Here is a 41,998-nt window from a genome sequence, read left to right on the forward strand (position 1 = left end):
GCCGCGCGGACTCGAACCGCCCGACGCCCGCGCCGGCTTCCTCGCCGCGCTGCGGAGGCATCATGCGGCAGTGAAGGCCATTGCGGGCGAAGCAGGATAGCAAGGCAAGCGCCTAATGCATGTCGCCCAAAAGTGCGCGCGGCGGTTTTGGGAGAAAGACATGCATCAAAACAAGGATTAAGCGCGTCGCCTGTTCCGTTCGGCGCGGCGCGCTTTAATCCGCGCCGCGCCGCTCCAGGAAATCGTCGAGCATGGCGCGCTGGCCCTTGAGTATCTTGAGGCCGGCCTCGGGCAATGAAAACCAGCCGGCTCGATCCACTTCCGGGAATTCCTTCATGCGTCCCGATTTCGGCGGCCACTCCATGCTGAACATGTTGCTCCTGACGGCATCCGCATCGATGTCCGCTTCGACACTCCACGCGATGACGATCTTTCCGCCTGGCTGCTTGTAGCTGCCGAGCGGCCGAAAATCGCCGTCGACTGCGACGCCGAGCTCCTCTTCGGCTTCGCGTTTGGCGGCTTCGAGCTCATCCTCATTGTCGCCGATCAGCCCCTTCGGGATCGACCACGCGCCTTCATCCTTTCTTGCCCAGAACGGCCCGCCTGGATGGACGAGCAGGAATTCGAACACACCGGCAATGCGCCTGTGGATCAGCAGGCCTGCGCTTTTCTGCGGCAACGGTCACCTCGCGGCATTTCTTCGCTCGCGCGAGAATAGCACGAGTATTTCGCGGCAGAGGTTACGCCATCTCGCCTGCAATGCCGGCAGCCTCGGCATGGGATAAGCCGGCAAGTTGCTGGCAATCGGCGCCGAAACATGCTCGATCTTGTTAGTCGGCCCGATCTAGTTAGTCGGCAAGACGCTGATCTGCACCAGCCGTCTCATTGCCGCATTTGTTGGCCACGTCTGGTCTGGTTTTGAGGGAAACCACCATGTTTTTCAGCCTGATCGCCATTGCCGCCGTCATAGCTCTTTTCGTCATCGTCTCACGACAGCAGAACCGCATCGCGCTGGTCGAGCGCGAGATCGGCGTCCTGCGCGGCCTGGTGCAGTCGGGCGCTTCGCTGTCCGCGCCGAAGGCAGCCGGTGCGGCGCAGGGAGCTCTTCCCGAGGAGGCCAAGGCAGCCGTGGCGCCTGCCGCGCCGTTGGCTGACGGCGCGGGCGAAGAGATCGCCGCGAAGCACGAGGCGGCCGAAGCGGAGGCAGCGGCAGGACCCTGGACGAAGGCCCAGGCGGCCGCGGCGCAATCCGCCGGGCCGTCCGAACCGGCGCAACCCGTTTCCACCACAGAGACGCCCGCAGCAGAGCCGCCCGCGCCCGCCAAGGCGGCGCGCCAGAGCGATGTCGAGACGGCGCTGGGCACGCGCTGGGCGGTATGGGTCGGCGGCATCGCGCTGGCGTTGGGCGGCCTATTCCTGATCCGCTACACCATCGAGGCCGGTATCTTCGGCCCCGGCGTGCGCCTCGCCATGGCCGGCATCCTCGGCCTGGTGCTGATTGTCGGCGCCGAATTCATCCGCCGCACCGGCTTCAAGGTACCGGTGCAAGGTGCTGCCGGCGCCTACATCCCCGCGATTCTGACCGGGGCGGGCGCGTTCATCCTGTTCGGCACGGTCTACGCGGCGCACGGCATCTATGGCTTCATCGGCCCGGCGACGGCCTTCGCGTTGCTCGGCGTCATCGGCGTTGCGACCATTGGCGCTTCGCTCCTGCATGGCCTGGCGCTGGCCGGCATCGGCCTCGTCGCCGCCATGGTCACTCCGGCGCTGGTCGCCTCGGAGGCACCCAATCCCTGGGCCTTGTTCGTGTATCTGGCGATCGTGCTCGCCGCCACGGCGGCAATCGCCCGCATCCGTGACTGGAAGGCGTTGGTCGCCGCGGCTTTCGCCGGCACCGGTATCTGGACCATTCTCTACATGGTCGACGCGCCGGAGGTGAACCTCGCCGCCGTCCTGTTCATCAGCCTGGCGACGCTTGCCGTGCTTGCCTTGGTCTGGCTCGGCCTTTTCTTGGTTACTGGCCGCGACACCGCCGAACGCGGCTTCGACTGGCCCTCGATCGTGCCCGGCTTCTTCATCGCCTTGAGCGCGCTCGGCCTGTCCGTCGATCCGGCCTTTGCCAGCGCCGGCGATGCCTTGCACGGCGCAGTCCTCCTGGCCGCGCTGGTCGGGGCGACGCTCTACCGGCCGCGCGCGCTTCCTCTGGTCTTCGCGGCGGGCATTGCGACAGTGCTGATCTATCTCGGCATCATCCCACCCGCCACGATCGGCGCCAATGCGCTCGATGTCGGGTTGGACGCTCAACCCCTGGCGTCGTCCGACACGCTGACTTTCCGCATCGGCATCGCGCTTGGCCTGATCTTCCTCGCGGCCGGCTTCTGGGCGGCACGCCGCTTTGCGGCAACTGTTCCGGTGCGCGCGGCCTGCTGGGCGGCCTGGGGCGTCATTGCCCCGCTGGTGGTGCTCGCCGCGCTGTGGCTCACCTTCGGCGATATCGACCGCGATTTCGGCTACGCGCTGCCGGCGCTGTTGCTGACACTGGTCTTCGCCGCCGGCGGCGAGTGGATCGCGCGCGCCGAGGAGCCGCCGCTGAGTGGCGGCCCGGCCGTGTCCTTCGCCCTTGCCGGCGCCGGTGTCGCCGGCCTGCTGATGCTGCACATGGCCTTCGGTTCGGGCTGGACGACTGTGCTGCTCGGCGCCGCCGCGATTATTCCGGCGCTGGCCACGCGCTGGCGTTCCTACCCCGTGCTGGGCTGGATCGCGGTGGGCGCCGCGGTCGCAGTGCTCGGCCGTGTCGCCTTCGATCCGACCATCGTCGGCGCGGCGTTTCTGTCGAGGACGCCGCTCTTCAACTGGCTGCTGCCTGGCTATGGCGTGCCGGCGCTCGCCTTCGGCTTCGCCGGCTGGCAACTCGCCCGCACCACCAACGGCCGGCCGCGCCTTGCCATGGAGGCAGCCTCGGCGCTGTTCGCGCTGCTCACCATCGCCATGCTGGTGCGTCACGCCATGCATGGCGGCGTCATCGATACCGGCACGGTGACCCTTGCCGAACAGGCGATCTACACGCTGATCGCGCTCGGCGCCGGCGCGATCCTTGTCGCCATCGACATGCGCTCGCCGAGCTTGGTCCTGCGCTATGGCTCGATGGCCGCCGGCGTGGTCTCGGCAGGCTTGATCGCGGTTCAGCATTTCGTGGTGCTGAACCCGCTGCTGACGGACGAGTCGACCGGCAAGATCCCGGTCTTCAATCTCCTGTTCCTCGCCTATCTGCTGCCTGCCATCGCTGCCGGCGCGCTGGCGCTCTATGTCCGCGACAAGCGTCCGCGATGGTATGCGGCGATGCTGGCGCTGATCGCCGCGCTGCTTGCCTTCGCCTATGCCACGCTCTCGGTACGCCGCCTGTTCAAGGGCGAGTTCATCGCCTTGTGGAGCGGGCTCGGCCAGGTCGAGACCTACACCTACTCGGCGCTCTGGCTGGTCATCGGCGTGGCGCTGCTCACCGCCGGCGTCTGGCTGAAATCGCAGGTGCTGCGCATCGCCTCCGCCGTGCTGATCGCGGTCGCGGTGGTGAAGGTCTTCCTCTTCGACATGTCGGAACTGGAAGGCGTGCTGCGCGCGCTCTCCTTCATCGGTCTGGGCGCCGTGCTGATCGGCATCGGCCTGTTCTACCAGCGACTGCTGACGAGAGCGGCGAAAGCGGGGTGAGAGGCTTGGGCTTCCTGGACCTCTGTTGCTATTTCCGCGCAACGCCGCGCAGGCGGCGCTGTTCAGCTGCCTCTTTGATGAGGCCAGCAATCTTGCGAACGAATGCCGGACTGAAAGAACCGATCGGCTTTGTCGTAACGAGGTCGTAAGCTTCGTCAGTCCGCACACGGTTGTACTCGTCGAGGATCAGCCATGACGGAAAATCGAGGCCGCCCCTGCGGCACTCGATCTCACTGATGGCAATAGACGTGCGGGTCGGGCTGGGCTGCTGCGAGGTGAGTGGAAACAGGAACAGCGCCGCGGGCGTCGTCGGCGTTCGGACTACGACGCAGACGGGTCGCGCTTTGCGGCCTGATTCTTCACCGGCGTCAGCCTGCCGCGCCCATAGATAGTAATACCGAAGCAGGTCGCCGGGCTTAAACACCCGGTCCATCGTCGCTTATGATGGCTTCCAATCCCGACGTCAGTTCATCGTGGACCGCGTCAGGCGCATTCTCGAGCGTGTAGGCGGCATGAGACGAACCAACGAGTTGCCGGTATTGCCTGGCCGAAAGTATGACCAGTTTCTCCTTGCCGCGTTTTGTCAGGGCGACAGGCTCGATCATCGCCGTTTCGAGGATCTCGCCCGATGCGCGGTTCATGTCTGAAAAGGTGAATTGCTTCATGGGCGTGCCTCATACGTAATATACCTATTATACCTATGTAACGTAATCAAACAATCAATCTCGCACGGTTTCGAGCCGGGAATAAATCGCCATTCGCCAGCGTTATTCCTTCGCTTGGGTAATCGCAGCGGTTCGGCCGCTTCGCGCTGACTGCTTGCACCGCGCCGGGAAGGCGCGTTCTATCGGGATGGAAAGCGACCTCGAAACAAAGCGGTCATGGACGACAAGAAGGCAGCGATCCTGAGCGAAATACCGCGGCTGCGGCGCTATGCGCGCTCGCTGCTGCGCGACCGCGATTCCGCCGACGATCTGGTCCAGGATTGCCTGGAGCGGGCGCTTGTGCGGCTCGACAACTGGCAGACTGGAGAGAGCCCCCGGAGGTGGCTGTTTACGATCATGCATCACTTGTTCATCGACCAGATGCGCAAGGTCAACCGGCGCGGCGAGGCGGCGATGCTGCCTCTCGAAGCCGGTGAGGCCCAATCCGCGCCCGCCGATCAGGTCGAGACCATCGCCTCGCGCGAGATCCTGGATGCCTTGCAGGCGATCAGCCCCGATCGCCGCGCGGCCTTGGTGATGGTCGCCATCGAGGGCTTTTCCTATGCCGAGGCCGCCAATATCCTCGGCGTGCCGGCCGGCACGCTGATGTCGCGCATCGCGCGCGGCCGCGAGGAATTGCGAGGCCTGCTCGAGGACACGTCGCGGCGCCGCTCGATAAGGATCGTCGAGAAATGACCCGCCGCGATTTTTCCGAACGCGATATCCACATGGCCCTCGACGGCGAGCTGCCGGGTGAGGAGCGCATGGCTTATGACGCCTGGCTCGAGGCCAATCCCGAGATGAAGGCGAGGTCAGCGCGCTACATCGCCGATCGCGCCGCAATGCGAGCCGCCCTCGCGGGCGTGATGGACGAGCCGGTGCCGGCGAGGCTGCGGCAGGCAGTGCTTGGCGACGCGCCCATGAAGGCGCCGGCCTGGCGTTCGCGCTGGTGGCTGTCGGCTGCCGCCGCCGTGATGCTCGCTGTCGGCGGCTTGGGCGGCTATGTCGCCGGCATCGACAGCATCGCCCGTGGTGGTGGCGACGACGACCAGCTCGCCGAGCAGGCGATCGCCGCCCATGTCATCTACGCCGCTGAGAAGCGCCATGCCGTCGAGGTCCCGGCGAGCGACAAGGACCATCTCCAGACCTGGCTGTCGAACAGTGTCGGGTTGAAGCTGGTTGCGCCCGACCTAGCGGCCGAGGGGTTCGAGCTGGTCGGCGGTCGGCTGCTGCCCGCCGGTGAGCAAGGCAAGGCGGCGATGCTCCTCTACGAGGACGCCAAGGGCGAGCGCATCTCGCTCTTCGTCACCGCCGAATCGGCCCAAACATCGAAGGGCACCTATGCGGCCGAGGCAGGTGGACCGCAGGCGGTCTACTGGCTCGACAAAGGCTATGCCTGCGCCGTCGTCGGCTCGTTGCCGCCGGAGCGGTTGTCGGATGTCGCAAAGAGCGCCTATGGCCAGCTCCTGGCCGGCATATCGAGCTGAACCGGCTGCGTTTTTCGGCGGCCGGCGGTCCTTCGAACGGCAGTTCTGTTCAAGCGCCTGGCCCTTTCCTGCCGCGCGGAAACTGTCACAATTCGGCCCTAATCAAGGAGCGATAGCGCTTGATGAATGCTGGCGCTTCGGTCAGTGTTCGCAACGCATCTACCGGGGCCGTTTCTTAAACCCAATCGAGGTTCTCCCAAGCCCGCATGCCTGCCGAGATTCGCAAGGCCCGCGCGTCAGACGTCGATGACCTCGCCGCCATCGAGAAGGCCGTTTTTCCGGGCGACAGGCTCTCGCGCCGCTCTTTCCGCCAGTTCATCGAACGTGAAACCGCCGAGATGCTGGTGGCCGAGAACGAGGGCCGTGTCGCCGGCTATGCCGTGGTGCTGTTTCGCAAGGGCAGCGGCGTCGCGCGGCTCTATTCCATCGCCGTCGGTCCCTTCTTCGGCCGGCTCGGTATAGGCCGCCTTCTGCTGGCGGCGGCCGAAGAGGCGGCCTTCGAGCACGACCGGCTGCTGCTGCGCCTCGAAGTGCGCGAGGACAACGATCGCGCCATCCGTGTCTACGAGCAGGCCGGCTATCGAAAGCTGGGCCGCGAGCCCGACTATTACGAGGATGGCGCGACGGCGCTGCGCTATGAAAAGACGCTGCGCGGCGACACCGCGACCGCGACCAAGGTGCCGTTCTATCAGCAGACCTGCGAGTTCACCTGCGGCCCGTGCTGTCTGATGATGGCGATGGCCAATTTCGACAGTGGCTTCGTGCCGGACCCGGTCATGGAGATCCGCCTGTGGCGCGAGGCGACCACGGTCTTCATGATGTCCGGCCCTGGCGGCTGCGAGCCTTTCGGCCTGGCGGTCGCCGGCTACGAGAGCGGGCTAGCCGCCGAGATCTTCGTCTCCTTCTACGGCGCGTTGTTCCTGCAGTCGGTGCGGAGCGAGGACAAGCGGCGGGTGATGGAGCTCGCCCAGGTCGATTTCCGCCGCCGCGCCGAGCTCTACGGCATTCCCGTCAACTACCGTCCATTCGGCATCGACGATATCCGCCAAGCCCTTGCCGAGGGCAAGTTGGTGGTGGTGCTGATCAGCGGCTTCCTTATGTTCGGCAAGAAGGTACCGCATTGGGTGCTGGCCATCGGCGACGATGGCGACCATATCCTGATCCACGATCCCTGGGTCGAGGATGAAAGACAGGAAACGATCCTCGATGCCGCAAACATTCCGGTGCCTTACGACATCTTCATGAACATGGCGCAGTTCGGCCGCGACGGCCTGCGCGCAGCTATCACTCTGGGAAAACGCTGAGACAATGACCTGGGTTATTCTGACAGGCAGGCAGAACGACATCGATCAGGTGGCCACACCCCACAAGATCATCACCAACCGCGACTATCTCGCGCATCCGGCACTGTTCCGCGGCCAGCGGCCGAAGGTGATCAACCTGTCCAACAATTACGGCTACCAGAGCCGCGGCTACTACGCCTCGCTGCTGGCCGGCTCGCGCGGCCACAGGGTGATCCCGACCGTCGAGACCATGATCGACCTGTCGGAGCGCAAGCTCTACGAGCACGCGCTGCCGGAGCTCGAGCTGGCCTTGAACAAATGCAGGAAGGACCTCGGCGGGACTTTCCCGGCCAAGGTCGCGATCTTCTTCGGCATCGGCCCGTCGAAAGTCTGGGACCGTTTCGCCAAGCTGTTGTTCGACTGGTTCCGCGCGCCGGCGCTCGAGGTCCATATCAAGGACAGCGCCGAATGGGCCTCGATCCGCAAGATCGGCTTCCTGCCGCTTGCCCGCATGACCGAGAGCGAGGAAGAGTTCTTCCTGCAATGCCTGGACACCTACACCAACCGCGAGTGGCGCGACACCAAGGGTCGCACGCCGGCGCGTTATACATTCGCGACGCTGGTCGACCCGCATGAGGAACTGCCGCCGTCGGAAATCTCCTCGCTGCGCTACTGGGCGAGGATCGCCGAGAAGATGGGCGTCGAAGTCGAGCCGATCACCAGGAAGGACCTCGCCAAGCTCGCCAATTACGACGCGCTGTTCATCCGCGAGACCACGTCGATCTCCAATCACACCTACCGCTTCGCGCGCCGCGCCCAGCAGGAGGGCATGCCGGTGATCGACGATCCGCTGTCGATGATCCGCTGCACCAACAAGGTCTATCTCAACGAGCTGATGACGTACAACAAGGTGCCGGTGCCGCCGACAGTGATGATCGCCGGCACGTCCGACTTCGAAGTGGCGGCGCAGACGCTAGGTTTTCCCCTGGTGCTGAAGATTCCGGATTCGTCCTTCTCGCGCGGCGTCAAGAAATGCGAGAACATGGCGGAGCTGACCAAGCTTGCGACCGAATGGCTGGAAGATTCCGATCTGCTGATCGCGCAGAAATTCATTCCGACCGAATATGACTGGCGCGTCGGCGTGCTCGGCGGCCAGCCGCTTTTTGCCGTGCACTATCTGATGGCGAAGAAGCACTGGCAGATCGTCAACCACAAGGCCAGCGGCAAGCCCGACCAGGGCGGGATCAAGACATTCACGCTGAAGCAGACGCCGCCGCATGTCGTCGAGACGGCGGTCAAGGCCGCAAAATGCATCGGCGACGGGCTCTACGGCGTCGACCTCAAGGAGACCAAGGACGGGGTCTTCGTCATCGAGGTCAACGACAATCCCAATCTCGACCACGGCTGGGAGGATTCCGGCGAGAAGGACGAGCTCTGGGTGCGGCTGACGCAGTGGTTCCTGGAACGCCTGGAGAGGCCGGATAAGTAACGGCCGGAAAGGCGGAATTGAGGAACTGGGGAATTGAAGAATTGAGGAACTGATGAACTGAAGACGGATGGCTCCGATAGCTGCTCCATTCTTCAATTCTCCAGTTCCTCAATTCTCCAATTCTAGTTTGTTCGAATTGAGGGAAAAGAAATGCTGTTCTTCGTGATCGAGGATTTTCACGGCGCGGACCGCAAGGAAATCTACCGCCGCTTCCGCGACAAGGGCCGGTTGAAGCCGGATGAGCTCGTCGTGCATCACAGCTGGATCGCTGGCGATATGAGCCGCTGCTTCATGCTGGTGGAAGCCGATGATGCGACGGTGCTGCAGCGTTGGGTCATCGAATGGGCGGATCTGGTCGAGTTCGAGATCGTTCCCGTGGCCGGCAGCAAGGACATGGTCGCCGCGCTGGCCGGTCACCTCTAAAGCGTTCCTGACTGAAAAAACCGTGTGACACTTTTCCGGAAATCGCTCTAGCAACCATCCGGTCGTGCCGTTTCTTCAATTTGCGAAGGACTGCCTAACTGCGTCTTAAGATCGACTTGTTATCCCGCCGGTATTGTGGGTAGCTGGGAGTTGTCAAAGATGATCAGGCTGTTTCAATCAGGTAGTTGCAGCCAAATACTCTATTTCGCCCTTCTGCTTTTTTTGCTCGGATTCGATTTTGCCAAGGACCCGATCGAGCATTTTCTGGTGGGGACGAAAGAAGGCATTCAGAAGCAGATCTATGCGGCGGACGGCAATAGCTTAGCCCGGAGCCAAAGGGCCTTTGTCGAGGAACTGAGGACACCCGACTATGGGATGCACGATGCTCCGAGGTCTGTCGAGCAGCATGCCTCCGGCACGGTTGCCCAGGCGCTCGCCATGGAAGCAAAAAGCTCCGCCATCGGTACGGTCTATATCTCCATCCTTGTGGCGATGGGCTTTGCCACCATCGTCGCGATTATTTGGATGGTGTTCGCCCGCGTGCGCGACATCGGCTGGCCGGCAGCCGTGGGGTTCGGCATTCTTGCGCCGAAGCTTGCAATCTCGATTCTTCCCGGCGGTCTTCCGCCGCTGACCTTCGACATCCTGCAATATGGATTCATCGCTGCGATGATAGGGCTCGGGCTCGTGCCGGGCGGATTTGCCGGCGGACTGCGTGCCGAACCGGCGAGGCAGGCGGTGACAGCCGATCCGGTGCGACGCACCGCTGGTCAATTGGTCAAAGACGACGCTGAGCCGTGTCACTGAGCGCCGGCGATCCGACGGCGCGCCGGCATTCGCCGATCAGCCATTCCCGGAACGCCGCCACGGCATCGCGCCTCGCGCTGCGTTCGGGGACTGTGAGGCAATAGGGTTGGCGCAGTTCCAAGAATTTCGGGACCGCCCGCACCAGCTTGCCATCCTCCAGCGCCCGGGCGCAATAGATGCCTTGCGCCAGCGCCACGCCCAGTCCTGAAATGGCAAGATCGAGCGCTGCCCGCGACGAGTTGGCCGAAAGGCCGCGCTGTGCCGCGCGGCCGGGCTCGCTTCCCGCCGCCTCGAACCAGTTGCGCCAGGATGGGAAGGACGCGCCCGTCGGTCCCCAGTCGGTGTGAATGAGCGGCAGGCCGGCAAGGCTGTCGGATCCGGTCGCGCCGACCAGCGTTGGCGCGCAGACGGGATAGACGGCGTCCCTGACGATTTCCTCGGTCGGATGCTCCCGGTAATGAGGACCGTAGGAGAGGCGGATGTCGATCAATTCATGATCGAACGGTACCGGGTCGTCGTCTCCTCTCAGCGATATGTCGGCGGCGCCGTGGGAGGCAACAAAATGGGCGATGCGCTCGGAAAGCCAGCCCATCGCCATGGAGGGTGGCACCGAAACGACGAGCCTTGGCCGGAACGCATCGCCGCCGACATCGCGGGCGACGCTGCCGATCTCGCGGAAGGCCATGCTGAGCCGCGGCAGCATCTCCACCCCGGCCTCGGTCAGCACCGCGCGCCGGTTGACCCGATGGAACAGCTTTCGTCCCATCTGCTCCTCGACGGTACGGATAAGCTGGCTGACGGCCGCGGCCGAAATCGACAGTTCCTCCGCCGCCGCCGCGAAGCTGCCTGTGCGCGCCGCCGCTTCGAAGGCCTGAAGTCCGCGCAAGGAGGGAAGAGCGACCATGGCAATCCGAAAGATAAGGTTACCTTACCTATTTCGCAGAAATCCTCGTTTTTCGAAAGGTTTCTTTCTGGGTATCGTGGTTTCATGAACGCAATCGACCACGACACAGCCATCGACCATCGCTCGGTGATAGCCTCGCTGACGAATGAGGAGCGCAGCCGGCTGACCGGCAAATCGGATGGGCCAGGCCTTGTCCAGTTCGCGCTCCATCTCGGCGCGATCATCGTCCTTGGCGCCCTGATCGCGGCCAAGGTGCCGTTCTGGCCGGTGCTGATGCTGCCGCAAGGCGTCCTGATCGTCTTCCTGTTCACGCTGCTGCATGAAACGGTGCACAGGACGGCGTTCGAAACGCAGAGGCTGAACGATATCGTCGCGCGCTTCTGCAGCCTGGCGATCGCGCTGCCGGCCGATTGGTTCCGCTACTTCCACTTCGCCCATCATCGCTTCACCCAGGACCCCGAGAACGATCCGGAGCTCGCCTTTCCGAAGCCCGAGACATTGCGGCAATACATCGTCCACGTCTCTGGCCTCCCGGTATGGTGGGGCCATTTGAAGACGCTCTACGCCAACGCAATGGGGCGCTGCCGCGACAGCTATGTGCCGCCAAAGGGCCTGCCGAAGGTGAGGGCCGAGGCGCGGGCGATGATGGCCTTCTATGTCGTCCTGTTCGCGCTTGCGGTCTGGTTCAAGGCGTCAGTGGTGCTCTATGTCTGGATCGTGCCGGCGCTGCTTGGCCAGCCGTTCCTCCGGCTTTATCTGCTGGCCGAGCACGGCCGTTGTCCCTTCGTCGCCAACATGCTGGAAAACACCCGCACGACGTTGACCAACTGGTTCGTGCGCAAGCTTGCCTGGAACATGCCCTACCATGCCGAGCACCACGCCTATCCCGGCGTGCCGTTCCACCAACTGCCGCAATTCCACAGGCTGATCGAGCGGCACCTCAAGGTGGTCGAGCCAGGCTATGTCAGCTTCCATGAGAAGTATATCGGGACACTCAACTGACCGTGCCTGACGTCGGGAAACCCGGCTTCAGCCCGATTGGCGCAGCAGCGCCTGCGCGCGCAGCAGACGGTTCACCTCGGCGGCCTTGGCCGGCATGCCGATCAGATAGCCTTGCGCTTCGCCACAGCCGGCCTTGCGAAGCATGTCGAGCTGCGCTTCGGTCTCCACACCCTCGGCGGTGACGGTGATGCCGAGCTCGGCACCGAGCCCGATCACGGTGCGCACGATCGCCGCCGTGTCGCGCTTGTCGAGATCGCTGGTGAAGGAGCGGTCGATCTTGATCTTGTCGACGGGGAAACGCCGGAGGTAGCCGAGCGAGGAATAGCCGGTGCCGAAATCGTCGAGCGCGATGCGCACGCCGAGACCGCGCAACTGGCTCAGCGTCTTCAGCACCGCGTCGCTCTCGTCCATCATCACCGTTTCGGTGATTTCGAGCTCGAGGCGGTTGGCCGGCAGGCCGGAAAAGGCAAGCGCCGCGATCACGCTGCGGGCGAAGCCGCCGTTCTTGATCTGCGCGGCCGAGACATTGACGGCCATGCGCATGTCCGGCGGCCAGTTCGCTGCCACGTTGCAGGCCTTGCGCAACGCCCAGTCGCCGAGCTGCACGATCAATCCGGTTTCCTCGGCGACGGCTATGAAGTTCTCCGGCGACACTAGGCCGCGCGACGGCGAGCGCCACCGCATCAGGGCTTCGGCGCCGACAATTCTGCCGGAGCCGATGTCGAGGATCGGCTGGAAATCGAGCTCGAACTCGCGCCTGGAGAGTGCTGCCTCGAGCTCGGCCTCAAGCGCCCGGCGCTCGCGCATCAGGGCATCCATGCCCGGCTCGAAGAAGCGATAGACATTGCGTCCTTCGCTCTTGCCCCGGTAGAGCGCCATGTCGGCGTTGGTGAGCAGCGTGTCGGCATCGTGCCCGTCGCCGGGATAGAGCGCGATGCCCAGGCTCACGCCCACATGCATTTCGCGCCCCTTGTCGCGATAAGGCTTGCCGACGATCTCGACGATGCGCTTGGCGAGCTTTTCGGCGTCGGCGACGCTCCCGATGCCGAATTGGATGATGGCGAACTCGTCGCCGCCAAAGCGTGCCACCACGTCCTTGCTGCTGCGCACGGAATGCTGCAGCCGCGTGGCGACGCATTGCAGCAGCCAGTCTCCGGCCGGGTGGCCGAACGTGTCGTTGACGGCCTTGAAGCGGTCGAGGTCGAGCGAGAGGATCGCCAGCGGCTTGGCCTCGCCAAGCGCCTGGTCCAGCCGATCGCGAAACATCGAGCGGTTGGGCAGATTGGTCAGCGTGTCGTGATGCGCAAGATGCGTCATGCGCTCCTCGGCGCGCCGGCGCTCGGTGACGTCCTCGAAAGTCGCAACCCAGCCCCCGTCGGTCAGCGGCCGCCGCAAGACGAACAGCGTTCGGCCGTCGACCAGCTCGCGGTAGCTCGAGTGCGACTGGCCGGCATCCAGGCTGGCCTTCGTCTTCCCGACCTCGACGTCGATTTCGACCGGCGCGAAGATGCCGAGGCGAATGAGTTTGTCCAGCATCTGGCGATGCGTCATGCCGAGCGCGAAATCCGACGCCTTGGCGTTGCACAGGTCCAGAAAGCGCTGGTTGCGTACGATGAGCCGGCCCGCGGCGCTGTACATCAGCAGGCCTTGCGACATGTTGGCCAACGCGGCGTCGAAGCGGCGGTGCTGCTCCTTCAGTTCCGCCTCGGCGCGCCGCTCCTCGGTCACATCCTCGTAGATCGACACCCAGCCGCCGACGGCGATCGGCCGGTGCGAAATGACGATAATGCGCCCGTCCGACAGAACTTCCTCATAGGTCGAAGCCTTGGCCCCGTCGATGTAAGGCTTGCGGATGGCATAAAGCTCGCTCGCGCTCTGCGAGGCGATGCCGATGTCGACGCTGTGCTGCAGGATGTCGAAGAAAGGAATGCCGGGCTTCACCACCTTGGCGTCCAGGCTGAAGATGTCGAGATAGTTGTGGTTGCAGATGATCATCCGCTCGTCGGCGTCGAACATGCACAGCCCATGCGACATGTTCTCGACAGCCGCCGCGAAGCGCTCGTTCTGAGCCCGCAATTCTTCGGCGATCCGCCGCACCGGACCAATGCCGGCCGTTTTTCGCCTGCCGGCGACCGAACCAGTCTTGACATGTGCGCCGGGCATGAGCACGCCTTCGGACCGTGACCGAACGCAATACTGTCGCGGTCGCCGGTTAATTTAGCGTTCTTCTATGTGGTTGAATTCACGGCTTGCGAAGACTGGCGCCTGGCTTCCAGCGTCTTGAAACGCTTGAGAAAAGCCGTTTGCGCCCAGGTCACGGATTTTGGCGTGAAGTCGAAGCGGTCGGCGGAGAAGCCGCGCGGTCGCCCGAAATACTCGGTCGCCTCCGCGGTCGAAAAGCCGGCCAGCAGCGTCGCCTCGTAATAGGCGGCGATCTGGTCGGCGCGCTTGATGTCCTTGAGCAGGGAGGCGGTGAGTTCCGCCGGCAGCGAGAAACGAAGATGGATGGCGCGCTGCAAGCGCAGCTCGCAATCCTTGTAGGAACCGCCCATCACCGACTTGAACGGCGAGATCATATCGCCGATGACATATTCGGGCGCGTCGTGCAGCAGCGCGGCGAGCCTCGCCTCTGCTGTGGCCTCCGGCGACAGCTCGCCATAGAGCGCCTCGACCAGCAGCGAGTGCTGCGCGACGGAGAAAGCATGGTCGCCGCTGGTCTGGCCGTTCCAGCGGGCGACGCGGGCAAGGCCGTGCGCGATATCGGCGATCTCGATGTCGAGCGGCGAGGGGTCGAGCAGGTCGAGCCGACGGCCCGAAAGCATGCGTTGCCAGGCGCGCGGCGGCGCGCCGGCCCGGTCGGCCGCCATCAGGCCTCCTCCGCGCTGATCGCATCCTGCGGGAAGGCGAACTTCGCCCAGCCGGGAATGGCGAGCGTTACCGGAACCTCGCCCGCCATGACCGCCTCGCCGGCATCGATCGCCGCCTTGACGCGGTCGATGCGGGCGATGGCAAGACCGGTCCGGCCGTCGACAGACCCAAGTGTGCCCACCGGTCGGCCAGCGACGGTGAGCTCGGTCCCGGCCGCAGGCAGGGGGCTATCGGCCGACGCGATCAGCACACGGCGCCGCGCGGTGCCGCGATGCTGCATGCGCGAGACCACTTCCTGGCCGACATAGCAGCCCTTCTTGAAGCCGACGCCACCCGTCTCGTCGAGCAGCACGTCGTGCGGAAAGGCGTCGCCGAGTTGGTAGTCTGAACCGCTCTCCGCGATGCCGTTGCCGATGCGCAGCATCTGCCAGGCACTAGGGTCGCCGCCGTCCTTTGCCTCGCCGCCATAAGCGCGCCTCACCGCCACATCGCGGAAGCGCGTGTCGGCGAGCGCCGTTGAATCAGAAAATGAGACGGTTGAATCATCGCCCCATGACACCGTGACAAGCGCCTGATCCCGCTTGGCAATGTCGGCCCTGGCCCTTAGCCGGTAAAGCATCAGCCGGCGTATGAAATCGTCGACGATATCGGCCCGGCATTCCAACTGGAAGCCGTTGTCGCCGACGCGCGAGATCAGGAAATCGAACAGGATCTTGCCTTGTGGCGAAAGCAGCGCGCCTGGCTTTGCCTGGCCCGGACCGAGCGCGTCGAGATCGGTGGTGAGGATGTTTTGCAAAAAATGCTCGGCATCGGGCCCTGAAACGGAAATGAGCGCGCGGTCTTTGAGTTGGGCAAAGGGCATGGGTGAAATCGGCCTGATCTTGCAAAACGTCCGGTCATTACGTAAGCCGGCCACACTCCCCCCGCAAGAGATTGGACCTGCCCATGGCAACCACCTTCGACCTCATCCTGACAGGCGGCACCGTGGTCAACCATGACGGCGAGGGACGGCGCGACATCGGGGTGAAGGCCGGACGCATCGCGCGGATAGGCGATCTCGGCCAGGCTTCAGCCGGCGAAACCATCGACTGCGCGGGCCTGCACATCCTGCCGGGCGTTGTCGACAGCCAGGTGCATTTCCGCGAACCGGGGCTGGAGCACAAGGAGGATCTGGAGACCGGATCCCGCGCCGCGGTGCTGGGCGGCGTCGCCGCCGTCTTCGAAATGCCCAACACCAATCCGCTGACCACCAGCGAGGCGGCGCTTGCCGACAAAGTGCGGCGCGCTACCGGGCGCATGCATTGCGACTTCGCCTTCTGGGTCGGCGGCACGCGCGACAATGCCGGCGACGTCGGCGAACTGGAGCGGCTGCCGGGCGCCGCCGGCATAAAAGTGTTCATGGGTTCGTCCACCGGCGACCTTTTGGTCGAGGACGATGAAGGCGTCGCCTCGATCCTGCGCAACACCCGCCGCCGCTCCGCCTTCCACTCCGAGGACGAGTTCCGCCTGCGCGAACGGCTCGGCGAGCGCATCGAGGGCGATCCGTCGTCGCATCCCGTCTGGCGCGACGAGATCGCGGCGCTGCGCTGCACGGAGCGGCTGGTGCGTATCGCGAGGCAGACGCGCGCGCGCATCCATGTGCTGCACATCTCGACGGCCGAGGAGATCGTCTTCTTAGAACAGCACAAGGATGTCGCGACCTGCGAGGCGACGCCCCATCACCTGACGCTTAGCGCCGACGACTATGCGCGGCTCGGCACACTGATCCAGATGAACCCGCCGGTGCGGGCCTCGCGTCACCGCGACGGCGTCTGGCACGGCATTTCGCAGGGCATCGTCGATGTTCTTGGCTCCGACCACGCGCCGCACACGCTGGCCGAGAAGGCGAAGACCTATCCGGCCTCGCCGTCCGGCATGACCGGCGTGCAGACGCTGGTGCCGATCATGCTCGATCATGTCAACGCAGGCCGGCTCACATTGCAGCGCTTCGTCGACCTTTCCAGCCATGGTCCGCAGCGCATTTTCGGCATGGCCAGGAAAGGCCGCATCGCCGCCGGCTACGATGCCGACTTCACCATCGTCGACATGAAGCGGCGCGAGACCATCACCAACGTGCAGGCAGGCTCCAGGGCCGGCTGGACGCCCTATGACGGCAAGGAGGTCACCGGCTGGCCGGTCGGCACCGTCGTGCGCGGCACGCGCGTCATGTGGGAAGGCGAGATCGTGACGCCCGGCCAGGGCAGGGCGGTGGAGTTTTCCGAGGCGCTGCCGGCCTAATCCCGCCGAAAATTGGATTTGTTAAGCGCTCTGCATTATCTTGAGCGCCATGACCGCGAATATTGGGCCAATCATTCCTGCGGAGTTTCCTGAGCTCCAGGCACTCGCCTGGAACCGCGATGTCACGCGCCCCATCCCGGCCGAAGAAGTGTTTGCGCTTTATGAGCGCAACTGGCGCTTTGTCGATCAAAAGCGCCTTACGGCTCGTGAGAAACTGCTTATTGCGAAACTAGCCGACGAATTCGGCCACGGTATCCTTCTGACCACGTCGTGATAATCCATCTTTCTGTCCTCGATGCGCGCACCGCTGCGCCCGACGGAATATTGCGGGTAGAGATCATGAAGGCGTTCGAAAAACCGGAGCACAGGATAATTGCCGAAGCCCTCGGACTGATGGATCGTGACTTTCTGACGGCCAATCAGTGCTGGTTTGGCGGAGGCACAGCCATTGTCATGAAGCTTGGCGAGTATCGTCGGTCGCTGGATCTGGATTTCCTTTGCGCCGACGCCGGCGGCTATCGCGAGCTGCGAACACAAGCATCGGAACTCGGCGTTCGGGCTTTTTTCCCTGAATCCGTCGATGCCATCCGGGATTTCCAGATCGACCAGTACGGCCTGAGGACCGTTGTGAGGCTCAAAGGGCAACCGATCCGGTTCGAAGTCGTCCGGGAAGGCCGCATCGATTTGCGCGGTCATTTCGACGAGGATTTGGGGGTACCGGCGCTCGTTCCTGCGGACATGTTTGCTGAGAAGCTGCTGGCGAATGCCGATCGATGCCAGGATCGTGCCGTCGCATATCGCGATGCCTTCGATCTTGGGATGCTGGTCAAGGCGTATGGGCAGATGCCGACTAAGGCCCTCGACAAGGCACAAGCCGCCTATGGCTCCGACATCGAACGCAAAATCGCCTGGGTCGTGGCCAAACTCCGGGACCAGAGCGAATTGCGCGACGCAGCCGAAGCCTTGCAAATGGACCCCGTCTTGGGAACCGATGCCATTTCGGCCCTGCGAAACGAAGCGGCTCGGATATGGCCGCAGGCCGGTAAGCGATAGGTTTCGGGCCTAATCCCCGGCGACGAAGAACAGCCACTGGCCCGTCGGGGTGATGCCGACGCGATAGAAGATGTAGGCGCCGAACTGCTTCATGTCGTCATAGTCGCTTGCGGTGACCAGCTTGAACAATTCGACGCGTTGCCTGGGATCGAGCTTGTCGAGCGGCAGCGCGAAGAAATACGGCCAGACATAGAGTTCCTGCGGCGTTCCGGTGTCGACATGGACATAGCCGGCCGAAAGCACCTCTTCCAGGATGGCGAGGATTTCCTGGCCGTCGCCGTCGCCCGAGAGGCTTTTCAGGAAGGTGATCGGGTCGCCGTCGATGTCGCCCAGCGACAGTTGCGTCATGGAATCGCCCTTGCCGATCAGCGCTCTGAGCTTTTCGATGTCGCCGGTCCGACAGGCTTCGATGATCAGCCCATGCATGCGCTTGACCGGTTCGGGAAGCGTGTTGAGGTCATAGACGACCGCAGGTGGCGGTGCGTCCGGATCCGCGCGCGGGCTGGTGATGCCGCCATTGGCGGGCGGCGTCTTCGGCTCCGATTTGTCCGTGTCATCGGCAGGCTGGTCCGAGGGCTTGGTGCCGGGCGCCTCCGGCATCGGCACGGTAGCCCCGGGCGTGGCGCCGTCGCCATTGGCGGGCGGGGTCACCGGGGAAGGCAGGTCCTCGCGCTGGATCTCGCTCAGCGCGTAGGAAGGCGTGCTGGTGAGGCACAGAGGCAGCGCCAGGCAGGAAGCGGCGACCAGGATGCTGAGGGTCAGTCCGCGCGGCCGGCCCGACATCGAAAATCTCACCGCTTGCCTCTCCATGGTACCCGGGTTCGGCCCGGCCGGCGCTCCGAATGTCCGAGCGCATGGGCATGATGCCCAAATGGCGTGTCGCCGTCAAAAAGTCATGGTCAAAAAGTCGTTGTCGAAACGGGTGGTTAGTGCTTCAGCCGTTCCGGCTCGAACGCGCCGGCAATTACCTTTTCCCGCATGCGGTCGAGCAGCGCGAGCGCCGAGGTCTCGCCATTGGCGCGCAACATCTCGCCGAAAGCGGTCTCAAGCGCCGCTTCGGCGATGATCTCAGGTTCGATGCCGGCCGACAGGCCCTCGGCCCACGCTTCGCTGTGGCTTTCCACGGCGGTCAGCCGCTTTTCTTCCCTGACCAACGCGTCGATGTCGCTGACACCATGTTCCATTGCGATGTCCACCTTCCGCAAGCGGCGATCCGATAGTGGACCTAGCTTGACCTGTCAGTTCGTCCGCAGCCTCATTTAAGTCTTTGTAAATACGACATTTTTACGGTCGAAATCTACATTTCGGGTGAGATTGCGCTCAATCGGTTTCGAGCTTAGCCGATTAGACCGGCTTGGGGCATCAAAACCTTCAGTTTGAGTTAATTCCACAATCGCGCACTAACGTTTCATTAACGCTGTTGCGCAAGTGCAACACATGATTGCATCAGAGTGGGACAGGAGACAATAAGGCAGCTCACATTGGCGCCGATTGTCGCAAAAAATCTGCGCAAAACGCGCAGCGGCCGCAGATCCAGCCTCAATTCCCGTAGCGCGAAGCGATGTCGCGCGACAACGTCTCGCCTTCCTTCATATAGCGGGCGATGGCCTCGGTCGCCGAAGGCGTGCATTGCGTGTAGATGCCGCTGAAGGAGCGGTAGCCGCGGTTGAAGGAGGCGATGAAGCGGGCGCGCCGGTCGGGATCGGGGTTTTCCGATTCGAGCAGCTTTTCCATCTCGGCCCGCCACTGGTCGCCTTTCTCGCCGCACAGGTTGCGCAGGAAATGCAGCGATCCCAGCACTTCCGCCAGCCGCATCAGCCCGGGCTCGAACGGCGCCTCGGCGGCAATCGCCGGCCGCGCGGCAACGGCCATGCTGACGGCGAGGCACGCGGCGAGAAGAGGAGAAGCGCGGGACATCAAAGCCTTGGCGTGAGGGAGCTAAGGCTTTGTGGCGAAACATCTTGTCGCCCGCAAGGCGATTTTTTCGGTGTCTACGCGCCCGCGGCGGGCCCGAGCAATTCCTCGGCGACCGAGAACACGTCGCCCGCAAGCGGCATCTCAGCCATTTCCGCCAGCGTGTAGAACGCCGCCGTCTCGGCATCGTCGCTGGCCACGGGCTCGCCGCCGGCATAGGCCGCACCGAACACGCTCAGCAGATAGTCGACCGCGTGGTTCTCGGCACTGCCGTCGATATGGATGTCGCGCAATGGCCGATAGCCTGTCGCTTCGAGCCCTGTCTCTTCCTGAAGCTCGCGCGCCGCGGCTTGCGCCAGCGTTTCGCCCGGCTCGACCTTGCCGCCGGGATAGGCGTAGAGCCCTTGCGACGGCGCCCGCGCGCGCTTGACCAGAAGCACCGTCTTGCCGCGCACGACGGCGACGGAAACGGCCGGTATGATGATCCTGCGCTGTTCCATGCGGGTCGATCTTTCTGCAGCCTTTTGTGGACCGATTGGGCGAAACAGCTTTAGCCGTTGCGGCGCGGCGGTTCCATCGCCACTTTCATGGCTCGTCAATCGAAGAGCCCAGATTCATGTGCGGACGCTTTGCCCTGACCGCCACGCCGGACCAGACCGCCGCCTTCCTCGGCCTTGCCGAGCTCGAGGAGTTTCCGGCGCGCTACAACATCGCGCCGACGCAGCCTGTGCTGATGGCGCTTGCCGGCCCGCAGCGGGAACCTGGCTCGAACCAGCCGGACCGCCAGGCTATGCTGGTGCGCTGGGGGCTGATTCCGGCCTGGGTCGAGGACACCAGGGCGTTTCCGCTGCTCATCAACGCCCGTTCCGAAGGGGTGCTGCAAAAAGCTTCCTTCAAGACCGCCATGCGCCACCGGCGCTCTCTTGTGCCGGCATCGGGCTTCTATGAGTGGCAGCAGTCGGGCAGCGGCAAGGGGCAACCCTACTGGATCCGCCCGCGACGCGGCGGCGTGGTCGCCTTCGCCGGCCTGATCGAGACCTTTTCCGAACCGGGCGGCTCGGAGATGGACACCGGCGCCATACTGACGACCGATGCCAATGCCGGCATCGCCCATATCCACGACCGCATGCCGGTGATGATCGAGGAACGCGACTTCGCCCGCTGGCTGGATTGCCGCACGCAGGAGCCGCGCGACGTGCTCGATCTGCTGAAGCCGGCGGAACCCGATTTCTTCGAGGCTGTCCCGGTTTCCGACCTGGTCAACAAGGTCGCCAACACCGGGCCGGAGATTCAGGAGCGCGGCATCGTTTCGCCGCAAGCCGAAAAGCCCAGGCGCCAGAAGCCTGGCGCGGACGAAAACCAGATGAGCTTATTCTAGCGAAGGTTACTAGCCTGGCGAGGCTGCTTCCGGAGGCCTTCATCTCCAGGGCGCGCTCTGGCGCCCTCGTCGCCGGCATCCCCATTGTCGGGGACCGTGCCGGTCGTGCCTTTTCAGGCAGCGCGCGGCGAAACGATCTTCTGTGCGGGCTTCTTCTTCTTCGCGGTGTGGAGGAGGGCCGCGACGATTGCCGCCGGGCCGATCGCGCGGTAGTGGCTGGCCAGTGCGGGCTGCGTTTGTCGGTTCTGTTCCTGCTTGTTGCGAGCCATGATTCTCTTCCCTTGGTAACGGTTTCGTGTTGAGCGTTTGGCGGCCGATTCCGACCAAATCGTGACATCTGGCGGTCTAGCCGGCGAATGTTTCATCACTGTGCCGACATGTTTAATAAAATGTTTCGGCCTGTCTTTACCTGTGATTCAGCGACATCTTTCCTGAGCGGAGCGGCTTGACGGCAACACCCGCCGGCGCGATAAAGCCGCCCATGAAAACGTCTTTCGCCATTTGTGGCATTTGCATTATTGGCTAGCCTCGCGCTGGTCCGGACGTTTTCGCCTCATCTTTACCCAGATCGGAAAAACGCCCCGGCCAGCAGGCTGGAGCCTGCTTTGTGCCTTCGGCGCGGAGCTGGTTTCAGTGAACCCAAACCAAGGACCGGGACCGCATGTCTGACGCATCGAAGGGCCTCAGCCTCTACAACACGCTGACGCGGGCGAAGGAGCGTTTCGTTCCGATCGATCCGCACAATGTGCGCATGTATGTCTGCGGCCCGACCGTCTACGACTTTGCCCATATCGGCAATGCGCGCCCGGCGATCGTCTTCGATGTGCTTTTCCGTCTGTTGCGCCAAGTCTACGGCGAAAGCCACGTCACGTATGTGCGTAACATCACGGATGTCGACGACAAGATAAACGCCAGGGCGCTGCGCGACTTCGGCGGCGAGATCGAGGCCGGAAAGCTTTCGCTCAACGATGCGATCCGCAAGGTCACCGAAAAGACTGCCGACCAGTATCACAAGGATGTCGCCGCGCTTGGCTGCCTTGAGCCGACCTACGAGCCGCGCGCGACCGAGTTCGTCGCGCCCCGGGCCGACGGCAAGGCCGACATGCTGTCGCTGATCCGGCAGCTGATCGAGCGCGGCCACGCCTATGTCGCCGGCGGCGAGGTGCTGTTCGACACCGCCTCGATGCCGGACTATGGCGAATTGTCGAAGCGCAATCTCGACGAACAGCAGGCGGGCGTGCGCATCGCGGTCGATGCGCACAAGAAGAACCCGGGCGATTTCGTGCTGTGGAAATTGTCTTCGCCCGAAGAGCCCGGCTGGGAGAGCCCATGGGGCAGGGGCCGGCCCGGCTGGCACATCGAATGCTCGGCCATGTCGGCCGCCTATCTCGGCGAGGTCTTCGACATCCATGGCGGCGGGCTGGACCTGATCTTCCCGCACCACGAGAACGAGATCGCCCAGTCGCGCTGCGCCCACGGCACCAAGGTCATGGCCAATGTCTGGATGCACAATGGCTTCCTGCAGGTCGAAGGCCAGAAGATGTCGAAGAGCCTCGGCAACTTTTTTTCCATCCATGAGCTGCTGGAGACCGAGACTTTCGGCGGCCGCACCTGGCCGGGCGAGGTGCTCAGGCTGGCGATGCTGATGACGCACTATCGCGAGCCGATCGATTTCTCCGTGCGCAAGCTGGAAGAGGCGGAAAACACGCTGCGCAAGTGGAAGCGCGCGGCGGATCAGGCACCCGCGGCCGCGAAGGACCTGCCGGCGGATGTGGTGGAAGCGCTGTCCGACGATCTCGCCACCTACACCGCCTTCCAGCGGCTGACGCAGCTTGCCGGTGAGGCAAGCGATGCCAGAGGCGAGAACGCCGCCGCTTCGCTGAAGGCGGCGCTGGCCTTCCTCGGCTTCGATACGGGCGCGGCCAAGGTGGACGAGGCTGCGGTCGCCAAGGCGATCGCGGATCGTCTGGCGCTGATCGCGGCGAAGAACTGGCCGGAGGCCGATCGGGTTCGCGACGAATTGCTGGCGCAGGGCGTGCAACTGAAGGACGGCAAGGACCCCGCCACCGGCGAACGCGTGACGAGCTGGGAGATCAAGCGGTGAGGGTGGATGCTCCCATGATGGAGAGGTTTGAGCGAGGCCCCCCTCTCTGTCCTGCCGGACATCTCCCCCTCAAGGGGGGAGATCAGCAGCTTCGCGGCAGGCGCCTTTTGTTCCACCTCAGCGATTGGCGAAAGCCAAGGCGACGTCCAATCTCCCCCCTTGAGGGGGAGATGCCCGGCAGGGCAGAGAGGGGGGCCTCGCGATGACCCATCATCGGGTATCCCCGATCAATCGCGGCAATGCGCGCAAGATGCGCAAGGAAATGACAGATGCCGAACTGAAGCTCTGGAACGAAGTCCGGGCACACAGGCTGATGGGCCTTTCCTTTCGGCGGCAAATGCCTATCGCAGGTTATATCGTCGACTTTGCTTGCCCTGACAAAAAGCTGATCGTCGAGATTGATGGTTCGCAGCACGCTCATGAAGAAGTTTCGGCTTCCGACGTCGTGCGAACCACGAAGCTCGAAACGTTAGGCTGGACCATCCTGCGCTTCTGGAACGACGACGTGATCCGCGATATCGACAATGTCTGCCAGCATATCGTCATCGTGGCCGGCCTGGCCGATGCGCCCGCGCCACCAACGGAGGATCTCGTCCTATGATCGATCATCTGGGCATCACCGTTTCCGATTTCGGCGCCTCGAAGGCTTTCTACGACAAGGCGATGGCGCCGCTGGGGGCTTCGCTGCTCTACATGGTGCCTCAGGAATATACCGGCGGCGCCAAGGTTGGCGGCTATGGCCGCGACCGGCCGGTGTTCTGGCTGAGCGACAGCACGGACAAGCCGAGATCGACCCAACACGTCGCCTTCACCGCGCGCAGCCGCGCCGAGGTCGACGCCTTCCATGCGGCAGCACTTGCCGCCGGCGGCAAGGACAATGGTGGACCTGGCCTGCGCCCGCACTATCACCCCAACTATTACGGCGCCTTCGTCTTCGATCCCGACGGCAACAATGTCGAGGCGGTCTGCCATGATCCGGAGTGAGCCCCAAAAGCAGCCCATGATCGGGAGTGTGTCATGAGCCTCGACAACCGGCCGGTCTACACCGGCGGCTGCCAATGCGGCGCCGTGCGCTTCCGCGTCGAGGGCGCGCTTGGCGACGCCTCGGTCTGCCATTGCCGCATGTGCCAGAAGGCGAGCGGCAATTTCTATCTGCCGTTGGTTTCGGTGCGCGGCGCCACGCTCGACTGGACGCGCGGCGAACCGAAACGCTTCCGCTCGTCGAATGCCGCCTGGCGCGGCTTCTGCGCCGAATGCGGCACGCCGCTGACCTTCGAGGCATCGGACGGCATGGCGCTGGCGATCGCCGCCTTCGACGATCCAACGGGCATCGCGCCGACCATCCAATGGGGCGTCGAAGCAAAGCTTCCCTATGTCGACGGTATCCCGAAACTGCCGTCTGAGGACACGATGGCCGATATCGCCTCGGCGCCTTATCTCGCCGAACTCGTCTCCTACCAGCATCCCGATCACGACACCGACCAATGGCCGCCGGAGGAAAGACCATGACCGATCAAGTTCGAACAGGCGGCTGCCAGTGCGGCGCTGTGCGCTTCCGCATCAAGGGCAAGCTCGGGCGCCCGTCCATCTGCCATTGCCGCATGTGCCAGAAGCAGTTCGGCTCCTTCTTCGGCGCGTTGGTGACGGTGCCGAAGGACGGCGTCGAATGGACCCATGAGGAGCCGAGCTATTTCCAGTCCTCGGTCAACATCGACCGCGGCTTCTGCGCGCGCTGCGGCACGCCGCTGACCTATCGCCAGCCGGGCGCGCTGGAGATCGCCATCGGCGCCTTCGACGACCGCTCCGACCTCGCGCCCCAGATCCAGGTCAACTACGCGGTTCGCCTGCCCTGGGTGGAGAAGATCTTCGAGGCGCCGGTCCATGACGACCCCGATTTCTATCGACGTCAGGAGCAGATCATCTCCTTCCAGCATCCCGACCACGAGACGGCCAACTGGCCGCAGCAGGGCTTGAAACTATGACGATCCACAACAGTTCCTTGCGCACGCTCTATCCGGAGATCGAGCCGTTCGAGTCCGGCATGCTCGATGTCGGCGACGGCCACACCATCTATTGGGAGCGCTGCGGCACCAAGGGCGCCAAGCCCGCCGTGTTCCTGCATGGCGGTCCGGGCGGCACCATCTCGCCGAAGCACAGGCGCCTGTTCGACCCGAAACTCTACGACGTCGTCCTGTTTGACCAGCGCGGTTGCGGCAAGTCGGCGCCCAACGCTTCGCTGGAGGCCAACACCACCTGGCATCTCGTCGCCGACATCGAGCGCCTGCGCGAGATGGCGGGCTTCGACAAATGGCTTGTCTTCGGCGGCTCCTGGGGCTCGACCCTGGCGCTCGCCTATGCCGAGACGCATCCGGAGCGCGTCAGCGAGCTCGTCGTGCGCGGCATCTACACGCTCACCCGCGCCGAGCTCGAATGGTACTATCAGTTCGGCGTCTCCGAGATGTTCCCGGACAAGTGGGAACGCTTCCTGGCGCCGATCCCCGAGGCCGAGCGCGGCGACATGATGGCCGCTTACCGCAAGCGGCTTGTCGGCTCCGACCGCAAGGCTCAGGTCGACGCGGCTCTTGCCTGGAGCCTGTGGGAAGGCGAGACGATCACGCTGTTGCCCGAGCCGGAGACAAGCACGCCGTTCGGCCAGGACGACTACGCGGTCGCGTTCGCCCGCATCGAGAACCATTATTTCGTCCATGCCGGCTGGCTGGAGGAGGGACAGCTGCTGCGCGACGCCTGGAAGCTGAAGGACATCCCCGGCACCATCGTCCACGGCCGCTACGACATGCCGTGCCCGGCAAAATATGCCTGGGCGCTGCACAAGGCGTGGCCGAAAGCGGATTTTCATCTGATCGAGGGGGCAGGGCACGCCTATTCGGAGCCCGGGATTCTGGATCGGCTGATCCGGGCGACGGATAGGTTTGCTGGCGGCAATGCAACTTAGGTACGTCGAAAGCTGAAAAAATGGGCGAAATACTCACTGGCGGGTGTCAATGCGGCGCTATTCGCTACAGCGCGCGTAACGCCGCCGATCCCGCAATCTGCCATTGCCGGATGTGCCAGAAAGCTGTCGGCTCGGTGTTTTGGCCCTTTTTCAAAGTGCATCTTCCGGATCTCGAATGGACTCGTGGCCGGCCAGCCCTCTACCGCAGTTCGGAGGTGGGAGAACGTGGCTTCTGCGCCGAATGCGGAACCCCGCTGACTTTCTGGCATGTAAATGTCGAAACAATCGACCTTTCAATAGGCAGTCTCGACGACCCCACGCGCTTGGAACCAATTCGGCAACATTGGGCTGGGGCTCGCATGCCATGGTTCAATCGATTGGCCGGCTTGCCGGAGGTGAAAAGTTCAGCTTCTCCGGAAGAGATTCTACGCCGCCGCCCCTTTCAGCATCCCGATCATGACACGAGCGAATGGTCGACCCCAGGAAATCTCCGATGAAGCAACGCCTTTATCTCTTCGACACCACCCTTCGCGACGGCCAGCAGACGCCGGGCATCGACTTTTCCGTCGAGGACAAGATCGCCATCGCCAAACTGCTCGACGCGTTCGGCATCGACTATGTCGAGGGCGGCTATCCCGGCGCCAATCCGACCGACACCGCCTTCTTCCAGAAGAAGCGGACGGTGAGCGCGAAATTCGTCGCCTTCGGCATGACCAAGCGGGCAGGGGTCTCGGCTTCCAACGATCCGGGGCTGGCAGCGCTGGTGCAGTCGAAATCCGACGCCATCTGCTTCGTCGCCAAGAGCTGGGACTATCACGTGCGCGTCGCGCTCGGCTGCACCAATGAGGAGAACCTGGAGTCGATCAAGACCTCGGTTGAGACCGCGATCGCGGCCGGCAAGGAAGCGATGGTCGACTGCGAGCATTTCTTCGACGGCTTCAAGGCCAATCCCGATTACGCGCTCGCCTGCGCCAGGACCGCTTATGACGCCGGCGCGCGCTGGGTGGTGCTGTGCGACACCAATGGCGGCACGCAGCCTTCGGAAGTGCGCGAAATCGTCGGCAAGGTGATCGCCGGCGGCATCCCGGGCGATCATCTCGGCATCCATGCCCATGACGATACAGGTCAGGCGGTGGCGAATTCGCTGGCCGCCGTCGAGGCCAGCGTGCGCCAGATCCAGGGCACGCTGAACGGCATCGGCGAGCGCTGCGGCAACGCCAACCTGATCTCCATCATCCCGACGCTCTCGCTGAAGCCCGCCTTCGCCGATCGCTTCGAAACCGGCATCTCGGCCGAAGCGCTGACCGGAATATCGAGGCTTTCCCGCGCGTTCGACGAATTGCTCAACCGCGCGCCGGAAGCGCAGGCGCCCTATGTCGGCTCCTCGGCCTTTGCCACCAAGGCCGGCATCCATGCGTCCGCTTTGGCCAAGGAACCGGCGACCTATGAGCACGTGCCGCCGGAAGCCGTCGGCAACCGTCGCCGAGTCATGGTTTCCGACCAGGGCGGCAAGGCGAATTTCCTTGCCGAGCTGAAGCGGCGCGGCATCGATGTACCGAAGGACGATCACCGGCTCGACGCGCTGATCGCGGTGGTCAAGGAGCGCGAGGCCGAAGGCTATGCCTATGAAGGCGCCGACGCCTCCTTCGAGCTGCTTGCGCGAAAAATGCTGCACGGCCTGCCGGAGTTCTTCAACGTCACCTCCTTCCGCTGCATGGTCGAGCGCCGCTTCGACGCAAACGGCAATCTGAAGACCGTCTCCGAGGCGATCGTGAAGGTCGAAGTCGACGGCGAGGAGAAGATGTCGGTGGCCGAAGGCCATGGCCCGGTCAACGCGCTCGACATCGCGCTGCGCAAGGACCTCGGCAAATACCAGAGCGAGATCGTCGATCTCGAGCTTGCCGACTTCAAGGTGCGTATCCTCAACGGCGGCACCGAGGCCATCACCCGGGTGTTGGTCGAATCGCACGATTCCACCGGCGCCCGCTGGTGGACGGTGGGCGTGTCGGAAAACATCATCGACGCCTCCTTCCAGGCGCTGATGGATTCGATCGTCTACAAGCTGATGAAGAACCGCGAAATGGCCGGGCTGGTGGCAGCGGAGTAGGGCTCCTTTCCTCGCCCCCGCAAAGCGGGGGAGAGGTGTCCCGGCGCAGCCGGGACGGAGAGGGGGGCACCCTCCGCGAAGCCAGAGCCGATGCAAGACGGGGTGCGAGGCCGGTCACAAACCAGCTTTGTCCTTTGCGGCAAATTGTCAGCCACCGCGCTGACCCCTCTCCGTCCCGGCTTCGCCGGGCCACCTCTCCCCACTGCGTGGGGCGAGGAACTTGCGCCTCGCTCGCTTGAACCATCACAAGAAGTCCATTGATCCATCATAATTTTGTGATGGTCTTGGGCGGTCCGCTGGGCCATAGCGTTGGGCCATGATCACCGCTACAGCCGATCTCGATCAGGACGCCAGGGGTCGCCGCGGCTTCCTCCTGGCGCTTGGCGCCTATTTCCTCTGGGGGCTGCTGCCCTTCTACATGAAGGCGGTGGCGCATCTGCCGCTTGCCGAGGTGATCGCCAACCGCGTCGTCTGGTCGGTGCCGATCGCGGCGGCGGTGCTGATCTGGGCCGGCCGCACCGCCGACTTCAAGGCGGCGATCCGCTCGCCGAAGAGCCTTGCCATGGCGGCGCTGACGGCGGTGCTGATCTCGATCAACTGGGGTATCTATGTCTGGGCGATCGCTGTCGACCGTACCGTCGAGACCGCGCTCGGTTATTATATCAATCCGCTGGTCAGCGTCGTTGTCGGCGCCGTGCTGCTCGGCGAGCGGCTCGACCGGCTGCAGATCGCAGCGGTCGCGCTGGCCGCGATCGCGGTGGCGGTGCTCACCGTCGAGGCCGGCAAATTGCCCTGGGTCTCGTTGGCACTCGCCTTTTCCTTCGCCGCCTACGGCTTCTTCCGCAAGACGCTGCCGATCGGCCCGAGCCAGGGGTTCCTGCTCGAAGTGCTTTTGCTCTCGGTGCCGGCGCTCTGCTACCTCGCCTACCTGATCGCCACCGGCCAGGATCATTTGATTTCCAGCACCGGCGCCGACGCCGCATTGCTGATCGGCTGCGGCCCGGTCACCGCGGTGCCGCTGCTGCTGTTTGCGTTCGGCGCCAGGCTGCTGCGCCTCTCCACCATCGGCATCATGCAATATATCGCGCCGACCATGGTGTTCCTTATCGCCGTGCTGATCTTCGGCGAGCCGTTCGGCACGACACAGGCCATCGCCTTCGCGCTGATCTGGGCGGCTCTGGCCATGTATAGCTGGTCGATGTTCAGGGGCCGCGAGGTCCGCCAGGCGGCGCCGGCGACGAGATAGGATCGGCGCGCTACACCCGCCCCAGCCGCCGCACGATCTTATAAACAATGCCGGCGATGACGACCGAGATCGCCGTCACCACCCAAAAGCCGTGCGGCGTGTCGACCAGCGGCAATCCGCCGACATTCATGCCGAACAGGCCGGAGATGATGGTCATCGGCAACAGCACCGCCGTCATGACGGAGAGGATATAGAGCAGCTGGTTCGACTGCTCGGTCAGCTTCGCCATCAGCTCATCCTGCAACAGGCGCGTGCGCGCCTGCAACTGCTCGCCGTCGTGATGCAGCGTGTGCGCCCGGTGCGAGAGCCTGGTCGCCATGTCGTTGATCGGGTCCGGCAATTCATTGCGATGCGAATGGTCGAGATGGCGGAAGAGGTTGGTGAGCGTCGCCATCTGCCGGTGGATCAGCACCAGTTGCCGGCGCGCGTCGACCAGCGCCTGGCGCTCATTATGCCATGCATCGCATACGATGCGGTCCTCGATGCCATCGAGCGTGTCGCCCATCCTGTCGAGCTCGGCCGCCATGCCGTCGAGCGAGTGGCCCATCACCGCCTCGATCAGCTCGGCCGGCGTGCGGAATTTTCGCGTGCCGCTCTCCACCAGCTTGCGGACCTTGTCGACCGATTCCAGCGGCTGCTTGCGGGCGCCGACCAGCATCTTGTCGTTGAAGGCGAAGCGGAAGTGGGTGAGTCCGCGCGATTCGGCAAAATCGTGCCTGAGGTCGGGGAGGTCGCCATAGAGGAAGTCGTCCTCGAAATCGATCTGGCAGCCATGGCTGGGCGACAGGAAGGCATCGCGCACCGGCGTAGGCAAAGCCTGCTCGGCGCCGATCTCGTGGCGGGCGCGCATGTCGGTGATCTGATAGCTGCGCCAGCTCCAGTGCGCCTCGGCGGGATCCTTGGTGCGGGAACCGTCGGCCTTGAAATGATAGATGAAGAACAGCCCGTGCTCGTCCGGCAGGTAGGGCGAGAGGTCTGTGCCTTCGGCGGGGAGGGCGACGTTCATGGCGGCTTCGCCGGCTCTTGATGCGGTCGGGGTCGCGGGGGCGGCCAGGCAGCATTTCTAGCATGCGCCACCCGGTTGGGTGTGACAGTTCGATGACGGCCGACGTCAGAGCCGGATGATTTCAGGTCGTCGACCTGAAATCTGAATCCGTCTCCAAATCAAAGAGATAGAGCATGATGTCATCCGAAAACCGCTTCACACTTTTCGGCGTCATGCTCTAGGCGGCTTCAGTCCTGATTTCGTGCGACCCAAAAAATTCTTCCGCGCCCCGGGAATAAACCCCGGGCCTTCCGGGTCTTGCTGTGTAGCGAGGCCATCCTCCCAAGGCACGCACCAACCAAACCGGAAGGAATACGCACATGAACAAGATCGTCTTTGCCGCAGCCGCCATTCTCGTCGCCACCAGCGGCGCCTTCGCCGGCAGCGACCACTTCTCCGCGACGAATGCCGGCCAGCAGGCCGTCGCCGTCGACACCACCACGACCGCTTCCATCGCGAAGCCCGAAATGGCCCGCCACGACATGGCGGCCAAGATTGCTGCGGACGAGCCCGGCCAGGGCATTTGGGGTCACTGAGCTGGAGTGAGGGGCCAAAGGTCCTGATCCCTGTGTGAGGAAGGCACGCCTCACTCCGGGCTCCACGATCCGAAAGCCCCGATCTCCCCGGCGCCGGACCAGTCTTCAGTCGGACCGGCCGGCGCCGGCTTCCGCAGTCGGCGGAGGGTCGCACCGGGCCCTCCGCCATTCTCTCATACCGCCTGAAACATGAAGCAAACCCGCAAGCCACAAGAGGAGATTTCTGATGTTTAATATGACACGCCGCATGGTGCTCGGATCCGCCGCCGCCGCCGCCGCCTTCGGCATTGCCGGCAAGCTGGAATTCGCGCCCGCGGCTCACGCCGAAACCCCGGTCGAGCCGCTGGTCGGCTTCTACAAATACAAGGTCGGCTCGCTCGAGGTCACCGCCGTCTATGACGGCATCTGGCGCAAGCCGCACGACCCGGCCTTCATCAAGGACGTGTCGGTCGACGACACCAAGGCAGCGCTCGCCAAGGCGGGGCTGACCACCGAGTTCATGCCGATCCCGCTCACCGTCGTCGTTCTCCAGATGAACGGCCGCACCATCATGATGGATGCCGGCTCCGGCGTCGGCCAGTGGCAAGCCAACGCCACGCATCTGCCGGCCAACATGAAGGCGGCCGGCATCGACTACAAGGCGATCGACACCATCATGATCTCGCATTTCCATCCGGACCATGTCTGGGGCCTGATGGAGAAGGGCACCAACGATCCGGTGTTCCCGAATGCCGAGCTCATCGTCAACGCCACCGAATACAATTGGTGGACGGATCCGAGCCGGCTGGCCAAGCTGCCCGAGGGCCGCAAGCCCGCCGGCAAGCGCATCGCCGAGAACTTCCCGAAATGGAAGAACTGGAAGCTGGTCGACGACGGCGCGGAAGTGGTGCCCGGCATCCGCCTCATGGCGGCGCCCGGCCACACGCCCGGCCATTCCGTCTACCATGTCGATGCCGGCTCCGAGCAGTTCCTCGTCTCGGCCGACACCATGTACGTGCCGGCGCTGCTCGCCCCGCATCCCGAATGGCAGGGCGCTTATGACCAGGACGGGCCGATGGCGATCGCCACGCGCCACAAGATCATTGACCAGGTGATCGCCGACAATGTCCGCATCTGCGGCTCGCACTTCCCGTTCCCCGGCACAGGCAGCTTCGTCAAGGACGGCAACGCCTACGCCTTCACCCCAACCCAGATCTGATCGGAATCGGATCCTGAACAGAAAGCGACAACTCCCATGAAACACGCACTTTTCGCGGTGCTCGGCGCCATTGCGGTCTTGACCGCGGCTCCCATCGCCATCGCCGTTCCGGCCTATGCCGTGGACGACATCGAAGGCGCCGATGCACCCGACCTGACGGCCGTGAAAGCCAAGATCGAGGCCAAGGACTACAAGGGCGCGCTGGCCGATCTGCGTGACCTCGCGCAGGACACCCAGCAGGCCGACGTCTACAATCTGCTCGGCTTCACGCTGCGCAAGACCGGCGACTACCAGACCTCGCTCACCTACTACACCAAGGCGCTGGAGCTTAAGCCCGACCACAAGGCGGCGCATGAATATCTGGGCGAGCTCTATGTCGAGACCGGCGACATGGCCAAGGCCAACGAGCAACTCGCCTCGTTGCAGAAGCTCTGCCCGGCGGGCTGCGAGGAGCTCTCCGATCTCAAGCAGGCCATCGATACCAAGGTGACGAAGTAGGCGGCCTGCTTCCTCGCTCACAAAGTGGGGAGAGGTGGCCGCGAAGCGGCCGGAGAGGGCCTTGCGCGGACCTATAAGCATCGACCTTTTTTGGGCGCCACGGCGGTAGCGCCCGAAAACCGGAGCCGGCGTTCCTCTCCCTCGCGCCGGCTCCGACCCTTCAACCCGAGCGCGCAGGCGCGCGTCCATGCGGACGGGGTGGCACTCCCGCTCAATTCCAAGATGCCTGTTTCCAAGGATTGGAGCCGACCATGACACCGATCGAACTTGCCGAAAAACTTCACGCCAGGGACGCGGTCCTGCTCGCCGGCCGCCTGCTCCTGTCCCTGATCTTCGTGCATGAGGGACTGCAACTGGCGACGCATTTCGAGGGGGCCCAGAAGGCGATGGCCGCGCTCGGCGTCGGCACGCCGCTGCTTGTCGCCACCATCCTGCTGCAGCTTGGCGCCGGCCTGTCGGTGGCGCTCGGCATCCTGGCGCGGCTCGGCGCGATCGGGCTCGGCCTGTTCTGCCTGATGACGGCCACCCTCTTCCACACCAATTTCGCCAGCCAGAACGAGCTTCTACATTTCGAGAAGGACCTCGCCATTGCCGGCGGCATGTTCATCCTGGCGCTGGCCGGTTCGGGCCGGCTGTCGGTCGATCGGTTGCTGGCGGGTTTCGCCAAGGGTGCCAAGATTGATCCGACCGTCAAGCAACATCTGTCGGTGGGGGAGACGAGCTTGCCGGTTTGACGAGACGTCGGCCGCGCGTCACAGCACGCTCGTGATCCCGCCATCCACCAGCAGCGTCTGCCCGGTCACGAAGCTCGCGGCGTCGGAGGCAAGGAACACGGCGGCGCCGGCGAGTTCCTCGACATCGCCCCAGCGCCGCATCGGCGTGCGGCCGGTGAGCCATGTCGAGAATTTTTCGTCGGCGACCAGAGCAGCATTCAGCTCGGTCTTGAAATAGCCGGGCGCGATGGCGTTGACGCGTATGCCGTGCTGGCCCCATTCGCCGGCCATCGACTTGGTCAGCATGATGATCGCCCCCTTGCTTGCCGCGTAAGGCGCGATCGAGGGGCGGGCGAGGGCGCTCTGCACCGACGAGACATTGATGATGACGCCTTTGCGGCGTTGGATCATGCCTTTCACCGCGGCGCGGCTGACCTTGAACACGCCGTCGAGATTGGTCGCCATCAGTGCATCCCAGTCGGCGTCGGAAAAAGTCTCGAGCGGCGCACGGCGCTGGATGCCGGCATTGTTGACCAGGATGTCGATCGGCCCGGTGCCCACTTCGCTCGCCGCGATCGCCGCGTCGACCGATTGCGTATCGGTGACGTCGATCACGGCTTCCGCCACCGAATAACCCTCGGTGCGTAGCCTCTCGCCGGCGGCCTTGAGCTCGTCGGCCTTGCGGCCGCCTATGGTGACGCGCGCGCCGGCGGCGGCCAGCGCCTCCGCGAAGGCGAGGCCCAGCCCGCGGCTGGCGCCGGTGACGAAGGCATGCCTGCCTTCGAGGCCGAAGAGACGGCCGAGATAATCAGTCGAACGCAATTTGCACCTTCATCGATTGTGATTTGTCGCTGGCCAGCTCGAAGGCTTTTCGCGCCTCGGCAAGCGGCAGCGTGTTGCTGAGCAGCGGCGCGACGTCGATGCGGCCCGTGCCGATCAAGTCGACGGCCAGGGCGAATTCCGTGTCGAAGCGGAAGCTGCCCTTCACCTGGATTTCCTTGGTGACGATCATCGAAATGGAAAGCTCCGCCGTCGCGCCCTGGCCGACGGTCACCAGCGTGCCGCGCGGCTTGATGAACTGCAATGCGCTGGCCACCGTGGCGCCCTGGCCGGCCGCTTCGAACACGACGTCGAAATAGCCCTTGTTGGCGGCATAGACGTGCAACGCATCGGCATTTGTGGCGACATTGATGGTGCGGTCGGCGCCCACCTTGGCGGCGTATTGCAGCGGCTTGTCCTGCACGTCGGTGACGACGATCTCGCGCGCGCCGGCAAAGCGCGCGGCGAGCACCAGGAGCGTGCCGATCGGCCCGGCGCCCATGATCAGCACCCGACCGCCAAAGACCGGCGCCTGGGCGACGGCATGCAGCGTCACGGCAAAAGGCTCGGCGAAGGCGCCGGCGGTAGGGTCGGAGCCCTTCGGCAGCGGCACGGTGTTTTCGGCGCGGCAGACGAGATGCTCGGCAAAGCCACCCTGCACATGCGGTGTGCGCATCGCCGATCCCAAAAAACGCATGTCGAGGCAATGGATCGGCTCACCAATGCGGCAGAAGGCGCAGACCCCGCAAGGGTTTGCCGGATTGACGGCCACCGCCGCGCCGATGGCCGGTCCCGAAACGCCTGCGCCGAGCGCCTCGACGCGGCCGGCGATCTCGTGGCCGAGGATCATCGGCTCCTTCATGCGCACGGTGCCGAAGCCGCCATGACGGAAATAGTGCAGGTCCGAGCCACAGATGCCGCCGCGCGTGATGCGCACCAGCACTTCGCCCGGGCCGGGCGAGGGGGCGGCTCGCTCCTCCACATGGAGGTCGAGCGGCCGGCGCAGCACCACAGCGCGCATCGAGGACGTGGGCGACAAACCGGCTCTCCGAAATTTCTGTTCCCACAGCTAGCAGCAAAGCCCGGCTGCGTTCAATCCAATTTATCTGATAAATCGGATTAATAGGCCGAGCTGTGCGCCTTGATAATTAGTCAATGCGGTGTCGATCCCACACGTGTAACAGTGGCGTGAAGACCCAAAGCAATTCCAGGAAAAGTGCGAGCGGTTTTGTGTCCGGAATTGCGTCAAAACAGAACATGGGCCGAGACAAATGGCAGGCGACCAGACCTCGTCGGTAACCGATGAGATAACCAATATTCTCGGCCGCGAGATTCTCGGTGGACTGTTTCCGCCCGGCGCGACACTGTTGGGCGAGGAAGAGATCTGCGCCCGCTTCGACGCCAGCCGCAGCGCTGCCCGCGAAGCGGTGAAGATCCTTTCGGCCAAGGGCCTGCTGCTCACCCGTCCCCGGCGTGGCTCGCGCATCCGGCCGCTGAAGGACTGGAACTTCCTCGATCCTTCGGTGCTGGGCTGGCTGCGCGCCAGCGCGACGCCACGCCATTTCATCACCGAGCTTCTGGAAGTGCGCCTTGCCTTCGAATGCGAGGCGGCGGCGCTTGCGGCGAGCCGTAACAACGCGGACGAGATCGCCGCTATCCGCGAGGCCTTCGAGGCGATGCGCGCGGCATCCTCTGGCCAGGGCGATCCGGTCTCGTCGGATGCGGCTTTCCATGAGGCGGTGCTCGCCGCCACCGGCAACCGCTTCTTCCTGCCGCTCTCGGCGCTGATCCACACCGCGTTGCAATACAGCGTGCCGACCACCAACGCGCTGTTCGGCCACCCGGTCGGCGACCTCGACGCGCATGGCAAGGTGCTGAGGGCGATCGAGGCCGGCGACGCCGCCCGGGCGCGCAAGGCCATGCACGACATGCTGAGCGAAGTGCTCGCCCGCGTGCGCACCGCCGTTGAGCTAACCGGCGCCAGTTGAATCGTTCAGGCCGGAACGCGCATATCGTCCCGGCCTGCCTGGTGTCGGCGGCTAGTGCAGGTAGCCCAGCAGCCAAAGAATGAGAATCACGGGCAAAGGAATCCCGATAAGCCAAAGCAATCCGCCTCGCAGCATGACGATCTCCAAATTGTCGTTATGTGAGGCAACGCTAACGCATAGGCTTTGTTCCCGGCCAATGTTTTGGTGCGCCAATGCGAATGGCGGAAGGCCCGGTCCGGCTCAGCAGCCCCGCGCTCGATCGCCTCGTAAGGCCTTGTGGCCATTTGTCTAAAAGCGCCGGAGTAATCCCAATCACTCGCGGGTAATACGCTGGTGCACGCGGCCGAGGATCTCCGCAAAAGTCTCGAACGTGCCGTGCTCGGTCAACTCGCGCAGCACCTGCTCGTTGATGCCGCCCCGCGTCGCGTAATCTTGCGACAGGCGCATGAAGTCTTGGCCAGGCGCCGTGTCGGGCGCATTGGCCAGTGCCTTGTAGATGCTGGCGATGTACGCGCGGCTCTTGTCGTCAGCCACACCCCGGCTGCGCACCCAGGTGTGGATCGTGTCGAGATATTTGAAATAGCTGGCATAGGTCGCGGTGACGACGCTGAGCGCGTCGAACTCGCCTTGATCCTCGACCTCGATCACATCGCCCAGCCTGCCGAACAGCGGCGCCACGATCGGGTCCGGCGGACAGATGATCGTTGCGCCTTGCAGGCGCGCGATCATCGGCATCGGCAGCGCCTTGCCGACATGCGCCGCCGGCGCCACGAGGCCGGCGATCTCTTCGCGCGATATCGTGGCGATGAGGCTGACGACGTGATGGTCCGGCCGGAACCGCAGTGCCTTGAGCACCTCGCGCGCGATCTGCGGCCGCACCGCCAGCATGACCGTGTCGCACTGGTCGAGCACGGCTTGGTTGTCGGCGGCGATGCGCACGTCCGGGTAGCGGGCGGCAAGCTCGGAGGCGATCTCTTCATTGCGTGGCGAAACCACCACCGGCGTCGTCTCGTCCGGCAGCGACTTCAGCCCGGTGACGATGGCCGAGCTCAACGTGCCCGTGCCGACAAAGCCAAGTTTCATTGAGTGTTTCGCCCCTTGTTCCGGATCGCCGCTGACAATAGCGACGGTTCCCTTGTCGGCAAGGGCGGGATCGATCCCCGCCAAACTGTGGCCGGATAGCGCCGACCATGGCTGTTACGTGCGATTAAGGCCGGCCTGATACATTCGCTGAGTCCGATCGGGGAATGTGGCTATGAGCCAGCGCGCGTTCATCACCCTGCTCATCCTGCTGGCGGTGCTCGTGGCACTGTCGGCCACGCCTTTCCCCGGCGCCATGATCGGCTTCCTGTTCGGCGTCGCCATCGCCTTCTTCATCGCCGGGCCGGCTATGCTGGTCGGCAAGGTGCTGGAGAATAACGGCATTGCGATATCCGGTGAGACGGCATTGTGGGTGCTTGCCGGCTTTTATGCGCTGCTCATTCTCTTCGCCGCCTTCCAGATCTGGCGCCGGCTTCAGCGCCAGGACCCCGACCAGGCGCGATCCGCTGGCATGCGGCTGGCGCTGCTCGTCGCGCTGCCCGCGATGGCGTGGCTGTCGGTGAACGCAATGCAGGAAGCCTGGCCGTGAGGCTGCCGATCTATGGCAACCTCGCGGATAAGGCTTGGCTCACCGCTTCGGCCCGAAACCGGGATAAGGGTTGAGCGGCACGATCGCCGCGATGTCCATCATGCCGGCCTCGATCAGCGGCAGCGTGGCAAGGTGGCCGCGTACTTCCTTTTCGTCGGTAGCCTCGAACATCATGCCGCTGCCGGGAATGTCGCCGCGGTTCCAGATCTGGCGCACGGCGCCTTGCGCATAAAGCGTCTTGCGCTGCTCGGACTCGGGCGGCAGCAGCGGCGCGAAATCGGCGTCGCCGAACTTCTGGGTGTTTCGGGTGAGCAGGGCAAAGAACTGCATGGCGGTCTCCTTTGTGGTGGTTGATGCCAGAGATATCGCGCTGACTAGCCAGACTGTCCAAGACTGATTAGGCTATAGTTGAGACCTTCGAGGACCTGAACCGGGGAGCAAAAAGATGCTCGACCTGCGCCAGATCAGATATTTCGTCGCCGTCGCCGAGGCCGGCAATGTCGGCCGCGCCGCCGCGCAGTTGCATATCTCGCAATCGCCCTTGAGCCGGCAGATCATGCAGCTCGAGGAGCAGTTGGGCGTCGCACTGTTCGAGCGGGCGAAGCAGCGCATCCATCTCAACGCCGAGGGCAGGGCTTTCCTTGCCGAGGCCCGCGCCTTGCTTGCCAACGCGGCGCGGCTGGAAGAGCTCGGCCGCAGCCTCGCCAGCGGCGCCACAGGCAGCCTCGCCATCGGCTATGTCGAGGGCGCGGTGCATTCCGGACTGGTCGCCGCCATGCTGCGGGATTTCCGCCGCGCGCGGCCGGATTTCCATCTGCAATTGCGCAGCCGGCGGACGGCCGCGCAATTCGAGGATCTGCGGCAGCGCGTGCTCGATCTCGGCTTCGTCTATTCGCCGGCGCCGGAGGGCGATCCGGATGTTGAAAGCATGCTGGTGCGGCGCGAGCCGCTGGTGCTCGCGCTGCCGGAGGGCGATCCGCTCGCCGATCTCGCCGACATTGCGCCCGGCCACCTCGACGGCCGCGTCTGGATCACCGTCGTGCGCCAGCCTGGCGACACCAACCGCGCCCAGTTCCTGGCGGCCTGCGCAGAATCCGGCTTCATGCCCGATATCGCCTATGAGACGGCAGATCCCTTGACCTCGCTCGGCCTGGTCAGCGCCGGCCTCGGTCTCGCCACGGTCCAGGAAAGCTTGCGAAGCGCAGCACCCACCGGCGTGATCTTCCGCGACCTGCCATGGTTCAAGCGCAGCGTGTCGATCCATCTCGCATGGCGGCGGCAGGATCGAAGGGCGGTGATTGGGGATTTGAGGGAGGCAGTGAATAGTGAATAGTGAATAGTGATTAGTGATTAGTGATTAGTGATTAGTGATTAGTGATTAGTGATTAGGAGGCCTTCAGTAGACGGCGGCGCAAAGTTGCGCAGCCTCACCATTCACCATTCACTATTCACCACTTACTACTCACATCTTATCGATCACCGACCGCACGCCCTCCGTCGGCGCGTCGACCGACGATCCGGCCACCATGATGGCGGCGACGATCGCTTCCGGGTCGTCGACGACAAGCGGCTTCACCCGCTGCGCGGTGTGGATGAAGCCTTCGGCCGACATGTGCTCCAGCAGCGCCAGCATCGGGTCCCAGAAGCCCTTGACGTTGGCGAAAACGATCGGCTTGCGGTGATGGCCGAGTTGCGCCCAGGTCATGATCTCGACGATCTCCTCCACCGTGCCGATGCCGCCGGGCAGCGCCACAAAGGCGTCGGATTTTTCGAACATGCTGTGCTTGCGCTCGTGCATGTTGTCGGTGATCAGCAATTCGTCGAGCTTGTCGAGCGCGGTCTCGGTCGCCTCCCTGTTGATCAGGAAGCGCGGGATGATGCCGGTGACCTTGCCGCCGGCCTTGAGCGCGCCATCGGCGACGGCGCCCATGATGCCCTTGGTGCCGCCGCCATAGATCAAGCGCAGTCCGGATTTGGCAAGCGAGCGGCCGAGTGTGTGGCCGGCCTTGATATAGGCCTCGTCGCGGCCCGGAGACGAGCCGCAATAGACGCAGACGGATCGAATCGTGTTCATGGCGATGATTGGTGATAGGGACGGTTGGCGCGGTCAAGCCCGCGGCCGGGCTTTTTCTTGTCGGACTCGGGAAAACACGCTAGACCGGGCGTTAGGTGGCTAAGGGGGCAATACGGAATTATGGCTATCAATCCTTCTAAGGCGTTTTTGTTCGCGGCGGGCGGCGTTGTCGCCGTCGCGGCGGTCGCCTACGGGTCGGGTGCGCTCGACCCTTACATCAACAACCAGAAACCGGCGCAGGTCGCGGCGCTGCCGCAAACCAATGCGAAACCGGCCGAATCCTCGAGCACGAGCACAGAGGGGCGCGTGCCCCAGGCGCCGGCGAACACAATGGCTCCGGCCAACACGATGGCGCCAGCCAACACCATGGCGCCTGCCAATAAGATGGCGCCGGCGAATAACGCCATGGCGCCGGCCAACACAATGGCATCGGCCGACAACGCGGCGGCTCCGGCCGCCCAGGCGCCCGCCGCCGCGGCTGGTCCGACACTGCCGACCTTCGATGTCGTGCGCGTCGAGAGCAATGGTTCGCTCGTCGTCGCCGGTAGCGCCGCGCCCAACGCCAAGGTCGAGATCCTGAATGGCGGCACCGTGCTTGGATCGACCGATTCCGGTCCTGACGGCGCCTTCGCCATCGTGCTCGACAACCCGTTGAAGCCTGGCGACTATACGATCACGCTGCGCCAGACGGTTGGCGGCACGGCTGTCGCCTCGGCCCAGACCGCGGTGGTCTCGGTGCCGCAGAGCCCGACGGGCCAAGTGCTGGCGATGGTCGAGGAACCCGGCAAGGCGTCCCAGCTGATCACCGTCCCTGAGGCCGAGACCAAGCCGGCGGCGCCGGCCGCGACCGATCAGGCTGCGGCGCCGGCGAAGCAGGCTCCGGCAACGCCCGCACCGGCTGCGTCGAGTTCGGATACAGCCCCGGCTGCGACCGCGCCGGCCGCCACCGACCAGGCGTCTGCTCCGGCGGCCGCTGCGGCGGAGCCCAAGATCGCCGTCGAAGCGGTCGAGATCGACGGCAGCAAGATCTTCGTCGCCGGGACGGCTGATCCCGGTCGCAAGGTGCGCGCCTATGCCGACGCCATCCTGCTCGGCGATGCCAAAACCTCGCCCGACGGCCATTTCCTGATCGAGGCGACGCGCGACATTCCGGTCGGCAACTACACCATCCATGTCGACGGGCTGGATGACGACGGCGTCAAGGTCGTCGCCCGCGCCGCCGTGCCATTCGAGCGCGAGCCCGGCGAGTCGATCGCCGCCGTCGCCCCGACCGAAACAAAGACAGGCGAGGCCAAGCCGGCCGAGACCAAGCTGGCACAGGTCCAGGGCGCCGGGTCTCAGGCCGCGGAAGCCAAACCGGCAACGGCCGCCGAGGCGCCAGCCGCTGCTGCGACCGGCGAGGCCCCCGCCAAGGTCGCCGAGGCAACGCCTTCGACAGACGTGCCAGAGACGGTCGCGCCAAAGCTCGAACATGCCGACGGCGCCGCCGTCATCATCCGCCGCAACGACACGCTCTGGCGCATCTCGCGCCGCGTCTACGGCCACGGCGTGCGCTATTCCACCATCTATCTCGCCAACCAGGACCAGATCCGCAATCCCGACCGCATCTGGCCGGGCCAGGTGTTCAAGGTGCCGTCCAAGTCGAAGGAAGGCGAGGATGCCGACATGAAGGCCATGGGCGAGCAGATGACAGCTGCGCCGGCGAAGACGGAGTAGGGGCGCTTCGTCATGTATGGACGGCCCCTCTTGGGCAAGAGGCAAAATAGCGGCGACGGCTTAAGTCTGGAGCGGTC

The 41,998-nt window shown here is 64.2% G+C and carries 49 protein-coding genes (1 of these 49 only partly in view); 30 read left to right on the forward strand and 19 right to left on the reverse strand.

What is annotated here, in order from left to right; genetic code table 11:
* Window positions 1-100, forward strand: partial view of a DNA repair protein RecO gene (gene recO / locus RFM52_RS23430; protein WP_320294972.1) — the end only. 659 nt of this gene lie to the left of the window's left edge; only the last 100 of its 759 coding nucleotides appear in the window; its start codon lies beyond the left edge, outside the window; the stop codon is at window positions 98-100.
* Window positions 101-214: 114 nt separating this feature from the next.
* Here the strand turns inward: recO and RFM52_RS23435 are convergent, their stop codons facing one another.
* Complete coding sequence (locus RFM52_RS23435; RefSeq protein WP_320294973.1) at window positions 215-679, reverse strand: NUDIX hydrolase; 465 nt, start codon at window positions 677-679, stop codon at window positions 215-217.
* A 254-nt stretch (window positions 680-933) separates the two neighbouring features.
* On the opposite strand from RFM52_RS23435, the gene RFM52_RS23440 reads away from it, so the two are divergent.
* A complete protein-coding gene (locus RFM52_RS23440; RefSeq protein WP_320294974.1) occupies window positions 934-3,705 on the forward strand; it encodes a DUF2339 domain-containing protein in 2,772 nt (923 codons plus the stop codon).
* A 28-nt stretch (window positions 3,706-3,733) separates the two neighbouring features.
* On the opposite strand, the gene RFM52_RS23445 is transcribed toward RFM52_RS23440, so the two are convergent.
* Together RFM52_RS23445 and RFM52_RS23450 are read right to left on the reverse strand one after the other, a co-directional pair.
* On the reverse strand, window positions 3,734-4,138 hold the full coding sequence (locus tag RFM52_RS23445) for a hypothetical protein (RefSeq protein WP_430699238.1): 405 nt from the start codon (window positions 4,136-4,138) through the stop codon (window positions 3,734-3,736).
* Entirely contained in the window at window positions 4,122-4,370 is a 249-nt protein-coding gene (locus RFM52_RS23450) for a type II toxin-antitoxin system prevent-host-death family antitoxin (protein WP_320294975.1), read from the reverse strand. The genes RFM52_RS23445 and RFM52_RS23450 overlap by 17 nt, the downstream gene beginning before the upstream one ends.
* A 216-nt stretch (window positions 4,371-4,586) precedes the next feature.
* Between RFM52_RS23450 and RFM52_RS23455 the strand changes: the two genes are divergently transcribed.
* The 6 genes from RFM52_RS23455 (at window position 4,587) to RFM52_RS23480 (ending at window position 9,898) form a co-directional block, all read left to right on the forward strand.
* Entirely contained in the window at window positions 4,587-5,105 is a 519-nt protein-coding gene (locus RFM52_RS23455) for an RNA polymerase sigma factor (protein ID WP_320294976.1), read from the forward strand.
* Window positions 5,102-5,896 carry an anti-sigma factor family protein gene (locus RFM52_RS23460; protein WP_320294977.1) on the forward strand — a complete coding sequence of 265 codons (795 nt, stop codon included), beginning with the start codon at window positions 5,102-5,104 and terminating at the stop codon, window positions 5,894-5,896. Before RFM52_RS23455 ends, RFM52_RS23460 begins: the two co-directional genes overlap by 4 nt.
* Window positions 5,897-6,102: 206 nt before the next feature.
* A complete protein-coding gene (locus RFM52_RS23465; RefSeq protein WP_320294978.1) occupies window positions 6,103-7,200 on the forward strand; it encodes a peptidase C39 family protein in 1,098 nt (365 codons plus the stop codon).
* A 4-nt stretch (window positions 7,201-7,204) separates the two neighbouring features.
* A complete protein-coding gene (locus RFM52_RS23470; RefSeq protein ID WP_320294979.1) occupies window positions 7,205-8,668 on the forward strand; it encodes a RimK family ATP-grasp domain-containing protein in 1,464 nt (487 codons plus the stop codon).
* A 150-nt stretch (window positions 8,669-8,818) separates the two neighbouring features.
* Window positions 8,819-9,091 (forward strand): DUF3303 domain-containing protein, encoded by a 273-nt coding sequence (locus RFM52_RS23475; protein ID WP_320294980.1) that lies wholly within the window; start codon window positions 8,819-8,821, stop codon window positions 9,089-9,091.
* 159 nt (window positions 9,092-9,250) lie between these two features.
* Window positions 9,251-9,898, forward strand: a complete 648-nt coding sequence (locus tag RFM52_RS23480; protein ID WP_320294981.1) for a hypothetical protein — start codon at window positions 9,251-9,253, stop codon at window positions 9,896-9,898.
* Here the strand turns inward: RFM52_RS23480 and RFM52_RS23485 are convergent.
* Entirely contained in the window at window positions 9,870-10,802 is a 933-nt protein-coding gene (locus RFM52_RS23485; RefSeq protein WP_320294982.1) for a LysR substrate-binding domain-containing protein, read from the reverse strand. The genes RFM52_RS23480 and RFM52_RS23485 overlap by 29 nt on opposite strands.
* Before the next feature lie 111 nt (window positions 10,803-10,913).
* Here RFM52_RS23485 and RFM52_RS23490 point away from each other — a divergent pair, with 111 nt between their 5' ends.
* A complete protein-coding gene (locus RFM52_RS23490; RefSeq protein ID WP_320295042.1) occupies window positions 10,914-11,804 on the forward strand; it encodes a fatty acid desaturase family protein in 891 nt (296 codons plus the stop codon).
* 27 nt (window positions 11,805-11,831) lie between these two features.
* Here RFM52_RS23490 and RFM52_RS23495 read toward each other — a convergent pair whose 3' ends face one another.
* The 3 genes from RFM52_RS23495 to ygfZ form a co-directional block, all read right to left on the reverse strand.
* Window positions 11,832-13,967, reverse strand: coding sequence for a putative bifunctional diguanylate cyclase/phosphodiesterase (locus tag RFM52_RS23495; RefSeq protein ID WP_320294983.1), 2,136 nt, complete (start codon window positions 13,965-13,967; stop codon window positions 11,832-11,834).
* A gap of 65 nt (window positions 13,968-14,032) precedes the next feature.
* Window positions 14,033-14,671 carry an HD family hydrolase gene (locus RFM52_RS23500; protein WP_320294984.1) on the reverse strand — a complete coding sequence of 213 codons (639 nt, stop codon included), beginning with the start codon at window positions 14,669-14,671 and terminating at the stop codon, window positions 14,033-14,035.
* A complete protein-coding gene (gene ygfZ / locus RFM52_RS23505; RefSeq protein ID WP_320294985.1) occupies window positions 14,671-15,534 on the reverse strand; it encodes a CAF17-like 4Fe-4S cluster assembly/insertion protein YgfZ in 864 nt (287 codons plus the stop codon). Before ygfZ ends, RFM52_RS23500 begins: the two co-directional genes overlap by 1 nt.
* 83 nt (window positions 15,535-15,617) lie before the next feature.
* Between ygfZ and RFM52_RS23510 the strand changes: the two genes are divergently transcribed.
* From RFM52_RS23510 to RFM52_RS23520, 3 genes are all read left to right on the forward strand, one after another.
* On the forward strand, window positions 15,618-16,949 hold the full coding sequence (locus RFM52_RS23510) for a dihydroorotase (protein ID WP_320294986.1): 1,332 nt from the start codon (window positions 15,618-15,620) through the stop codon (window positions 16,947-16,949).
* Window positions 16,950-16,998: 49 nt separating this feature from the next.
* On the forward strand, window positions 16,999-17,223 hold the full coding sequence (locus tag RFM52_RS23515) for a hypothetical protein (RefSeq protein ID WP_320294987.1): 225 nt from the start codon (window positions 16,999-17,001) through the stop codon (window positions 17,221-17,223).
* Between the two features lie 65 nt (window positions 17,224-17,288).
* On the forward strand, window positions 17,289-18,002 hold the full coding sequence (locus RFM52_RS23520; RefSeq protein ID WP_320294988.1) for a nucleotidyl transferase AbiEii/AbiGii toxin family protein: 714 nt from the start codon (window positions 17,289-17,291) through the stop codon (window positions 18,000-18,002).
* A gap of 9 nt (window positions 18,003-18,011) precedes the next feature.
* Here RFM52_RS23520 and RFM52_RS23525 read toward each other — a convergent pair whose 3' ends face one another.
* The 4 genes from RFM52_RS23525 to RFM52_RS23540 all read right to left on the reverse strand — a co-directional run bounded on the left by RFM52_RS23525 (window position 18,012) and on the right by RFM52_RS23540 (window position 20,416).
* The gene (locus RFM52_RS23525) at window positions 18,012-18,797 is read right to left on the reverse strand and encodes a hypothetical protein (RefSeq protein ID WP_320294989.1); all 786 of its coding nucleotides are present in this window, start codon (window positions 18,795-18,797) and stop codon (window positions 18,012-18,014) included.
* A gap of 131 nt (window positions 18,798-18,928) precedes the next feature.
* Window positions 18,929-19,186, reverse strand: coding sequence for a hypothetical protein (locus tag RFM52_RS23530; protein WP_040984202.1), 258 nt, complete (start codon window positions 19,184-19,186; stop codon window positions 18,929-18,931).
* Window positions 19,187-19,541: 355 nt separating this feature from the next.
* The gene (locus RFM52_RS23535) at window positions 19,542-19,919 is read right to left on the reverse strand and encodes a TIGR02301 family protein (protein ID WP_320294990.1); all 378 of its coding nucleotides are present in this window, start codon (window positions 19,917-19,919) and stop codon (window positions 19,542-19,544) included.
* Window positions 19,920-19,993: 74 nt separating this feature from the next.
* Window positions 19,994-20,416: an NUDIX hydrolase gene (locus RFM52_RS23540; protein ID WP_320294991.1), complete on the reverse strand. Its 423-nt coding sequence runs from the start codon at window positions 20,414-20,416 to the stop codon at window positions 19,994-19,996.
* A 116-nt stretch (window positions 20,417-20,532) separates the two neighbouring features.
* Between RFM52_RS23540 and RFM52_RS23545 the strand changes: the two genes are divergently transcribed.
* A complete protein-coding gene (locus RFM52_RS23545; RefSeq protein ID WP_320294992.1) occupies window positions 20,533-21,294 on the forward strand; it encodes an SOS response-associated peptidase in 762 nt (253 codons plus the stop codon).
* Between the two features lie 113 nt (window positions 21,295-21,407).
* Here RFM52_RS23545 and RFM52_RS23550 read toward each other — a convergent pair whose 3' ends face one another.
* Window positions 21,408-21,563, reverse strand: coding sequence for a hypothetical protein (locus tag RFM52_RS23550; RefSeq protein ID WP_112095803.1), 156 nt, complete (start codon window positions 21,561-21,563; stop codon window positions 21,408-21,410).
* A gap of 392 nt (window positions 21,564-21,955) precedes the next feature.
* Between RFM52_RS23550 and cysS the strand changes: the two genes are divergently transcribed.
* The 9 genes from cysS (at window position 21,956) to rarD (ending at window position 29,704) form a co-directional block, all read left to right on the forward strand.
* The gene (cysS, locus tag RFM52_RS23555; RefSeq protein WP_320294993.1) at window positions 21,956-23,398 is read left to right on the forward strand and encodes a cysteine--tRNA ligase; all 1,443 of its coding nucleotides are present in this window, start codon (window positions 21,956-21,958) and stop codon (window positions 23,396-23,398) included.
* A 202-nt stretch (window positions 23,399-23,600) separates the two neighbouring features.
* The gene (locus tag RFM52_RS23560; RefSeq protein ID WP_320294994.1) at window positions 23,601-23,999 is read left to right on the forward strand and encodes an endonuclease domain-containing protein; all 399 of its coding nucleotides are present in this window, start codon (window positions 23,601-23,603) and stop codon (window positions 23,997-23,999) included.
* Entirely contained in the window at window positions 23,996-24,382 is a 387-nt protein-coding gene (locus RFM52_RS23565; RefSeq protein WP_320294995.1) for a VOC family protein, read from the forward strand. The genes RFM52_RS23560 and RFM52_RS23565 overlap by 4 nt, the downstream gene beginning before the upstream one ends.
* A gap of 33 nt (window positions 24,383-24,415) precedes the next feature.
* Window positions 24,416-24,907 (forward strand): GFA family protein, encoded by a 492-nt coding sequence (locus RFM52_RS23570; RefSeq protein ID WP_320294996.1) that lies wholly within the window; start codon window positions 24,416-24,418, stop codon window positions 24,905-24,907.
* Window positions 24,904-25,380 (forward strand): GFA family protein, encoded by a 477-nt coding sequence (locus RFM52_RS23575; protein WP_320294997.1) that lies wholly within the window; start codon window positions 24,904-24,906, stop codon window positions 25,378-25,380. Before RFM52_RS23570 ends, RFM52_RS23575 begins: the two co-directional genes overlap by 4 nt.
* Complete coding sequence (gene pip, locus RFM52_RS23580) at window positions 25,377-26,351, forward strand: prolyl aminopeptidase (RefSeq protein ID WP_320294998.1); 975 nt, start codon at window positions 25,377-25,379, stop codon at window positions 26,349-26,351. Before RFM52_RS23575 ends, pip begins: the two co-directional genes overlap by 4 nt.
* Before the next feature lie 20 nt (window positions 26,352-26,371).
* Window positions 26,372-26,848 carry a GFA family protein gene (locus RFM52_RS23585; protein ID WP_320294999.1) on the forward strand — a complete coding sequence of 159 codons (477 nt, stop codon included), beginning with the start codon at window positions 26,372-26,374 and terminating at the stop codon, window positions 26,846-26,848.
* Entirely contained in the window at window positions 26,845-28,458 is a 1,614-nt protein-coding gene (cimA, locus tag RFM52_RS23590) for a citramalate synthase (protein ID WP_320295000.1), read from the forward strand. The genes RFM52_RS23585 and cimA overlap by 4 nt, the downstream gene beginning before the upstream one ends.
* A gap of 316 nt (window positions 28,459-28,774) precedes the next feature.
* Window positions 28,775-29,704, forward strand: a complete 930-nt coding sequence (gene rarD, locus RFM52_RS23595; RefSeq protein WP_320295001.1) for an EamA family transporter RarD — start codon at window positions 28,775-28,777, stop codon at window positions 29,702-29,704.
* 10 nt (window positions 29,705-29,714) lie between these two features.
* On the opposite strand, the gene RFM52_RS23600 is transcribed toward rarD, so the two are convergent.
* Window positions 29,715-30,710, reverse strand: coding sequence for a transporter (locus RFM52_RS23600; protein WP_320295002.1), 996 nt, complete (start codon window positions 30,708-30,710; stop codon window positions 29,715-29,717).
* Window positions 30,711-31,069: 359 nt separating this feature from the next.
* Between RFM52_RS23600 and RFM52_RS23605 the strand changes: the two genes are divergently transcribed.
* From RFM52_RS23605 to RFM52_RS23620, 4 genes are all read left to right on the forward strand, one after another.
* Window positions 31,070-31,285, forward strand: a complete 216-nt coding sequence (locus RFM52_RS23605) for a DUF680 domain-containing protein (RefSeq protein ID WP_320295003.1) — start codon at window positions 31,070-31,072, stop codon at window positions 31,283-31,285.
* Window positions 31,286-31,511: 226 nt separating this feature from the next.
* Complete coding sequence (locus tag RFM52_RS23610) at window positions 31,512-32,483, forward strand: MBL fold metallo-hydrolase (protein ID WP_320295004.1); 972 nt, start codon at window positions 31,512-31,514, stop codon at window positions 32,481-32,483.
* Window positions 32,484-32,519: 36 nt separating this feature from the next.
* Window positions 32,520-32,981: a tetratricopeptide repeat protein gene (locus RFM52_RS23615; protein ID WP_112101891.1), complete on the forward strand. Its 462-nt coding sequence runs from the start codon at window positions 32,520-32,522 to the stop codon at window positions 32,979-32,981.
* A 251-nt stretch (window positions 32,982-33,232) separates the two neighbouring features.
* Complete coding sequence (locus RFM52_RS23620) at window positions 33,233-33,715, forward strand: DoxX family protein (RefSeq protein WP_320295005.1); 483 nt, start codon at window positions 33,233-33,235, stop codon at window positions 33,713-33,715.
* Window positions 33,716-33,733: 18 nt separating this feature from the next.
* Here the strand turns inward: RFM52_RS23620 and RFM52_RS23625 are convergent, their stop codons facing one another.
* A complete protein-coding gene (locus RFM52_RS23625) occupies window positions 33,734-34,516 on the reverse strand; it encodes a glucose 1-dehydrogenase (protein ID WP_320295006.1) in 783 nt (260 codons plus the stop codon).
* The gene (locus tag RFM52_RS23630; protein WP_320295043.1) at window positions 34,503-35,534 is read right to left on the reverse strand and encodes an L-idonate 5-dehydrogenase; all 1,032 of its coding nucleotides are present in this window, start codon (window positions 35,532-35,534) and stop codon (window positions 34,503-34,505) included. Before RFM52_RS23630 ends, RFM52_RS23625 begins: the two co-directional genes overlap by 14 nt.
* Window positions 35,535-35,784: 250 nt before the next feature.
* Here RFM52_RS23630 and RFM52_RS23635 point away from each other — a divergent pair, with 250 nt between their 5' ends.
* Window positions 35,785-36,501: a FadR/GntR family transcriptional regulator gene (locus RFM52_RS23635; protein WP_320295007.1), complete on the forward strand. Its 717-nt coding sequence runs from the start codon at window positions 35,785-35,787 to the stop codon at window positions 36,499-36,501.
* A gap of 312 nt (window positions 36,502-36,813) precedes the next feature.
* Here RFM52_RS23635 and RFM52_RS23640 read toward each other — a convergent pair whose 3' ends face one another.
* Window positions 36,814-37,584, reverse strand: a complete 771-nt coding sequence (locus RFM52_RS23640; RefSeq protein WP_320295008.1) for a pyrroline-5-carboxylate reductase — start codon at window positions 37,582-37,584, stop codon at window positions 36,814-36,816.
* A gap of 172 nt (window positions 37,585-37,756) precedes the next feature.
* On the opposite strand from RFM52_RS23640, the gene RFM52_RS23645 reads away from it, so the two are divergent.
* Complete coding sequence (locus tag RFM52_RS23645) at window positions 37,757-38,131, forward strand: hypothetical protein (RefSeq protein ID WP_320295009.1); 375 nt, start codon at window positions 37,757-37,759, stop codon at window positions 38,129-38,131.
* A 39-nt stretch (window positions 38,132-38,170) separates the two neighbouring features.
* Here RFM52_RS23645 and RFM52_RS23650 read toward each other — a convergent pair whose 3' ends face one another.
* Entirely contained in the window at window positions 38,171-38,461 is a 291-nt protein-coding gene (locus RFM52_RS23650; RefSeq protein WP_320295010.1) for a muconolactone Delta-isomerase family protein, read from the reverse strand.
* Window positions 38,462-38,576: 115 nt separating this feature from the next.
* Here RFM52_RS23650 and RFM52_RS23655 point away from each other — a divergent pair, with 115 nt between their 5' ends.
* A complete protein-coding gene (locus tag RFM52_RS23655) occupies window positions 38,577-39,464 on the forward strand; it encodes a LysR family transcriptional regulator (RefSeq protein ID WP_320295011.1) in 888 nt (295 codons plus the stop codon).
* 129 nt (window positions 39,465-39,593) lie between these two features.
* On the opposite strand, the gene RFM52_RS23660 is transcribed toward RFM52_RS23655, so the two are convergent.
* Together RFM52_RS23660 and RFM52_RS23665 are read right to left on the reverse strand one after the other, a co-directional pair.
* The gene (locus tag RFM52_RS23660; RefSeq protein WP_320295012.1) at window positions 39,594-40,205 is read right to left on the reverse strand and encodes an LOG family protein; all 612 of its coding nucleotides are present in this window, start codon (window positions 40,203-40,205) and stop codon (window positions 39,594-39,596) included.
* A gap of 212 nt (window positions 40,206-40,417) precedes the next feature.
* A complete protein-coding gene (locus tag RFM52_RS23665; protein ID WP_320295013.1) occupies window positions 40,418-40,645 on the reverse strand; it encodes a hypothetical protein in 228 nt (75 codons plus the stop codon).
* Between RFM52_RS23665 and RFM52_RS23670 the strand changes: the two genes are divergently transcribed.
* Window positions 40,629-41,921, forward strand: a complete 1,293-nt coding sequence (locus tag RFM52_RS23670; protein WP_320295014.1) for a LysM peptidoglycan-binding domain-containing protein — start codon at window positions 40,629-40,631, stop codon at window positions 41,919-41,921. The genes RFM52_RS23665 and RFM52_RS23670 overlap by 17 nt on opposite strands.
* Window positions 41,922-41,998: the final 77 nt, after the last annotated feature.

The organism is Mesorhizobium humile (assembly GCF_033977215.1).
Classification (GTDB): Bacteria; Pseudomonadota; Alphaproteobacteria; order Rhizobiales; family Rhizobiaceae; genus Mesorhizobium; species Mesorhizobium humile.

Bases quoted from the DNA above. Each gene is read 5' to 3' on its own strand.
- RFM52_RS23440 (WP_320294974.1), top strand. From the start codon at position 934: ATGTTTTTCAGCCTGATCGCCATTGCCGCCGTCATAGCTCTTTTCGTC.
- RFM52_RS23445 (WP_430699238.1), bottom strand. From the start codon at position 4,138: ATGGACCGGGTGTTTAAGCCCGGCGACCTGCTTCGGTATTACTATCTA.
- RFM52_RS23450 (WP_320294975.1), bottom strand. From the start codon at position 4,370: ATGAAGCAATTCACCTTTTCAGACATGAACCGCGCATCGGGCGAGATC.
- RFM52_RS23455 (WP_320294976.1), top strand. From the start codon at position 4,587: ATGGACGACAAGAAGGCAGCGATCCTGAGCGAAATACCGCGGCTGCGG.
- RFM52_RS23460 (WP_320294977.1), top strand. From the start codon at position 5,102: ATGACCCGCCGCGATTTTTCCGAACGCGATATCCACATGGCCCTCGAC.
- RFM52_RS23465 (WP_320294978.1), top strand. From the start codon at position 6,103: ATGCCTGCCGAGATTCGCAAGGCCCGCGCGTCAGACGTCGATGACCTC.
- RFM52_RS23470 (WP_320294979.1), top strand. From the start codon at position 7,205: ATGACCTGGGTTATTCTGACAGGCAGGCAGAACGACATCGATCAGGTG.
- RFM52_RS23475 (WP_320294980.1), top strand. From the start codon at position 8,819: ATGCTGTTCTTCGTGATCGAGGATTTTCACGGCGCGGACCGCAAGGAA.
- RFM52_RS23480 (WP_320294981.1), top strand. From the start codon at position 9,251: ATGATCAGGCTGTTTCAATCAGGTAGTTGCAGCCAAATACTCTATTTC.
- RFM52_RS23485 (WP_320294982.1), bottom strand. From the start codon at position 10,802: ATGGTCGCTCTTCCCTCCTTGCGCGGACTTCAGGCCTTCGAAGCGGCG.
- RFM52_RS23495 (WP_320294983.1), bottom strand. From the start codon at position 13,967: ATGCCCGGCGCACATGTCAAGACTGGTTCGGTCGCCGGCAGGCGAAAA.
- RFM52_RS23500 (WP_320294984.1), bottom strand. From the start codon at position 14,671: ATGGCGGCCGACCGGGCCGGCGCGCCGCCGCGCGCCTGGCAACGCATG.
- ygfZ (WP_320294985.1), bottom strand. From the start codon at position 15,534: ATGCCCTTTGCCCAACTCAAAGACCGCGCGCTCATTTCCGTTTCAGGG.
- RFM52_RS23510 (WP_320294986.1), top strand. From the start codon at position 15,618: ATGGCAACCACCTTCGACCTCATCCTGACAGGCGGCACCGTGGTCAAC.
- RFM52_RS23515 (WP_320294987.1), top strand. From the start codon at position 16,999: ATGACCGCGAATATTGGGCCAATCATTCCTGCGGAGTTTCCTGAGCTC.
- RFM52_RS23520 (WP_320294988.1), top strand. From the start codon at position 17,289: ATGAAGGCGTTCGAAAAACCGGAGCACAGGATAATTGCCGAAGCCCTC.
- RFM52_RS23530 (WP_040984202.1), bottom strand. From the start codon at position 19,186: ATGGAACATGGTGTCAGCGACATCGACGCGTTGGTCAGGGAAGAAAAG.
- RFM52_RS23535 (WP_320294990.1), bottom strand. From the start codon at position 19,919: ATGTCCCGCGCTTCTCCTCTTCTCGCCGCGTGCCTCGCCGTCAGCATG.
- RFM52_RS23540 (WP_320294991.1), bottom strand. From the start codon at position 20,416: ATGGAACAGCGCAGGATCATCATACCGGCCGTTTCCGTCGCCGTCGTG.
- RFM52_RS23545 (WP_320294992.1), top strand. From the start codon at position 20,533: ATGTGCGGACGCTTTGCCCTGACCGCCACGCCGGACCAGACCGCCGCC.
- RFM52_RS23550 (WP_112095803.1), bottom strand. From the start codon at position 21,563: ATGGCTCGCAACAAGCAGGAACAGAACCGACAAACGCAGCCCGCACTG.
- cysS (WP_320294993.1), top strand. From the start codon at position 21,956: ATGTCTGACGCATCGAAGGGCCTCAGCCTCTACAACACGCTGACGCGG.
- RFM52_RS23560 (WP_320294994.1), top strand. From the start codon at position 23,601: ATGACCCATCATCGGGTATCCCCGATCAATCGCGGCAATGCGCGCAAG.
- RFM52_RS23565 (WP_320294995.1), top strand. From the start codon at position 23,996: ATGATCGATCATCTGGGCATCACCGTTTCCGATTTCGGCGCCTCGAAG.
- RFM52_RS23570 (WP_320294996.1), top strand. From the start codon at position 24,416: ATGAGCCTCGACAACCGGCCGGTCTACACCGGCGGCTGCCAATGCGGC.
- RFM52_RS23575 (WP_320294997.1), top strand. From the start codon at position 24,904: ATGACCGATCAAGTTCGAACAGGCGGCTGCCAGTGCGGCGCTGTGCGC.
- pip (WP_320294998.1), top strand. From the start codon at position 25,377: ATGACGATCCACAACAGTTCCTTGCGCACGCTCTATCCGGAGATCGAG.
- RFM52_RS23585 (WP_320294999.1), top strand. From the start codon at position 26,372: ATGGGCGAAATACTCACTGGCGGGTGTCAATGCGGCGCTATTCGCTAC.
- cimA (WP_320295000.1), top strand. From the start codon at position 26,845: ATGAAGCAACGCCTTTATCTCTTCGACACCACCCTTCGCGACGGCCAG.
- rarD (WP_320295001.1), top strand. From the start codon at position 28,775: ATGATCACCGCTACAGCCGATCTCGATCAGGACGCCAGGGGTCGCCGC.
- RFM52_RS23600 (WP_320295002.1), bottom strand. From the start codon at position 30,710: ATGAACGTCGCCCTCCCCGCCGAAGGCACAGACCTCTCGCCCTACCTG.
- RFM52_RS23605 (WP_320295003.1), top strand. From the start codon at position 31,070: ATGAACAAGATCGTCTTTGCCGCAGCCGCCATTCTCGTCGCCACCAGC.
- RFM52_RS23610 (WP_320295004.1), top strand. From the start codon at position 31,512: ATGTTTAATATGACACGCCGCATGGTGCTCGGATCCGCCGCCGCCGCC.
- RFM52_RS23615 (WP_112101891.1), top strand. From the start codon at position 32,520: ATGAAACACGCACTTTTCGCGGTGCTCGGCGCCATTGCGGTCTTGACC.
- RFM52_RS23620 (WP_320295005.1), top strand. From the start codon at position 33,233: ATGACACCGATCGAACTTGCCGAAAAACTTCACGCCAGGGACGCGGTC.
- RFM52_RS23630 (WP_320295043.1), bottom strand. From the start codon at position 35,534: ATGCGCGCTGTGGTGCTGCGCCGGCCGCTCGACCTCCATGTGGAGGAG.
- RFM52_RS23635 (WP_320295007.1), top strand. From the start codon at position 35,785: ATGGCAGGCGACCAGACCTCGTCGGTAACCGATGAGATAACCAATATT.
- RFM52_RS23640 (WP_320295008.1), bottom strand. From the start codon at position 37,584: ATGAAACTTGGCTTTGTCGGCACGGGCACGTTGAGCTCGGCCATCGTC.
- RFM52_RS23645 (WP_320295009.1), top strand. From the start codon at position 37,757: ATGAGCCAGCGCGCGTTCATCACCCTGCTCATCCTGCTGGCGGTGCTC.
- RFM52_RS23650 (WP_320295010.1), bottom strand. From the start codon at position 38,461: ATGCAGTTCTTTGCCCTGCTCACCCGAAACACCCAGAAGTTCGGCGAC.
- RFM52_RS23655 (WP_320295011.1), top strand. From the start codon at position 38,577: ATGCTCGACCTGCGCCAGATCAGATATTTCGTCGCCGTCGCCGAGGCC.
- RFM52_RS23660 (WP_320295012.1), bottom strand. From the start codon at position 40,205: ATGAACACGATTCGATCCGTCTGCGTCTATTGCGGCTCGTCTCCGGGC.
- RFM52_RS23670 (WP_320295014.1), top strand. From the start codon at position 40,629: ATGGCATCGGCCGACAACGCGGCGGCTCCGGCCGCCCAGGCGCCCGCC.